Origin of the sequence: Bradyrhizobium sp. A5, from assembly GCF_042076515.1 — a bacterium.
Taxonomy (GTDB): domain Bacteria; phylum Pseudomonadota; class Alphaproteobacteria; order Rhizobiales; family Xanthobacteraceae; genus Bradyrhizobium; species Bradyrhizobium cosmicum.
In genome coordinates this window covers 4450274-4507807 of record NZ_CP148990.1, presented here as the reverse complement: position 1 = coordinate 4507807, position 57534 = coordinate 4450274, and the positions used below count along the sequence as shown (strand labels likewise).

52 protein-coding genes and 2 pseudogenes (1 of these 54 running past the window's edge) are annotated in these 57534 nt (G+C 63.6%); 9 read left to right on the top strand and 45 right to left on the bottom strand.

Going from position 1 to position 57534, the window contains the following annotated elements:
* Together WHZ77_RS21730 and WHZ77_RS21725 are read right to left on the bottom strand one after the other, a co-directional pair.
* Nucleotides 1–746 carry the 5' portion of a glycosyltransferase family 4 protein gene (locus WHZ77_RS21730; protein WP_375309808.1) on the bottom strand. The gene continues 430 nt to the left of window position 1, outside the view, so the window shows 746 of its 1176 coding nt (coding positions 1–746); the start codon lies at nucleotides 744–746; the stop codon falls past the left edge of the window.
* Nucleotides 747–975: 229 nt separating this feature from the next.
* The gene (locus WHZ77_RS21725) at nucleotides 976–2322 is read right to left on the bottom strand and encodes a lipopolysaccharide biosynthesis protein (RefSeq protein WP_375309807.1); all 1347 of its coding nucleotides are present in this window, start codon (nucleotides 2320–2322) and stop codon (nucleotides 976–978) included.
* Between the two features lie 438 nt (nucleotides 2323–2760).
* Between WHZ77_RS21725 and WHZ77_RS21720 the strand changes: the two genes are divergently transcribed.
* Nucleotides 2761–3984, top strand: coding sequence for an FAD-dependent oxidoreductase (locus tag WHZ77_RS21720; protein ID WP_375309806.1), 1224 nt, complete (start codon nucleotides 2761–2763; stop codon nucleotides 3982–3984).
* Nucleotides 3985–4011: 27 nt separating this feature from the next.
* Here WHZ77_RS21720 and WHZ77_RS21715 read toward each other — a convergent pair whose 3' ends face one another.
* From WHZ77_RS21715 to WHZ77_RS21680, 8 genes are all read right to left on the bottom strand, one after another.
* Nucleotides 4012–5148, bottom strand: a complete 1137-nt coding sequence (locus WHZ77_RS21715) for a GNAT family N-acetyltransferase (protein ID WP_375309805.1) — start codon at nucleotides 5146–5148, stop codon at nucleotides 4012–4014.
* 238 nt (nucleotides 5149–5386) lie between these two features.
* Nucleotides 5387–5896, bottom strand: coding sequence for an Lrp/AsnC family transcriptional regulator (locus tag WHZ77_RS21710; RefSeq protein ID WP_375309804.1), 510 nt, complete (start codon nucleotides 5894–5896; stop codon nucleotides 5387–5389).
* Between the two features lie 69 nt (nucleotides 5897–5965).
* Nucleotides 5966–6118, bottom strand: coding sequence for a hypothetical protein (locus WHZ77_RS21705; RefSeq protein WP_375309803.1), 153 nt, complete (start codon nucleotides 6116–6118; stop codon nucleotides 5966–5968).
* Nucleotides 6119–6324: 206 nt separating this feature from the next.
* Nucleotides 6325–6621, bottom strand: coding sequence for a hypothetical protein (locus WHZ77_RS21700; RefSeq protein ID WP_375309802.1), 297 nt, complete (start codon nucleotides 6619–6621; stop codon nucleotides 6325–6327).
* Nucleotides 6618–7433 (bottom strand): MetQ/NlpA family ABC transporter substrate-binding protein, encoded by an 816-nt coding sequence (locus WHZ77_RS21695; protein WP_375309801.1) that lies wholly within the window; start codon nucleotides 7431–7433, stop codon nucleotides 6618–6620. The genes WHZ77_RS21700 and WHZ77_RS21695 overlap by 4 nt, the downstream gene beginning before the upstream one ends.
* A gap of 107 nt (nucleotides 7434–7540) precedes the next feature.
* Complete coding sequence (locus tag WHZ77_RS21690; RefSeq protein WP_375309800.1) at nucleotides 7541–8509, bottom strand: aliphatic sulfonate ABC transporter substrate-binding protein; 969 nt, start codon at nucleotides 8507–8509, stop codon at nucleotides 7541–7543.
* 504 nt (nucleotides 8510–9013) lie between these two features.
* Nucleotides 9014–9745, bottom strand: a complete 732-nt coding sequence (locus tag WHZ77_RS21685; RefSeq protein ID WP_375309799.1) for a DUF3750 domain-containing protein — start codon at nucleotides 9743–9745, stop codon at nucleotides 9014–9016.
* Between the two features lie 104 nt (nucleotides 9746–9849).
* Nucleotides 9850–10143, bottom strand: a complete 294-nt coding sequence (locus tag WHZ77_RS21680) for a hypothetical protein (RefSeq protein WP_375309798.1) — start codon at nucleotides 10141–10143, stop codon at nucleotides 9850–9852.
* A gap of 250 nt (nucleotides 10144–10393) precedes the next feature.
* Between WHZ77_RS21680 and WHZ77_RS21675 the strand changes: the two genes are divergently transcribed.
* Together WHZ77_RS21675 and WHZ77_RS21670 are read left to right on the top strand one after the other, a co-directional pair.
* Complete coding sequence (locus tag WHZ77_RS21675) at nucleotides 10394–13498, top strand: DEAD/DEAH box helicase (protein ID WP_375314785.1); 3105 nt, start codon at nucleotides 10394–10396, stop codon at nucleotides 13496–13498.
* Between the two features lie 184 nt (nucleotides 13499–13682).
* Nucleotides 13683–13859, top strand: a pseudogene (locus WHZ77_RS21670) (ferredoxin family protein); the annotation flags it as partial.
* 39 nt (nucleotides 13860–13898) lie between these two features.
* On the opposite strand, the gene WHZ77_RS21665 reads toward WHZ77_RS21670, so the two are convergent.
* Nucleotides 13899–14795: a DUF2478 domain-containing protein gene (locus WHZ77_RS21665; protein WP_375309797.1), complete on the bottom strand. Its 897-nt coding sequence runs from the start codon at nucleotides 14793–14795 to the stop codon at nucleotides 13899–13901.
* A gap of 80 nt (nucleotides 14796–14875) precedes the next feature.
* Here WHZ77_RS21665 and WHZ77_RS21660 point away from each other — a divergent pair.
* Nucleotides 14876–14994, top strand: a pseudogene (locus WHZ77_RS21660) (ModD protein); the annotation flags it as partial.
* On the top strand, nucleotides 14977–15123 hold the full coding sequence (locus WHZ77_RS21655; protein ID WP_375309796.1) for a hypothetical protein: 147 nt from the start codon (nucleotides 14977–14979) through the stop codon (nucleotides 15121–15123). The pseudogene WHZ77_RS21660 and the gene WHZ77_RS21655, both read left to right, overlap by 18 nt.
* Before the next feature lie 51 nt (nucleotides 15124–15174).
* Here WHZ77_RS21655 and WHZ77_RS21650 read toward each other — a convergent pair whose 3' ends face one another.
* The 4 genes from WHZ77_RS21650 to WHZ77_RS21635 form a co-directional block, all read right to left on the bottom strand.
* On the bottom strand, nucleotides 15175–15873 hold the full coding sequence (locus tag WHZ77_RS21650) for an ABC transporter ATP-binding protein (protein ID WP_375309795.1): 699 nt from the start codon (nucleotides 15871–15873) through the stop codon (nucleotides 15175–15177).
* Nucleotides 15870–17714, bottom strand: coding sequence for an ATP-binding cassette domain-containing protein (locus WHZ77_RS21645; RefSeq protein WP_375309794.1), 1845 nt, complete (start codon nucleotides 17712–17714; stop codon nucleotides 15870–15872). The genes WHZ77_RS21650 and WHZ77_RS21645 overlap by 4 nt, the downstream gene beginning before the upstream one ends.
* Nucleotides 17715–17725: 11 nt before the next feature.
* The gene (locus WHZ77_RS21640) at nucleotides 17726–18601 is read right to left on the bottom strand and encodes a branched-chain amino acid ABC transporter permease (RefSeq protein WP_375309793.1); all 876 of its coding nucleotides are present in this window, start codon (nucleotides 18599–18601) and stop codon (nucleotides 17726–17728) included.
* A 101-nt stretch (nucleotides 18602–18702) separates the two neighbouring features.
* Entirely contained in the window at nucleotides 18703–20037 is a 1335-nt protein-coding gene (locus WHZ77_RS21635; RefSeq protein WP_375309792.1) for a substrate-binding protein, read from the bottom strand.
* A gap of 480 nt (nucleotides 20038–20517) precedes the next feature.
* Between WHZ77_RS21635 and WHZ77_RS21630 the strand changes: the two genes are divergently transcribed.
* On the top strand, nucleotides 20518–20901 hold the full coding sequence (locus WHZ77_RS21630; RefSeq protein WP_375309791.1) for a hypothetical protein: 384 nt from the start codon (nucleotides 20518–20520) through the stop codon (nucleotides 20899–20901).
* Nucleotides 20902–21010: 109 nt separating this feature from the next.
* Nucleotides 21011–21499: a MarR family winged helix-turn-helix transcriptional regulator gene (locus WHZ77_RS21625; RefSeq protein ID WP_375309790.1), complete on the top strand. Its 489-nt coding sequence runs from the start codon at nucleotides 21011–21013 to the stop codon at nucleotides 21497–21499.
* Between the two features lie 412 nt (nucleotides 21500–21911).
* Here WHZ77_RS21625 and WHZ77_RS21620 read toward each other — a convergent pair whose 3' ends face one another.
* The 4 genes from WHZ77_RS21620 to WHZ77_RS21605 all read right to left on the bottom strand — a co-directional run bounded on the left by WHZ77_RS21620 (nucleotide 21912) and on the right by WHZ77_RS21605 (nucleotide 26577).
* Nucleotides 21912–23714, bottom strand: a complete 1803-nt coding sequence (locus WHZ77_RS21620) for a chloride channel protein (RefSeq protein WP_375309789.1) — start codon at nucleotides 23712–23714, stop codon at nucleotides 21912–21914.
* Between the two features lie 456 nt (nucleotides 23715–24170).
* A complete protein-coding gene (locus tag WHZ77_RS21615) occupies nucleotides 24171–24536 on the bottom strand; it encodes a hypothetical protein (protein ID WP_375309788.1) in 366 nt (121 codons plus the stop codon).
* Between the two features lie 46 nt (nucleotides 24537–24582).
* Nucleotides 24583–26229 carry a molybdopterin-dependent oxidoreductase gene (locus tag WHZ77_RS21610; protein ID WP_375309787.1) on the bottom strand — a complete coding sequence of 549 codons (1647 nt, stop codon included), beginning with the start codon at nucleotides 26227–26229 and terminating at the stop codon, nucleotides 24583–24585.
* A 132-nt stretch (nucleotides 26230–26361) separates the two neighbouring features.
* Entirely contained in the window at nucleotides 26362–26577 is a 216-nt protein-coding gene (locus tag WHZ77_RS21605; RefSeq protein ID WP_375309786.1) for a DUF2945 domain-containing protein, read from the bottom strand.
* Between the two features lie 238 nt (nucleotides 26578–26815).
* Between WHZ77_RS21605 and WHZ77_RS21600 the strand changes: the two genes are divergently transcribed.
* Nucleotides 26816–27337: a DUF488 family protein gene (locus WHZ77_RS21600; protein ID WP_375314784.1), complete on the top strand. Its 522-nt coding sequence runs from the start codon at nucleotides 26816–26818 to the stop codon at nucleotides 27335–27337.
* A 331-nt stretch (nucleotides 27338–27668) separates the two neighbouring features.
* On the opposite strand, the gene WHZ77_RS21595 is transcribed toward WHZ77_RS21600, so the two are convergent.
* From WHZ77_RS21595 to WHZ77_RS21500, 20 genes are all read right to left on the bottom strand, one after another.
* Nucleotides 27669–28295 (bottom strand): FMN-dependent NADH-azoreductase, encoded by a 627-nt coding sequence (locus tag WHZ77_RS21595; protein WP_375309785.1) that lies wholly within the window; start codon nucleotides 28293–28295, stop codon nucleotides 27669–27671.
* A 3-nt stretch (nucleotides 28296–28298) separates the two neighbouring features.
* Nucleotides 28299–29876: an isochorismatase family protein gene (locus WHZ77_RS21590; protein WP_375309784.1), complete on the bottom strand. Its 1578-nt coding sequence runs from the start codon at nucleotides 29874–29876 to the stop codon at nucleotides 28299–28301.
* Nucleotides 29877–29896: 20 nt separating this feature from the next.
* A complete protein-coding gene (locus tag WHZ77_RS21585; RefSeq protein ID WP_375309783.1) occupies nucleotides 29897–30745 on the bottom strand; it encodes an N-acyl homoserine lactonase family protein in 849 nt (282 codons plus the stop codon).
* Nucleotides 30746–30775: 30 nt separating this feature from the next.
* On the bottom strand, nucleotides 30776–31660 hold the full coding sequence (locus tag WHZ77_RS21580; RefSeq protein ID WP_375309782.1) for an amidohydrolase family protein: 885 nt from the start codon (nucleotides 31658–31660) through the stop codon (nucleotides 30776–30778).
* Nucleotides 31657–32778, bottom strand: coding sequence for a VWA domain-containing protein (locus tag WHZ77_RS21575; protein WP_375309781.1), 1122 nt, complete (start codon nucleotides 32776–32778; stop codon nucleotides 31657–31659). Before WHZ77_RS21575 ends, WHZ77_RS21580 begins: the two co-directional genes overlap by 4 nt.
* Complete coding sequence (locus WHZ77_RS21570) at nucleotides 32775–33656, bottom strand: AAA family ATPase (RefSeq protein WP_375309780.1); 882 nt, start codon at nucleotides 33654–33656, stop codon at nucleotides 32775–32777. Before WHZ77_RS21570 ends, WHZ77_RS21575 begins: the two co-directional genes overlap by 4 nt.
* A 10-nt stretch (nucleotides 33657–33666) precedes the next feature.
* The gene (locus tag WHZ77_RS21565; protein WP_375309779.1) at nucleotides 33667–34689 is read right to left on the bottom strand and encodes a xanthine dehydrogenase family protein molybdopterin-binding subunit; all 1023 of its coding nucleotides are present in this window, start codon (nucleotides 34687–34689) and stop codon (nucleotides 33667–33669) included.
* Nucleotides 34690–36270 carry a xanthine dehydrogenase family protein molybdopterin-binding subunit gene (locus WHZ77_RS21560; protein ID WP_375309778.1) on the bottom strand — a complete coding sequence of 527 codons (1581 nt, stop codon included), beginning with the start codon at nucleotides 36268–36270 and terminating at the stop codon, nucleotides 34690–34692. It lies immediately after the preceding gene.
* 12 nt (nucleotides 36271–36282) lie between these two features.
* A complete protein-coding gene (locus WHZ77_RS21555) occupies nucleotides 36283–36759 on the bottom strand; it encodes a (2Fe-2S)-binding protein (protein WP_375309777.1) in 477 nt (158 codons plus the stop codon).
* A 16-nt stretch (nucleotides 36760–36775) separates the two neighbouring features.
* Nucleotides 36776–37594: an FAD binding domain-containing protein gene (locus WHZ77_RS21550; protein WP_375309776.1), complete on the bottom strand. Its 819-nt coding sequence runs from the start codon at nucleotides 37592–37594 to the stop codon at nucleotides 36776–36778.
* Nucleotides 37595–38038 (bottom strand): SRPBCC family protein, encoded by a 444-nt coding sequence (locus WHZ77_RS21545; protein ID WP_375309775.1) that lies wholly within the window; start codon nucleotides 38036–38038, stop codon nucleotides 37595–37597.
* 5 nt (nucleotides 38039–38043) lie between these two features.
* Nucleotides 38044–38481: an SRPBCC family protein gene (locus WHZ77_RS21540; protein ID WP_375309774.1), complete on the bottom strand. Its 438-nt coding sequence runs from the start codon at nucleotides 38479–38481 to the stop codon at nucleotides 38044–38046.
* A gap of 10 nt (nucleotides 38482–38491) precedes the next feature.
* Nucleotides 38492–41401: a flotillin domain-containing protein gene (locus WHZ77_RS21535; RefSeq protein WP_375309773.1), complete on the bottom strand. Its 2910-nt coding sequence runs from the start codon at nucleotides 41399–41401 to the stop codon at nucleotides 38492–38494.
* 26 nt (nucleotides 41402–41427) lie between these two features.
* On the bottom strand, nucleotides 41428–42261 hold the full coding sequence (locus WHZ77_RS21530) for a phosphoenolpyruvate hydrolase family protein (RefSeq protein ID WP_375309772.1): 834 nt from the start codon (nucleotides 42259–42261) through the stop codon (nucleotides 41428–41430).
* Between the two features lie 3 nt (nucleotides 42262–42264).
* Entirely contained in the window at nucleotides 42265–44481 is a 2217-nt protein-coding gene (locus WHZ77_RS21525) for an ABC transporter permease (protein ID WP_375309771.1), read from the bottom strand.
* Nucleotides 44474–45256 carry an ABC transporter ATP-binding protein gene (locus WHZ77_RS21520; RefSeq protein ID WP_375309770.1) on the bottom strand — a complete coding sequence of 261 codons (783 nt, stop codon included), beginning with the start codon at nucleotides 45254–45256 and terminating at the stop codon, nucleotides 44474–44476. Before WHZ77_RS21520 ends, WHZ77_RS21525 begins: the two co-directional genes overlap by 8 nt.
* A complete protein-coding gene (locus WHZ77_RS21515; RefSeq protein WP_375309769.1) occupies nucleotides 45249–46337 on the bottom strand; it encodes a branched-chain amino acid ABC transporter permease in 1089 nt (362 codons plus the stop codon). The genes WHZ77_RS21520 and WHZ77_RS21515 overlap by 8 nt, the downstream gene beginning before the upstream one ends.
* A 1-nt stretch (nucleotide 46338) precedes the next feature.
* Nucleotides 46339–47349 (bottom strand): branched-chain amino acid ABC transporter permease, encoded by a 1011-nt coding sequence (locus WHZ77_RS21510; protein WP_375309768.1) that lies wholly within the window; start codon nucleotides 47347–47349, stop codon nucleotides 46339–46341.
* A 177-nt stretch (nucleotides 47350–47526) separates the two neighbouring features.
* Nucleotides 47527–48354, bottom strand: a complete 828-nt coding sequence (locus WHZ77_RS21505; protein WP_375309767.1) for an AraC family transcriptional regulator — start codon at nucleotides 48352–48354, stop codon at nucleotides 47527–47529.
* A 129-nt stretch (nucleotides 48355–48483) separates the two neighbouring features.
* Nucleotides 48484–49734 carry an ABC transporter substrate-binding protein gene (locus WHZ77_RS21500; protein WP_375309766.1) on the bottom strand — a complete coding sequence of 417 codons (1251 nt, stop codon included), beginning with the start codon at nucleotides 49732–49734 and terminating at the stop codon, nucleotides 48484–48486.
* Between the two features lie 333 nt (nucleotides 49735–50067).
* Here WHZ77_RS21500 and WHZ77_RS21495 point away from each other — a divergent pair, with 333 nt between their 5' ends.
* Nucleotides 50068–50373 carry a hypothetical protein gene (locus WHZ77_RS21495; RefSeq protein WP_375309765.1) on the top strand — a complete coding sequence of 102 codons (306 nt, stop codon included), beginning with the start codon at nucleotides 50068–50070 and terminating at the stop codon, nucleotides 50371–50373.
* Between the two features lie 831 nt (nucleotides 50374–51204).
* Here WHZ77_RS21495 and WHZ77_RS21490 read toward each other — a convergent pair.
* From WHZ77_RS21490 to WHZ77_RS21465, 6 genes are all read right to left on the bottom strand, one after another.
* Nucleotides 51205–51522, bottom strand: coding sequence for a hypothetical protein (locus WHZ77_RS21490; protein ID WP_375309764.1), 318 nt, complete (start codon nucleotides 51520–51522; stop codon nucleotides 51205–51207).
* Between the two features lie 63 nt (nucleotides 51523–51585).
* Nucleotides 51586–53295, bottom strand: a complete 1710-nt coding sequence (locus WHZ77_RS21485) for an alpha/beta hydrolase (RefSeq protein WP_375314783.1) — start codon at nucleotides 53293–53295, stop codon at nucleotides 51586–51588.
* A gap of 150 nt (nucleotides 53296–53445) precedes the next feature.
* Nucleotides 53446–53688: a hypothetical protein gene (locus WHZ77_RS21480; RefSeq protein ID WP_375309763.1), complete on the bottom strand. Its 243-nt coding sequence runs from the start codon at nucleotides 53686–53688 to the stop codon at nucleotides 53446–53448.
* 577 nt (nucleotides 53689–54265) lie between these two features.
* Nucleotides 54266–55606: an amidohydrolase family protein gene (locus tag WHZ77_RS21475; RefSeq protein ID WP_375309762.1), complete on the bottom strand. Its 1341-nt coding sequence runs from the start codon at nucleotides 55604–55606 to the stop codon at nucleotides 54266–54268.
* Nucleotides 55607–55634: 28 nt separating this feature from the next.
* Complete coding sequence (locus WHZ77_RS21470) at nucleotides 55635–56114, bottom strand: DUF992 domain-containing protein (RefSeq protein WP_375309761.1); 480 nt, start codon at nucleotides 56112–56114, stop codon at nucleotides 55635–55637.
* Nucleotides 56115–57278: an AI-2E family transporter gene (locus tag WHZ77_RS21465; protein WP_375309760.1), complete on the bottom strand. Its 1164-nt coding sequence runs from the start codon at nucleotides 57276–57278 to the stop codon at nucleotides 56115–56117. It abuts the gene before it with no gap.
* Nucleotides 57279–57534: the final 256 nt, after the last annotated feature.

Genomic DNA, 57534 nt, shown 5'->3' with positions numbered 1-57534 from the left:
GCCAGCGCGAGATGCCAGGACGGTTCGTCCGGCAACAGCCGTATTGCCGCATCGAGCCGCTTGTGCGGGTGCAGCCTCGCCGCGCAGCCGAGCAGGACGCGGTCCGGCGGCAGATTGAAGTTTTGCCGCGCGTCGTCCTTCGACAAGACGAGCGCCTTGTCCTCGAAGCCGTGCGGCACATGCACCATGCGCGACCGGTAGGCTGCGGGGTAGCGCGAATACTCGCGCTCCATGTCCCGCGAGTTGAGCGTGATGCGGTCGAAGAAGCCGACGCTGCCCATGGCGATGTCGGCGGTGCGGACCGGCCAGCTCATCGCCAGCGCGGATGAAACCTGGTTGGCGACAACCGGCGCGCGGCTGACGAGGCGCGTCATGCCTGCGCCGATGACGTTGCCGAAATGCTGGAATGTCAGGACGGCGTCAGGCCTGATCATCCTGATGTGGCCGCCGAGCCTCCCCAGCATGCGCAGCAGCGACAGCGGATTGCCCGGCCGGCTCGTCGCGCAGTAGAACGTGTCCGGCGGCTCATCGAACGAGTCCGATTTGCGGAAGAAGAACAGGTTGGAGACGCGATGGCCGCGCGCCGAGAGGCCGGCGCCCAGCAGTCTCGAAATCTCCTGCGCACCCGCGTTCTCGGCCTGGGTCTGGACGAGAAGCACGTGCAGCTTTCGCTCGCCGCCGTTCGGCTGCGCAAGCGCTGTCGCGTTCGTCTCGTCCAATTCCTTGTTCGGCTGGTAGTGCAGCACGGATCCCGACCCGCAAAAGAAACGAATTCTTCACCTTCTTAACCCCGTACCTACCATGCGGGTGTCGGTCGGACACCGACAAGCAGCAAACGGAGTTAATGCGAGGCTTGCTGGAGGACATCGTTGGCGCAGGAATTGGTCGGTTCCCGAAGGGTGCGCAGCGAGCGTGTTAACCAACGGCTCTGCGCGCGAGAGGGCGCGTGACAGCGGATGACCCCCGCGCGGACGCCTAGTCGCTGGAGTCCGCCCCACGGACCGCGTAAGTGCCGCGTTTCCAGGCCGAGAGACGCAACAGGACGAGAACCGAAGGGTCGACCCCGGTTCGCTTGCGGCACAGGATGTTGAGGGCGACGGTCGTGAGCGCCAGTGACACGGTGGCCGCGATCGCCGCACCCAGCACGCCGAGCCAGGGAATGAGCACGACAAACCCGACCAATCGCAGCGCGACGTTCGCGGCAACGACCGGGACATAGATGCGTTCATGGCCGGTCAGCTGCAGGATTGCCGCGGATGGCCCGCCCGCCGCCTGGATGGCCGTTCCGATCGCGAGCACGATCAGGACCGAGTGCTGGGCGGTGAAATGCGGCCCGAACAGATTGAGAAGATAGGGGCCGCCAATCCAGATAAGGGCGAGCCCGGCGGCCACGCAGAGCGCGGTCACCTCCGCCATGAGCCTTAAAGTTCGCTCGAATTCCCGGTGGTTCTTGCTGAAGTACAGCGAAGGAAGCCGGCGCGCGCCGAACGTGTACAACGCGGCGGACAGCATGGCGAAGATGTTGGCGAGGCGCGACGCTGCAAAGTAGATACCGGCTGTGGCGGGATCCATCATCCAGTAGACCAGAATGACGTCGAAATACTGGTTTGCGACCTCAAGAATCGACGCGACCCAGAAATGAAACGAGCTCGATCGCCAGCGGGATCTCTCGGAACGCGCGGTCGTACTGCGCAGATCCGGCAGCGCCCGCGCGATCGCGACGATCTGCGCGACAAGGCCCAACGACATGGCGATCGTCATCACCGCGATCAGCTCGGTGGGATCGAGCTGCTTGTGGCCGAACAGCATTGCGAGCAGGAACAAGACCACGATCACCCGCCAGAAGAACTCGCGGTTGCCTTCGCCCATGAGAATGCTGACCAGCGAACGCGCGATCTGGCTGCCAAGCATCAGTCCGGCGCTCACGGCCGTGTAGGCCGAGACCGCGAGGATCAGCAGCCACCAATCGCCCCGGAGATTCGCGACCAGTGCGACTGCGGCGATCGCGATCAGCATCGCGACGCAGGCGATCTTCAAGCTCGAGAGGAGGACGCCTTTGGCGAGGTCAGGCCTGTCTCCGACCTGATACTCATTCAGGAATCGCACCAGCAGCGATTCTTGGCCGACCAGCCCGACGACCGCCGCGATCTGCGCTACTGAAAGCCAGGTCGCAAATATGCCGAATCCGTCCGGCGTCATCGTGCGTGCCGCGAGCGAGAACACCGCAAAGGCGAGTGCGCCGCTGCCAACCTTGAGCAGGATGGTCCCGACGACACCGCGCGTTACGTCGCGCCGCAGAAACTGAACAATGGTGGTGATCATCAGAGATACGCGGCGTCCCGCGAAGATACCGGTTTCAAGTGCGGCGCCAACCTAGCATGGCGGAAAATCGCGAGTGTTAATGCGCGCTCCGTTGAGCCAGTCGCCTGTGGTCGACGAAGGTCGTAAGTTGCTGCGTCACCGTGGAACAGCTGCGCCCCGCTTGTCCCGGATCGATGCTGCATTGACGCGCGATAAGAGGCGGAGCCGGTCGGTGCTGGGCTGTTCGAGCTTCGGAATGGTCCTGAGAGAGGGATTGGCGCTGCCGATCCGACGAGAGAGCGGGATTTCTAGACTGTTCCGAGCAAGGCGCGTGCCGGGACAGGTTTGTCCCGCACTCCATTAACCTCAATCTCTGGAAATGATCGCCTCCGACGCTGCGATACGACATCAGGCGAGAGAATTGCACATGGAACCACAGCTGACCGTGGAGCCCAGACCATGACGACGGATAGAGCCGTGACCAAGCCGGGCGGTATTGCCGGAACCGCGACGATTGTCGCTGATATCGCGATCGTCGGCGGCGGCCTCGCGGGATCTCTTGCCGCTGCGGTGCTTGCACGGGCAGGGCATCGCGTCGCTCTCGTCGACAAGCGCGCGGTGCATCCGGAAGAATTCCGGGTCGAGAAGATCGGCGGCCAGCAGCTGGATATGTTCCGCAAGCTGGGCTTCCTCGACGCGCTCGCGAACGTCGCCTGTCGGTACGATCAGGTGCTCAATATCCGGGAAGGCAAGGTGGTCGATGTCAGCATCGGCCAGGCCTACGGACTTCCCTACGCCAATCTCGTCGCCATGGCGCGTAGCCAGTTACCCGATCGGTCCAGTCTGATCGTCGACGAAGTCACCGCAATCAGCTGCAGCGACGATGTGCAGCATATCGAGCTCGCCTCCGGAAAGCGCCTGGACGCGCGCCTTGTCGTTCTCGCCACCGGCATGGCGAGCGCGCTCGGCTACAAGCTCGGCATCAGGCGGCGCGTGCTGGCCGAACATCACTCCGTTTCATTCGGCTTCACGATCGCCCGCAAGGACGGCGCGCCGTTCGATTTCGAGGCGCTGACCTGTTATGGCGAGCGCACGGGCGATGGGATCGACTATCTCAGCCTGTTTCCCGTGCCATCGGGCATGCGGGCCAATCTCTTCATGTTCCGCGACCCGACCGATCCGATCATGCGCGAGCTGCGCCGCGAACCGGAGGCGACCGTTTTACGCCTGCTGCCGGGACTAAGGCCTTACCTTGGCGACTTCCGCGTGACCGACAAGGTCCAGAACTGGGTGATGGACCTGACCGTGGTGGAAGGACATTTGCAACCCGGAATCGTCCTCATCGGCGATGCGTTCCAGACCAATTGTCCCGCCGCCGGCACGGGCGTCGCCCGCCTGTTGGTGGACGTCGATCGTCTCTGCACCGAATACGCGCCGCGTTGGCTCGCAAGCGCGGGCATGGGCAACGAGAAGATATCGCAGTTCTATTCCGATCCCGACAAGGTCGCGGCAGATGAGCGATCGCTGAAGATGGCGCGCTTTCGCCAGGCCCTGACATCCCGCAGCGATATCGGATGGGATGTCCGGCGCCGTTTCCACTTCCTGCGTCGCAGTCTCACGCACCGCGTCGATCAGATGCATCCGGGCTGGCTGGGACGTGTTCGCGGCGCGCTGCGCGCCTGAATTCGGCGCCCTCTTGCCCGCCGCCGGTCAGCGCGTGGGCGTTGGGGTGCGGGTCGGCAGGAGCCTGAAATCCGATAGCCGCTTGGCCGCCAGCTTGAGCCAGGGAGCCTGTTTCAGCGCGAACAGGCTGATGGCGCCCGCGGTGCTGCCGGCCTGCGTCACCATCCACATCGGCGAGGGCTGCCCACCAAACAATTTCTTGTAGGGCTCGTCGCCAATGGTGAAGTCGAGCATCTGATCGCCGCGCTCTATGCAATCCCTCGCGACCTGCTCGAACATCAGGGATCCCAGGGACTGGCTCTTGTACCCCTCAATATCGAAGGCGCTCATGATGATGAGGAAGCTGCCGCGCTGGCACAGGCCCAGCACGGCCGCGATCACGTTGCCGTCCATCTTCATGGCATAGAGCCGGGCCAACGAGCCGAGGCCGCTGAGCGCGATGCCGGAATAGAAGTCGTAATATTCGGGGCGCTGCAGCAGGTCTCCGTCGCCCTGCGCCTGAAACCGAGGGCCGCGAAACTGCTTCATCGCGTCCATCGCCTCGAGAATGGAGGCGCTGTCGTCACAGCATGAAAAGCTCAGCGCGCCCTTCTTCTGGAGCTGGCGATGCTTCTTTGCGAGCTCTTTCTGATAAGAGCGATCCAGCGTGCTGGCGCGCCATTGTTCGAACGGGGCGACGAGCACGGTCGCATAGGCATTCGTATCCATCGACACCCGGCGCGGTGCGCCCAGGAGACTTTCGATCGGGAGCCGTCCGTCCGGCAGCTTGGTCATGCGGAGCAGGTCGAACGGCCTGACGAGGCGCCGAATTTCTTCGCATGCAGCTTCGTCCTCCAGCAGACTGGAGAACACCTCTGGACTGCAGACCGGCGCCAGATAGTCGGAAACACGCAGATCGGCGAATTCAACGGTGCGAACGGGACCGCGGCGGATGCGGAGCAGGGGCAGCACCATCGCCAGCGCCCCCGTCGCGCGGTGACGAACGACGACGACGAGCTTCTTGGCCCCCGCATGGGAGGCGAGCCTCGCATAGAGGCCGTCCAGCCAGAGCGGATGCTGAAACGCGGTCGCGGCCGAGCTGTCGAACAGCTCCGCGTATTCCGGAGACAGAAAATCGAACGCCTGCTCGATGGCGATATCGAATGTGTTGCTGGGCTTATTCATGAATGACCAGGGAAACGAGATGGCCCGGAAAAGTCGATCGAGCCGGATCCGCGCGGTTATAGCAGGGACGTCGCGGTCGAGACACCGGCAGGCTGCGATTTGGATTAATGCAGCCGAGGCGGGGCGTATCGTTACCAAATTGTTAAATCCCGCGCGCTTCCTCCGGCGCGGGACATCAGGATCGGCACGCGCGGACGAACGATCGGCCGCCCTCGATGGAAGGCCCGATCGGTCCCGCTCAGTCCGGCAGGAGCGCAGGGACCGGGAGTGCAGTGACGGACTTGATCTTCTCCATCGCAAAGCGCGAGGTGACGTTGTTCAGCGGCACGGCGCTGATCAGCTTCTTGTAGAAGAGGTCATAGCTCTGCATGTCCGCGACCACGACGCGGAGCATGTAATCGACGTCGCCGGCCATGCGATAGAACTCCATCACCTCGGGCATGGCGCTGACGGCGCCCGCGAATCGCTTCAACCACGCGTCTGAATGGTCGGAACTTTCCACCGACACGACCACGGAGAGGCCGAGCCCGATCTTGGTCCGCTCGACCAGCGCGACGCGCTTGATGATCACGCCGTCGGCTTCGAGGCGTTGGATGCGCTTCCAGCAGGGCGTGGAGGACAAGCCGACGCGGTCGCCGATCTCGGCGACTGACAGGGAGGCATCGTCCTGAAGGACCATCAGAATCTTGCGGTCTATGGCGTCCAGGCGACGGCTGGTCTCGGGAAGCGGGACGGCGAGGTCGGTCATATCGCTGAGCTTTGTTCCAGTTCGCGGTAGCTAAGAAAGACGGCGCTGCAGTTGCGGCGTGAGATGTCGTTAGCCATGCGACCCAAACAGGAATATCTCGTAGAGATCATCGGCCTTGCCGCCGTGGTTGCGCACGACGGCCCGGCTCACGTGCTCATTCCACGCGCGCGCCCTCCGGAACAACGTGATGAAGCGCGAACGCAGTACAGAGATGTAGACCATGTTCCCTCTCATCCCTCGGGAGGATAGCGCCAGTAAGGCTATCACGCAGCACGCGGCTTTGAACACGGTCGCCCCGTGGCAGCCACAAGTTTGGTAGAAACGCGTCGCGTGCGCGAGGCGGCTTGGAATTGCATTATGAGGTTCCGGACGTGCGTAGACGATTTGACGCGTGGGAGCGGCGCAGAGCACGCGCATCTCGCCCGGCGTCAGTCCGCTGCAAGCAAAGCGAGCACGTCGTCATGCCGCAGGCGAGGCGCCGAAGCAGCGCCGAACAGTCTGCGGCACTCGGACGCCGAAGACAGCACCGGCATGCCCATGCCTCCGACCGCGGCGTATATCAGCGCATGGTTGTTCTGCGTCCTCGCATGCCAACCCGTCATGAGCCCTAGGGCGAACAGGAGTGCCGTGACCAGGATGAGCGGCAGCAGAACAACTTCACTGACGTCGCCCCTGTTGATCGCCCGGGGCATCCGTAGTCCATGGGCCATCTGCGCCAGCCTCATTTCAGATAGTCCGGCAGGGTGAAGCCGTCATAGAACCGATCCGACAGGATCGCCGTCTTGAAGGTCGCGGACTTGTAACCGGCGACGATGTCCTGCGCCCATGGTGCGTTGGCGTTGGCCTGCTTCACGGCAACGACGTTGATGTAGGGCGCCGTCATCTTTTCCAGCGCAAAGGCGTTGGTCAGCTTCAGCCCGCTATAGATCGCGAAATTGCCCTGGACCGCGGCGAAGTCGACGTCCTCCAGCGCCCGCGGGGCCTGCGCCGCCTCCAGCGGAATGATCTTGATGCCGCCGGGATTCCTGATCACGTCGAGCTCGGAGACATCCACCGGCTTGCTGTCGCGGATTTCAACCAGGCCGAGGTCGCGGAGCACCCACAGCGCGCGCTGAAGATTGACGGGATCGTTGGGCACCGCGACGCTCGAACCCGGCTTGATCGGCGTACCCAGCGGATGCTTCTTCGAGTAGAGACCCATCGGCGGAGTCGGGACATGGACGATGCCAACGAGATCGGTCTTCTGCCGCTCGTTGTAGGAGTTGAGGAAGATCGTGTGCTGCATCACATTGGCATCGATCTCCGACTTGAACACCGCGTTGTTGGCCTCGAGGCCTGTCGAAAATTCGACGTAGCGGATGCTGTAGCCCTTCTTCTTGAGCTCGGGTTCGACACCGACCTTGAACTCGTCGATATACGGGCCGGGCACGAACCCGACCTTGAGTTCGGCCTTGGCGGGCTGCTGCGCGAGAGCGCTGCCCGCGACGAGCTGGGAGAGGATCGTGAGGCTCGAGAGGAACGACCAGGCTTTGTTCATTTCAGCGGCTGCTTGCTTTTCTTGACTGTGGCGATCGGCGGGATGGTCGGCTCAGGCGACATCCAGTGCGGTCTGAGCGCGAAACTTGGCGGTTCAGCCGCGCGTAACTAGGACCCCTTCGGGGACCAGATCTTGATCGCGGTGGTGTCCAGCTTCACCGGGATCAGGCCTTCGGCAAGGAATGCGTCCGCGATGCGTTGCTGCTCCGTGAGGCCGGGCCCGGTGACGGAGCCGACCTGATAGGAACGGTGGCTGTTGGCCTCTTCCACCGTCGCCGCATCGATGCCCCAGAGGCTGGCGAGCACGGTGGCGGCGTCCTTGGGGTGCGTCTTGACCCATTTTCCGGTCTCGGAGAGCTTGGCGAAGATCAGGTTGAGGGCATCGCCACGCTTGTCGGCGAACGCGGCGGACGCAAGATAATAGCGCTTGTAGCTCGCAAGGCCGTTGCTGCCGTCTGTCAGGATCCGTCCGCCGGATTGGTGAAGCGCGCTGGTCAGGAACGGATCCCAGGCAACCCACGCATCCACGTTGTTGCTGACGAAGGCGGCCCGGCCGTCTGCCGGTGTCAGATAGGCGGGGGTGATGTCCTTGAAGCTCAGCCCGGACTTTGACAGCGCGGCGAGCAGCAGATAGTGGCTTCCGGCTCCCTTGGTCACCGCGATCTTCTTGCCCTTGAGATCAGCGACGCTCTTGGCCGTCGAGGCCTGCGGAATCACGATTGCTTGCGCGGCCGGCGATGCGGCCTCTTCGGCCACATAGGCCAGCTTGGCGCCGGCGGCCTGCGCAAAGATCGGCACGGTGTCGGCGACGTCGGCGCCGATATCGATACTGCCGATGTTGATGGCCTCCAGCAGCGGCAAGCCGCTGGTGAATTCGTGCCAGGAGATCGTGAGGCCGAGCGGCGCCAGTGCCTTTTCCAGCTCACCATTCGTTTTCAGGATCGCCGTCAGCGTCGAGGATTTCTGATAGCCAATGCGGATTTCCTCGGATGCGGCCGGGGCGGCGGAAGATGCCAAGGCGAGCAAGCTCGCGGCAGCCACGGCGACGGCGCGCAGGTTGGATAGGAGATGAGACATTGCGAGTTTCCTGTTCAACGGGTCCCGTGAGCCACGGCCCAATCGGCGTGTGTCCGGGCGAGGTTCGACATCGGCAATTTGCCGGCAATCGCGCTCTTGTTGCAATTTCGCAGAATGGCGCTGAGCGGAACTAACGTTCTCTCGTGCCGCGCCATTCGAGAATGACGTTCCAACGCAAGCGCAGCGGGAGATTACGGAGACCGAGCGGGAGGGCGTTGATGTCGCGTGCTGCGCGACTGCCCCTGATGGCCACGATGCAATTTTGCCGGTGTTTTGCCCGACGAGTCAAATCTCCGCGGCACCTGCAAGCAGGCTCGTTAGCAGCTTCTATCGCGTGACCGAAGGGATGCTTCAGCTCCTGCGCCGGCAAGCCAATTCAAGCATACCTCGTCGCAACTTAAGCCGCGCCACCGCCGGCAACGGCCGACGGCGGTTCTACTGTGCATGGGGTTGTTTCTTCAAAAAATTGCTTGGCGCGTTGGCCTGAGGGTGCCGGCGGCGGCGCTAGAAGCCCGCCGCTAGGCCGAGACGCCCGATGCCGGGAAGCTTGAGCGCCGGCCGCCGGATGTCCACGCCAAGCACCGCGCCGAAGAAGTTGACCTCGATGCCTTCGATCCAGCCGACCGTCATGCCGAGGTAACCCGAAAGCGAGGCGTAGAGGCCGGTGCCGGACGGCGTGATGCCGGCCCAGCGTCCGCTATAGGGATAATCCTTGCCGACCGCCGTCGGAGGAAGGACACCACGGAGCGCGGGAACGGCGTCCAGCATCGCCTGCACGAAGGTGTTGGAATTCGGCCCCGGCCAGGCGCTGTAATCGCCATAAGCGCGGAACCTGTAGGTCTCGACGACGTGACGGATCTTGGGAATCAGCTCTTCGGCGAGTGCGCCGTCGACCGCCACGACGGTTTCAGGGATGGCGCCGAACCAGCGGCCGTCGGGCGCAAATCCGTTGCTGCGGATCGGGTCACCCCACGCCGTATAATCATATCGGTTGTAGGTCGCGGCGCCCTTCTGCTTGACGACGATCCAGGTGTGGACGGCGAAAATGCCGCGCCAGCGCACCGTGCGTGCGGCAAAGACCCGGATCAGCGCCTCTGGATTGGCGGATGCGGGCGGCAGCAGGCCGGCGCTCGAGCGATCCGCCGTCTGCCAATTGCCGCGGCCATCGCCGAATACAAAATAGCGGCCGGCCGACAGTCCTATCGGCAGGAAGATCAGCAGCAGGAAGAGAATCAAGGCTTTCCTCAAGGGCGAACGGCTGTCAGGCAGGACGACACCGTCAAATATAGTTCGACCGGACCGCCGTACCAGCGCTTGCATTCGAGCGGCCCGGCTATATCTCATTGCACATGATGAAACTGTCCCTCGTCGAAGATCAGGCCATCCAGGCGCGAATCGCGTCCATCGCGGGCGCGGAGACGTTCGATCGCCTCTTCGCCGGAATCCGATTCGACGAAATCGACGGCAATCTGCTGTTTGCCATCGCCAGGGACGAAGACTGCGCCAGCGAGATCGAAGACGAATTCTCGCATCACCTCGCCGTGGTCGCGACGCAAATCCTCAAGCAGAGTGTCGATGTGGTTGTGGTCCTGCCAAAGGTCCTGCAATAGCCCCCGACAGGGGCCGTTTTCCAAGAAGCGCTTTTACGCTTGCGTCTCCGCTTTCCAATGCCATCGCGAAATTGTAATGACGTCCCTGGGCCTCGGGGCCCCGCGTGCGTTATGGACGGAGCTCGGCTGAGGGCTCGCCGTCGCACGCCTATTTTTACGAAAGAATGATGGATACAAATTGGCGGCCACCAAGAAAGCCCGCGCCGTAACGGGCGCGCCCAAGAAAAGCAAGACGACATCCCGTTCCGCGATCTCCTCCTCATCGCCTCTCGGCATGCTGGCTCTGCATCTGCTTGAGCAATGGAGCAAGTCCGGTCGCGACGGCCTCGTCTTCCTCTGCGACGACGAGAACATGGCGGAGCGGCTCGGGGGCGTGATCCACGCGCTCGATCCATCGGTCGAGGCGCTGGTGTTCCCGCGACTCAACAATTTGCCATTCGACGGCCTGGAGCCCTCACGCGAGATCGCGGGCCGGCGGAGTTCGGTGTTGCGGCGTCTTGCCAGGACAAAGAAGCCCGTTTTCCTGGTGTCGACCGCAGAGGCCATCATGGAACGGCTGCCGCTGCCGGCGAGCTGGTCGAAGACCAGCCTCAGCCTGAAGGTGGGCGCGGCCTTTTCCGAGCTGGAGCTGGAGCGCCGCCTGGAAGCGCTCGGCTACGATCTTGACGAAGAGGCCGACTATCCGGGAGGCGTCCTGTTCCACGGCAAGACGTTCGAAGTGTTTCCCGCCGGCGCGCTTGGTCCGTTCAGAATTGAACATGCCGACGGTGCACTCCGCCGAATAGTCGCCGTCGATCCGGTCGAGCATGAGGTCCTGTTCGAGACCCGGGAACTGCTGATCGATCCGATGTCCGAGCGGATTGCGTTTGGGAACAAGCGCGGACAGCGGGCGACGCTGCCGGATTATTGCGGCCGTGCGCGGTGGATCGCGGATGCCGGCGTGCTGGCCCACGCAGAGAGCTGGCTCGGGACGATCGAGGAGGCGGCCGGCCGCAGGGATGCGGAGCGCGAGTATCTGGGCGGTGCGGACTGGAAGCGGCTGAAGAAGCGCATGAGCGTGCTGCCGCAAAAGTCGGCTTTTACCCCGACGCCGGATTTCTCGAAGGCCGCCTCGCCTAGAAAGATCCTTCGCGCGTTTGTTGCCGATATGCAAAGCGCCGGATCGCAACTGCTCCTCGTCGCGGCGGTCGAGGACGACCTTCGCGCGATCGAGCGGATGAGCGGCATCAAGGCGGAGCGCTGTGCCGATTGGAACGAGGCGACCAAGGGACGGGATCGCGAGACGGCGCTGCTGGCTGACTTCGACGCCGGCTTCATCGGGGCCGGCCGCAAGCCCCTGGTCGTCGTGACGGCATCCGACGTGCTCGGCAGCAGGGCCCATCATCCGCAGCCGATGGCGAAGGCGTGGACCACCGCGTTCGATCATCCTGACGTGCCGTCGCGCGGCACGGCGGTGGTCCATTTGCAGCGCGGCCTGGCCGTGCTCGACGGCCTGCAGATATTCGATATGGGGAAGGGGGCGCGGCGCGAGATGGTCAGGCTGGCGTTCGCAGGCGACAACGCCGTTCTCGTGCCGCCGGCCGATCTTGCCCTGATCTGGCCGTATGCGGCGGAGCCCGGCAAGCTGGCGCGGGACAAGGCGGACGGAAGTACATGGTGGGCACGCCGGACCGAGGCCGAAGCGGAAATTCAGGTCGCCGCCAAGGCGCTCGCCAAGCACATCAGCCAGCGCCACCGCCGCCGCGCACCCAAGCTGGTCGCGCCAGGGCAGGCCTATGAAAGGTTCGTCGCACGGTTTCCGTATTTCACCACGGTCGACCAGGCCAAGGCCATTCAGGACGTCCTCGACGATCTGGCGGCAGGTCATCCCATGGACAGGGTGGTGTGCGGCGACGTGGGATTTGGAAAGACCGAGGTGGCGTTGCGCGCGGCGGCCGCGGTGGCGCTGTCAGGGAAACAGGTGGCGATCGCGGTGCCGACGACGGTCCTGGCGCGGCAGCATGTCGAAACCTTCCGCAAACGCTTTGGTCCTCTCGGCATCGAAGTCGGAAACCTGTCGCGGGCCACTTCAGGCCCGGAGACGAGAGAAACGAAAGAGGGCTTGCGAAGTGGCAGGCTGAAGGTGGTGGTCGGCACGCAAGCGCTCTCCGCGAAGGACGTGAAGTTCGCCGATCTTGGTCTCGTCATCATCGACGAAGAACAGCATTTCGGGGCGGCCGAGAAGGCCAAGCTTTCGGGGTTGGCGAAGAGTGCGCATACGCTCTGGATGAGCGCGACGCCGATCCCGCGCACGCTCGCTGCGGGACTTGCAGGCTTCAGGGATCTCAGCGTGATCGCAACGCCGCCCGTTCACCGGCTTCCGATCGTGACCAAGATCGCCCCGCTTTCGGATGCGGCGATCGCCGGAGCATTGCTTCGCGAGCGGAGGCGGAATGGACAGAGTTTTCTGATCTGCCCGCGCATCCAGGATCTGGAGCCGATGCTGGCGCGTGTACAATCGGTGGCTCCCGACCTGCGCATCGTCTGTCTCCATGGCAGATTGCCTGTCGACGAGATCGACGAACGGATGATGAGTTTCGTTAACGGCGAGGCTGATGTTCTCCTCGCGACAAATATCGTGGAGAGCGGTCTCGACATTCCGCGCGCCAACACCATCGTCGTGTGCTGGCCTGAGAAGTTCGGTCTCGCGCAGCTCCATCAGCTCAGAGGACGGGTCGGGCGTGGCGGAACGCGTGCCTTTGCATATCTGCTGACGGAGTCGGCTTCGGAACAATCCGAGAAGCGTCTGGCCGTCCTCGAGGAGTTCAGCAAGCCCGGCGCCGGATTCGCCATCAGCGAGCGCGATCTGGACCTTCGGGGCGCCGGCGATCTGTTCTCGGAGCAGCAGTCTGGGCATGTCCAGGTATTCGGACCGGTGCTCTACAGTCATCTCCTGAAGCTGGCCTCCGAGCGAGCCAACGATACCGGCGCCTTTCTGTGGGTGCCCGATCTCAACCTGCCGTGTGCCGACACATTGCCCGAAGGCTACGTGCAATCCGAGGCGATGCGGCTCGAGATCTATGGTCGCGCTGCGAGGTGCCGGAACGAAGACGATCTGGTGGATCTGGAGGAGGAGATCTCGCGCCGTTTCGGCAAGCTCCCCCCGGAGGCGCGCGATTTCTTTGCCGCGGCGAGACTCAGGCTCGATTGCAAGCGGCGTGGCATCGTCCGGCTCGATGTCGGACCTGAGGCCGTCGCCGCGACATTCCTCCCCGGGCGACTGCGCAAGAACAGGGCGCGGTCGCTCCAGCGCGATGGCGATCGCGTGGTCTACGCCGGCGGGGGGCACGAGGATACGTTCGACCGTGTGGAGGAACTGATGGATCTGCTGGACGAGTGAAGAGAAGCGGTCGCACGCTGGGACAGCTACGGCCGGGGTGCTATGCAGGAGCAGACGATCATGCCGGATTCCGTTGTGTGACGCTTCGGGCGGCGCGCGTTGAAGGGAAATATGGGCGAGGCGCTGCACGCGCTCCTGCTGACCCGGCACTTCGCGCCTCTGGCATCCGCGCGTCGAGGACAAGCTGTTCTACAACCATTATCTGGTCGATGCCGGCCGCGCCCACATCAAGGTGCGACCGCACACGACACCGTCGCCGCAGTTGCTCACCATGCTCAAGGCGTGCCCGGCGCGCTGCTACGAGCTCAACGACAAGGGACAGGTCGAGGTCACCGTCGATGGCTGCGTCGAACGGTCGACGATCTCGCCCTGAAAGTGGGCGACACCGTTTCGGCCGTGTTCAAGTCGTCGGATGTAATGATCGGCAAATAGTCGCGCGGTCGGCGGTTGACACCGCGTCATGATCCTCGCGCATGCGTTTCATGCGCAAAGAGATGCCCCGCCACCATGCTTCGATGACCTGACGCTCGCAGAGCAGCGTGGTGCCGATACCGCCGGTAAAGCTGAGCCAGGCCTCCAGACATTTTTCGGGCACGGCGGTCAGCACGGGAATACCGGCGGCGATGGCGTCGGCGAGCTCGTCGCGCAGCCCCTGTCCGGCGGCTTCCTGCTTGGAGAACTTGTTGATCACGATCAGGTCGACATCCTGCGCGATCGCGCTTGCGACCGCGACGGAGGCGTCGGCAAGACCGGCGGCATCCAGTTTACACGCCATGGCACCGCTGCCGAGCGGCTGGCAGATCGAGATCTCGCGGCCGGTCATGAGGTCGATCGCATGCATGCCGACCTGGCAGCCGCCTCCGTCCTTGATGTTGCGCTGGACGATACCGCCGATGCGCTCACCCGTCCGCACCAGGTCTTGCGCGAAGTCGGCGAGCAACGCGTCAAGGTCGTCTTGCGGCCGGTAGAGAATGGCCGCAACGCGGTTCGGGTCGATCTCGGCGAAATCAATAGGCATGGCTGTGGTCCTTGTCTCGCTTGGTACGCCTGTATCCTGAGTTGAGCAATGGCCGAGCCGCTCTGGCGCAGGCGGCGTAATATTACCGATCGCGCGATCAGATGCCCGGACCAGCGAGACGCCTTTGATCTGGGCATAGACGCCCATGCCGTCCGATAGTTTAAGCAAATCCTGCGACCGGCGGCTGATGCGCGAAAGGATCGACGCGCCCGATCCGTCGGGGCCAAGCCGGATCACCATCGTGACCTCGCCCGCGCCCAGCGGCGATTGCGCGACCACGCATGCCGGCAGGATGTTGAGGATCGAGCTCTCCGTAGGCCGCGTCCGGACGATGCTGACGTCGCTGGCCGCGATGCGGAGCCGGCGGCGTTAACGCCGGCAATGCCGCAGCCTATGCGCGGGCCGGCGCCGATCTCCCGGTGACGTCGGCTCCATATCTGGCTAAACCAAGGACGTGCAGGTGCGGATCGCCGCAGCGGGCGTGAATGCGCCTGGCCTGATTGAGGTGGCAAAGAATCCGAAGGGCGATGGCTTTGTGAAACGTCCGGGCATCGTCCGTCTGTCCGCGTCGCTTCTTCTCGGTTGGTCAAGCCGCGCGCAGTGGTGAGACTAACTCGAAACATCACCTACCTTGGGCCGTGTGCACCTGTCGTGGCAATCAGACGCCGAGATAGCGCTGCAACAGTTCCGGCTGAGTCTTGAGTTCTTGCGCTGGGCCCTCGTACACGATGTGACCATTGTTGATAATGTAGATTCGCGTCGCCAGCGCTAGCGTCGCCGCCATGTTCTGCTCGACCAGCACGATGGTCTGGCCGGCGGCCGCGAGCTCGCGGCAGGCCTTGACGAGGTCGTGAACGATGACAGGTGCGAGTCCCTCGAACGGCTCGTCCAGCAGCACGATCTTGGGATCGCGCACCAGGGCGCGTGCGATCGCCAGCATCTGCTGCTCGCCGCCGGAGAGCTCGTTGCCGCGGTTGCCGCGCCGCTCCTTCAGCCGCGGGAACATCTCGTAGATGCGGCCGAGCGGCCAGCGTTTTGGCGCGGTGATTCCGGCGAGAACGATGTTCTCCTCCACCGACAGGCTGCCGAAGATGCGTCGCTCCTCGTGCACGAGCTGCATGCCCGCCTGCGCAATCTTGTGGCTCCTTCGGCCGGCGATGTCGATACCGTCGAACTTCACGCTGCCGCTGCGCGGCGTCACCACGCCCATCAGGCTCTTCAGCGTGGTGCTCTTGCCGGCGCCGTTGCGGCCGAGCAGCGCCACCACCTCGTGACGTTCGACATGCATGGCGACGTCGAACAGGATGTGGGAATCGCCGTAATAGCTGTTCAGGCCGTTGACCTCGATCAGGCTCATGCGGCGATCTCTCCGTGCACGCCGCCGAGATAGGCTTCCTGCACCGCGGCGTTCGTCTTGATCTCCTCAGGCGTGCCGGAGACCAGCACACGGCCCTCCTGCAGCACCGTCACGCGCTCGACCAGCTCGAACAGCGAATCCATGTCGTGGTCGATGATGATCATGGTGCGGCCGCGCGCGATCGATTTGAGCAGCTTGACGGTCTCGACCCGCTCGCGCGGGCTCATGCCCGCAAGCGGCTCGTCGAGCAGCAGCAGGCGCGGCGACGTGGCGAGCGCAAGGCCGATCTCCAGCCTGCGCTTCTCGCCATAGGCGAGCTCGGACACGGGCGTGTCGGCGCGGCGGGTCAGGTTCACCAAAGCGAGCGTGTGCTCCACCTGCTCCGTCAGGCCCTTGACGCCGGCAAGCGTGCGGAACAGATCGAGCCGGAATTTTCCGCGTAGCTCCGCGAGGGCGGCGATCGTCAGGTTCTGCCGCACCGTCAGGCCCGTGAAGAGCTGGTTGACCTGATAGCTCTTGGTGAGACCGAGCTGGCAGACGTCAGTGACCTTCAAGCCGGTGATATCGCGGCCCTCGAACACGATCTGGCCGGAGGTCGGCGGGATTTCACAGGTCAGCATCTTGAAGAAGGTCGACTTGCCGGCGCCGTTGGGGCCGATGATGCCGCGCAGCTCACCCTGATTGACGCTGAAATCGATGTCGCTGTTGGCAACGAGGCCGCCATAGCGCTTGGTGAGACCGGTGGCTTTCAGGATCGGCCCGGAATAGGCGGGATGCTCGACCTCCTTGGCCTGCATCGGTGCAGGCGGAGCTTGCTGTGGCGTCTCAATCTCGGCTTCCTCTTCCGTCTCCGCAGCCTTCCGCACCCGCTTGCCGGACACGAGGCCGTAGAGATCGATGAGGCCGCCGACGATGCCGCCGCGCAGGAAGCAGACCAGCAGCACGAACACGACGCCGAGCACGAGCTTCCAGGCTGCGCCCAAGCCGAGCGCGGACTGGAGGAAATCCTGCAGGAACAGCCACACCGTTGCGCCGACCAGCGGGCCGAACAGCGTGGCCCTTCCGCCGATCGCTGTCTGCATCACGAGCTGGCCGGAGGTGTCGAAGGTGAAGGCGTCGGGCGGCATGAAGGCCTGGAGCACCCCGAGCAGGCCGCCGGCGAAGCCCGCGTAAGCGGCGGCGATCACGAAGGCGGTCAGCTTGTAGCCGTGGATATTGTGGCCGACGGCGGTGGCACGCAGCGGATTGTCCCGGATCGCGCTCAGAATTGCGCCGACCGGCGAGCGCACGATCCTGAGCGCGATGATGATGCCGACGAAATAGCACAGCGCGATGAATTGATAGAGCGACCAGCCATTGGTGAAGTGGATGGTGGTGAAGCCGAGATTGAAGCTCGGGGTCGGCACGCCCGGCAGTCCGTTCTCGCCGCCGGTGAAATCGGAGAGCGGATTGAACTCGACGAAGAAGAACACCTCCGCGATCGCCACCGTGATCATGGCGAAGTAGATGCCGGTGCGGCGCAGCGCAATCAGGCCGATCAGATAGCCGGTCGCCGCCGCCGCGATCATGCCGATGACCAGTGCGCCCAGCACGTTGCTGAAGCCGGCGCGGGTCAGCAGGTAAGCGGCGACGAAGCCGCCGGTGCCGTAGAAGGCGGACTGGCCGAACGACAGCAGGCCCGTGAAGCCGAACAGGATGTCGAAGCCGAGGCCGAACAGGCCCCAGACCAGGATCCGGTTCACCGTGTTGGGCGCGAAGCCGAGGTGAGGCAGCACGAAGGGAGCCACGATCAGGCCGATGGCCGTCAGTGTCTCGGTCAGGAACGGGCGTTGCTTGAGCATCAGCGGATCACTTATTCGCGGCCCTGCGCGCCGAGCAGGCCATGCGGTCGCACCACGAGCACGAGCGTCATCGCCGCAAACAGCATCACATAGGCATAGCCGGGGTTGAACATGGAGGTGACGCTGATGATCTCACCGGCGATCAGGCCACCGAGGATCGCGCCGGGGAACGAGCCGACGCCGCCGATCACCACCACCACGAAGGTCTGGACCAGGATGTCGTCACCTATGCCCGGTGTCAGCGACACCACGGGCGCGTTGACGATGCCGGCAAAGCCGGCGGCCATTGCGCCGATGCCGAATACGACCATGAAGACGCGATAGACGTTGATGCCGAGCGAATCGACCATCACCGAATCCTCGATGCCGGCGCGCACAATCATGCCGAGCCGGGTGCGGTACAGGACCAGGAACAGCGCACCGAGCGCGATCGCGACGATGCCGACTACGGCGAGACGGTAGGTGGGATAGAACATGAAGCCGAGATTGGTGATGCCCCGGAACAGCGCCGGCGGCGGCACGATCTGCGATTGACTCGAGAACACCAGACGCACCAGCTCGACGAAGCAGATGCCGAGCCCGAAGGTCACGAGCAGCTGGTCTTCGTGCGGGCGATGATAGAAGTGGCGGATGATGAGACGTTCCATCGCTACGCCGAGCAGCATCACGAACAGCGAGCCTGCGATCACGGCGAGGATGAACGATTCAGTGTACTGGTAGGCGACGAAGCCGGCATAGCCGCCGATCATGAACATCGCGCCATGCGCGAGGTTGAGCACGCCGAGCGTGCCGTAGATGATGGTCAGGCCGGAGCTGATCAGCGCGAGCAGCGCGCCGAGCGCGAGCCCGTTGAATAGCTGCGAAACGAGGTTGGGCCAACTAATCATGTAATGATCGCGGTTATGGCACGCCGATGCGGCGCACCGAAAGCAAGGCGACGCCGCAGGAGCCGGAAGCGGCCTACGGCGTCACGGGGCTTTGGCAGAGCTCAGCTGTAGTCGCCGAGATGGCAGCCGAACGCGTCCGGCTTCTGCATCAGGCCTTCGCCCGGCACGATCTCGACGACGTCGTACCAGTCTTCCTTGCTCTTCATGTCCTTCTGCTGCTTGCCCTTGACGATGATCACGGGGCGGACGCATTGATGGTCTTCGGGACGGTAGTGCACGTCGCCGACGAGCGAGGGGATCGTCTCGCCCTTCTCATAGGCCTTGATCACATCGGGCGGGTTGAAGCTGCCGGCCTGCTCGCACATGCGGGCCCAGTGCGCGAAGCTGACATAGGCGTTCTCGGCGCCCCATTCCGGCTTGTAGCCGTACTTCTTCTCGAAGGCCTCGTTGAACATCTTGGCCAGCGGGAACTTGTCCTCGAGCGTCCACCAATAGTCGGTAGCGGCGTAGACGCCCTGCATCAGGCCGCCGGTCTCGCGCGCGATGAACGGCACCTGATACGGGACGACCAGCTTCATCTTGTCGAGCACGCCGAACTGCTTGGCCTGCTGGGTCGACAGCACCGCGTCGTGGCCCCAGTTGACGTTGATCAGAACGTCGGCGCCTGAGTTCGCGACGTTCAGAAGATAAGAGGAGTAGTCGGGCGCCCCGAGCGGCGCGACCTGGTTGGTCACGGTGGTCCAGCCTGCGGTCGCGAGGAAGTCCTGCATCGACTTCGTGACGGTGTGACCGTAGGTGTAGTCCGGCGTGAGATATGCCGCCTTCTTCGCCTTGCCGAATTCCTTGACCATGATGGGGCCGATCGCCGCCGCGGCCGTCTGACCGAAGAAGTTCTGGCGAAAACCGTACCGGACGCAGTCCTTGCCGGTGGTGTCGTTCGAGCCTGAGATGCCACACACGAATATCACATGCTCGCGCTGGGCGAGCTTATTGAGCGCGACCGCCACCGCGCTCGACGTGCCGCCGGTGATCATGATCGCCTTGTTCTCGCTGATGAAGCGCTGCTGCGCCTGCACAGCCTCGTTCGGCTTGGCAGCGGAATCCGCGACGCCGAACTTCAGTTCCTTGCCGAGCACGCCCTTGCTGGTCTTGGGCGAGATCTTCTTGATCAGCTCATGGCCCTCGTTGATGTGCTCGATCGCGAGTTGATAGCCCTTGAGCTCGTCTTCGCCCTGCACGGCATAGGTGCCGGTGCGCGGAACGGAGATGCCGATGAAGGCAGTGGAACCCGACACCCCCGCAGGATAGGAACCGATCGCCGGCTTGTCCTCGGCAGACGCCGGCATCGCCGGCAGCATCGAGCCGCCGATGAGACCTGCGGTGGTCTGGAGCAGGCCACGGCGCGAAAGCCCGCGGCGGATGAGATCGTCAGTCATGGTCGTTCCTCCGAACATCGTTCTTTTTTGCAGGCAAACACGACTCGTCCGGCGCCGGCTGGCCTCACGAGGCTGCCTGCACTGGGCAAGTCACATCCGCGTGTAGCTCTTAGACCTAAGCATTGCTTGTGAATGCCTTCTGTCAAATGCGTCTTTGGTCGAACGACGAAAATTATGTCGTGAAAACATATCGTATCACGATATATATTAGCCTTTGTGACTACGAGGCTGGCGGGTTCGGCGATAAAAATGGCGAGGCAAACGACAGTGGCGGGGGCCCGGAAACGGCGATCCTGGCCGCAGGAGGAGGAGCGGCAGGAGGCTGCGTGGTCCGGGGAGGGCAATGACCAGCGCGCGACGCCCCAGTCCGGCGAGGCCTCCTGCATGCCTGAGCCACGCAATCGGCCCACCGGGGGGCGGGAACCGGCCATCGGCTCCGCTCGGGCCAAGCGCGCGCCTGCGCCAATGAAGCGATTGAGCGTGCGTGCCCAGAACGTCTTGAAGGAGCTCGCGGTCGAGCTCACCGGCGAGCAGCCGCCGAGGGGGAACTGGTCGCCTTCGCGCGACCTGCTGCGCGAGCTGACGGCCGAACGCCTCGCGACCGCGCGCAATTGCGGTCCGCATACCATGCGGGAGATCATCGACTGGGCGCAAGGCTGTGGGGTGACCATCAAGCTGGTGATCCCGCCCGGCAGCTCTCTGTCGCAGATGTGGGCTGAGTTGGTTGCCAACGCATCGGCCGGTGCTTTGACCAGTGAGGAGATTGCCGGCGCACTGCAGCGTTCTATCCGGCGAAAGAGCGTCCGGATCCCGATCGCGTTTCAGGTCATCCTGGTGAAAATCCTGCTGTCCAGCGTCGAATAAGCGATCGAATAGCTGTGCATCCGCCAGACCGGCCAGTTGGTCCGGTGGTGGCCGCTTGCTAATTTAGGCTAAGTCTCCCGCGAAGCCGGGTGGCATGTTCGAGGTAGGCATGGTTCAGGCGAAGAAGGCGCAGCGGTCCAGGGGGAGGGCGGTCGCAAGGCGCACCGGCAGCGCGATGCGTGATTCCGATTACGCAGCCCTGGCGCAGCTTCGCTTCCAGATCCGTAGCTTCCTGGCGTTCAGCGAGGCGGCGGCTGCCGAACAGGGGCTGACGCCGACGCAACACCAGGCGCTGCTCGGCATCAAGGGGTTTGTCCGTCCCGGTCCCGCGACCGTCGGTGATGTTGCGCGGTTCCTGCTGATCCGGCATCATTCCGCAGTCGAGCTGATCGATCGACTGGCCAGGCTCGGGCTGGTCAGCCGCGTAGCCGATCCGGAGGATGCCAGGCGCGTACATCTCAAGCTGACGAAGAAGGGTGAGCAGAAGCTCCAGGCGCTCTCGCGGAAGCACCTCGAGGAGCTTCTCGGCGCCGCGAGCCCGGCGCTGAGCCGTCTGTTAAAGGCGTTCCAGTACAATAGCAAAGCGCAAATAGTCTAAGCCCGTCTAAGCGCGAATAGTGGGTGGAGCCCATCCTTCCAACAGGTAGGCCCTGGCTCCAGGACAATTGGCGCTTACTCTGGTCCACTTTACGATACGGCAGTATCCTAAGCATCTGACTGCATTCGACGCTCTGAGATTCCGCGCCATTTCATTGTACGCGGCCGCCTACGTTGCGGCCGATGGCATTCATGTCGGCATTGGTGCAGCTGCGCGATGGTGTTGCGCGAGGAGGCGATGATATCAAACGTGCGCGCTTGCTCGATAGGATGGTCTCACGAGAAGTGAGGCAGATCTCAATTCGAAGTGTATGATGGAATCGATGGTTTTGCCTCCTGCGGTTGACTTGCGGACGCGTCAACAACGCCACAAAGCTGACGACTTGCGAATGTCCTGATGAACCGAAGTGTGCTCAGTCGGCCGCTTGCGCCATCTGGCGCCGAACAAAAAAGATCTCGCGATTGGCCTCCGCTGATTTGGCCGTGGCCCGAATGCGAAGAAGATCCTTGCGTGAAACCAGACCAACCAGGTGCAGCGTGCGCCGATCTATGATCGGCACGCGGCCGATGTCGTCGGCCACCATACGGTCAGCAAGATGGGACACTGGCTCGTCCGCATAACCAACGGTCAGCGAGCGGTCGGAAGCACGGTCATACAAAGTTTCGTCGCCATGTGGTCTTCCCGCCCGCCAACGCAGCACGTCGGCTCGGCTTACCATTCCGACAACAGCACCGTCGGCATCGAGGATCGGATAGGATTTGTGGGGGCGCTCCTCGTCGGCGAAGAAGGCAACGGCCTCGTCAATCTTCATGGCCGCCGGCAGGGTGTCGACCTTGGACACCATGACTTCAGCGACACGCAAGAGCTCGAAGGGGTCGATACTGTATTCGCGTACGACGTGCTGGCCTCGCCTGGCGATCTTTTCGGTGAGGATTGAGCGCTTGAGCAACAGTACGGTAACGGCATAGGACGCACCAGTTGCCAGCAGCAGTGGGCCGAGGAGCGCGAAATCGCCGGTCAATTCGGCTGCAAACAGGATGCCGGTGAGAGGTGATCGCATCGTGCCACCCATCATTGCCGCCATGCCGATCAGCGCCCATGCACCCGCGTCGCCCGGCAGAAACTGTCCCTCAAGCCAGCCCGCGCATCCGCCGAAGATCAGCAACGGCGCGAGCACGCCACCAGACGTACCCGAGGCGAGAGCGATGATCCAGATGACGGATTTCACGGCAAGGATGAGCGTGACTTCCGATGCGCCGATATGGCTGCTCAATAGATCGCTGATGATGTCGTAGCCGACCCCGAGGGCGCGCGGCTCGACGAGCCCGCCCAGCCCGACGGCCAAGCCGCCGATCGCCGGCCACCACATCCAGTGCATCGGTAACTCACCGAACAGGTCCTCCACCTTGTAGAGCAAACCGGTGAGGATGCCTGATTGAAGCCCGGCAACGATGCCGACCCCGACGCAAGGAAACAAGCCCCACCAGGGCAGATCAAGGTGACCGGCGAAGGGAAACAGAGCGCCGTTGCCGAGCAGCAACGGACGCCAGGCGATGGAGACCGTGCTGGCCGCGATGACCGGAAGCAGACTGCGCGGCTTCCATTCGAACAACAAAAGCTCGACGGCGAGCATCACCGCAGCAATCGGTGTTCCGAAGATGGCCGTCATGCCGGCAGAGGCGCCCGCAACAAGCAGGGTCTTGCGTTCTGCGGCACTCAGACTGAAGCACTGGGCGAACAGCGAACCGATGGCGCCGCCGGTCATGATGATCGGACCTTCAGCACCGAACGGACCGCCGGTCCCGATCGATATCGCTGACGACAGGGGTTTGAGCACGGCCACTTTTGGCCGCATGCGGCTGCCGCCGATCAAAATGACCTCGATAGCCTCGGGAATGCCATGGCCCCGGATCTTGTCCGAGCCAAAGCGAGCCATCAGTCCAATGACGAGCCCGCCAACGACGGGAGCAAGGATCATCCACGGACCGGGTTTAAGAGTGGCAAGTGACACGGTTTGCGTACTCACTGTCTGAAACCATACCAGGTTGGTGACGAGGGCTATGGCTTGTAAGAGCAGCCACGCCGCCGCCGCGCCGCCGGTGCCGACAAAGATCGCCATGGTGATGAGCATCAGCACACGGCGGTCGGCAGTAAAATCACCAAGCCGAGGCGGTGGATGCCCTGGCTTGGAGTCAGCAGGCGTCGTGCGATGCATGGCGATTCCCTCGGGATGGGCGCTTTGCAAGCCCAGAACGAGACCTGCGCTGCGCCAGTTATATCGTAGAGCGATATAAATCAACGTCAGAAACCGGGCCGCCCGATGCCATGTGTGAACAAGCGACGAACTTTGCCCCCCAATCGGCTTCCAACATTGACACCACAATTGATCAACGTTCTGACGGCTTTCCAAAGGATTGGTCAGTCCCGGCAGGGAGCAACCTTCGGTGCCGATAAGGGGGTAAATCGCGCGCCGAATGACAAGCAGTCTCAGTTGTTTGAAGTGGCAGCACCGAAGATCGTGGGTTTGACTCCCACTCTCTTCGCCAGCCCTTGCGAGGTCGCGTGTTCTCCGCGGTGGACACCGTGCGATGTCCGCTCTGATTCTGCCTTGAGAGCAAAGCGGAAGTCCGGCTCGCCGGGCGTCGGATTTGCTTCTGATCCGGCGTACGATTCAGGAGTCAGAGTCTCGAAAATGATTAGCCCGCTCGACCAGATCGACCATGTGGGCGGCCGCATGAATTGTTAGCGGATGCTGAGTGCAGCCGGGCCGCGGGGTGATATAGCCTGCCATTTCGCGAGCCAATTTGAGTTGGTCATCCGATGCTATCGCAAGCAGGGAAATCATGAGATTCTCTAATGCGATGACGCGGATACGCAGGGTCACGAGTTCAGCGTTGGTCAGATTCGGGATTGCAATGCGCTCATCGTCGGGCGCCGCATCCGAGGCGGGCCCCGCGCCGCCTTCGTTGTCCCATCTGGACAGAGCTCGTTGACGCTGGTTCCAGTCGCTGGAGGTATCGGGGTTTTCTCGGGCCATGCGCAGCTCCTGTATGTAGTCATGAACTCATCATCCCTAGGCGCGATCAGATCGGCATGCGATAACCGTAGAACTCGTGGTCCTCATTATAACCGCCCTGGCCTGCGCCCAGATCGGCGAAGTCATGCACGAATTCGATCGCCGCGATCCACTTGACCATCTTGAAGCCCAACTCGTTCTCGCATCGCAGCCGCAACGGAGCGCCATGCAGTACGCTGACGGGCGCGTCGTTCATCTCGTAGGCGAGGATCGTCAGCGCGTGGCGCATGTTCTCGATCCTGTGAACGTCATAATAGCGCCCGCCGTCGGCGCCGTCGGCCAATGAATAGAACACAGCGTAGCGAGCCTCGGGTGTCGGCCTCACCAGGGCGAGGATGTCGCGCATGGCAACGCCGCCCCATTCGGCCACACCCGACCAGCCCTGAATGCAGAAATGCGTCGTGATCTGCTCTCGTTTGGGCATAGCCTTGAGGTCGGCGAGAGACAATTCCTGAGGCGCCTCGACCAGGCCGCCGATCCGCAGCCTGTAGGCGGCGAACTTCTCTGCGACGAGATCATCAAATTCCTTCGAGTTCGGCATCGTGCCGTTGGGCCAGAAGTAGGGCGAGATATCCTGCTTCGTGAGCTGGGAGCGCGCATCCCAGCTTTCGGCTAATCCCATGAGCCAACCGATCATGAACGCGCCGACATGTTGGACCAGACGGGCATGCCGGATGGTGTAGGGCGAAGCCAGAAGCCAGGCGATCGTCAGAACGACCATCGCCATCACAAACAACGGAAAGCCCGTCCATGACGCGTTATCCACGCCGGCGAACATATGGTTGGTGTTCTGCCTGATGCCGGTGACGAAGACCATGACGCCATGGGCGAGGATAAAGCCCACGAACCAGGCAAAGGAGATGAAGTGAACCGACCGCATCGCCTGCCGGTTGAACAGCCTGCCGAACCATCCCAGCGCGTTGGAAATCGCGGCGCTCTGCATCAGACCAGTCACGATCGAAACCGGCGCTGCGACGAACACCGTGATGAAATAACTGAGCTGCTGGAGGCCGTTGTAGCGGGTCCAGCTATGATCAGCCGGAAAGTTCAGTGACGCATACTGGATCGCCGTGGACAGCGCGGCCGGGAAGACCTCCCAGGTCAGCGGCACCAGCCGGCGCCACTGATCGGTTGAAAATAGCAGCGCATAAAACGCAACGCCGTTGATCAGCCACAGCAAGTTGACCGAAAAATGCCACCAACGCGATAGCCCGAGAGTATGGCGCAGGCCGGGAATGCCGAGCCATGTCGGCAGGGTCACGGAATCGTCCTTGGCGGTCCAGACGCGCCCTTTTGGCACCGGGATCTGGAAGCGGAACCAGTCGCTCCCCGGCGTGCAATCACGGCCCCAATAGAGCCGGGGATGGTCGGCCAGAATTTGCAGGCCGGCGCGCATGATGAACAGCATGAAAAACATGTTCAGGAAGTGCTGAATCTGCAGCCACCATGGGAATCCCGAATCAACCGACGGCGCGGCCTGCGCAATGCCGGGATGCTGCCCGATGAACGCCTCAACGTCCGGAAGTTCACGCAGGCTTTGAGCCAGGGCAACCAGGCAGAGCAGCGCCGCGGCGGCAATCGGCAGGCCCCACAGCGTGTTGATCCAGCGCCGCCCAATGCGGATCCGGGGCGCGATCCCGTTCTGCGGAGGCATCCAGTGATTGAGGCGGATGCGATCGTCGGCATCGCTGAGCTTGGCACGAAGTGGTTCGGCCAGCGAAGATGGCGGACGCGCAGGAGCTGGTCGATCGTTTCCTATCATCGAGCGGGCCTGACAATGGGGCCGTCAATCGTCAAGGTTGGTGAGCGCGGCACCCTTGTGAAAGGCGATGTGGTTCGTCTTGCTGCTCTTGATCTCGTATTGCGGATCGTCTGCGCTCGCATGATGAGTATAGCCTTTGACCTTGAACTCGCGAGTATGCACGCGGGTAATCACGCCGCTGACGCGCCCCGCCTCGGAGTTCCAACTCACGCGATCGTGGATATTGAAGGTCTTCGGCATGGTTGTTCGATCCGACGCCTCGAAAGAGCTGCCAATAGGGAATTCTCATTGAATGCCATTTACTGGAGCGGCATAGGTACCAAGCGGTGCACTTCCTGTCGGTTCCCTAAAAGCGCAATATCTTTCGACTAATCCATGCGCGCTTCTGTTTCCCGCATCGGACGCTTAGGATCAACAGTGAGGCGGGCCGTCACGCGCCTTCGCCAATTGGAGCGACGCCACGAACAGCTTTTTCACCATAGGCCACTCGACCAGGACGATCACCGAGTTTGTCGATCTCTTGCGAGAGTCGGGCGTCGGCCTCGTTATCGACGTAAGGTCGATGCCCCGGTCGCGCACCAACCCGCAGTTCAATCAGGAGAGCTTCCCCATAGCGTTGGCGCCGTGGCAGATCGGCTATGAGCATATCAGCGAGCTCGGCGGCCTGCGGGGAAAGTCGCGCGACTCGGAATCCTCGCCCAATACGTACTGGCGAGTGCGCAGCTTTCGCAACTACGCAGACTATGCTCTGACGGCGCCATTCGCTGTCGGGCTGACGCGGCTTCGGGAACGCGGCGCGGAGCACCGGTGCGCCGTCATGTGCGCCGAAGCGGTTTGGTGGCGTTGCCACCGCCGGATCATCGCGGACTACCTTCTGGCCGCAGGCGAGCAAGTGATGCACATTCTCGGAAAATCGCATGTCGATTTGGCGGGCCTGACGCCCGGCGCCGTCGTGCGCAACGACGGTAAGCTGGTTTATCCTGAGGAGCCGCGGTTATGATTTGGGAAGCGCGTAGGCAATGATGGAATCACCGGCTTCGGTACCCGTCGAGCCGTGGCCGCCGGCGACCACCACCACGAACTGGCGCCCGCTTCTCTCCGACCAGTAGGTCATGGGCGTAGCTTGCCCGCCGATCCGAGGCCTGACTACCGATATGTAAAGTTGCTTATCGAATGGGCGAGATGAAATTAGCTTGTGCAACAACTTATGGTAACGGCTTGATCCAAGGGCTGTCCGGTCAGGCGATCATATCTTTGTCTGCTATCTTGCGATCTTTTTTCCTGGAGCGATCCGCCTCGCGGCGTATCGGCCAAGGTGCGGGGTCAATCAACTAAAACCGTGCTGCGATCTCCCCCAGTCGTCGATGCGCCATCTCGCGTGCGGTAAGGATCGAGTCCGCCGGGCCGGTGGTCGGCCCGATCGGCACGAAGCGCACGTCGCTGACGCCGATGAAGCGGAGTGCTTCGCGCAGGTAAGGCGTCGCCATGTCGATGCGGCCGCGGTTCATGCCAGTCGCAAAGTCGCCGCCCGAAGCGAGTATGATGATGGTCGGGCGGTCCCTCAATAGCGGAAGATAGCCCTGTGTCGGATCGAAGCGGAACGTCAGGCCTGGCTGGATAACGATGTCGAACCACTGCTTGAGCTTGTAGGGGATGCCGAAATTCCACATCGGTGTCGAGATCAGCACGCGATCGGCCAGCGAAAAGCGCGTCGCCATCCGTTCCGCCTCGGCAAAGCTGTCGCGCTGCGCGTCATTGAAGGCCTGTGCTTTCATGCGCGCATATTTGGCCTCGACGATGGGACCTGAAAATTCCGGTAGCCGCTCACGCCAGAGATCGAGCATATCGATCTCCCAGTCGGGGTGGGCCTGGCGAAATCCGTCAAGAAAGACACGGGCACCTGCACTCGACTCGGAGTCTGGGCGGGGCGAGCAGGAGAGGTGCAAAAGCTTGGCCACCGCTCATCCCAGTGCTTTGATGACGGCGTCCGCGCGAGTAACAACCGCGACGTTCTGCATTGCAAAGTTGATCGAGGCGGAGTGCCAGTCAGTATTCATGGTCGAGCAGCAGTCCTCTGGCACGATCATGAAATAGCCCTTGTCGGCGCCGGTCCGCGCGGTGTGCTCGACCGACATGTTGGTCCAGGCGCCGGTGTTGATGATCATGTCCCGCCCGGTAGCCTTCAGGATCGTCTCGAGCCGCGTACCTTCCCAGGCGCTCATTCGCATCTTCTCCACCACGAAGTCGCCGGGCCGCGGCTCCAGGCCCGAGACCGGCGCCGCGCCCCAGCTGCCGCGCACCATCGCCTTGCTGTCGACAAGGCCCTCGAACAGCGGTGCGTTCAGCGTGACGCCGGGCGCGCCGGGCTCGACCACGAACCAGACATGGATGATAGCGACGCCCCGCGCGCGAGCCGTCTCTGCCAGGCGCCGGACGTTCTCGACCACGTGCTGCTGCTTCGCATGACCTGGTGCGCCTGAGTCTGCGAATGCGCCGCCATCCATGATGACGTCGTTCTGAAGGTCCTGGATGATCATGGCGCAGCGCTGCGGATCGAGCTGCATCTGCCCATCGCCGAGGATCGGAGCTGCGGCCGCAGGGCCGGCACTTGTCGTGCCGCCACCAGCGTGCCTGCCGCTCATATAGGGCTCGTGGCGCGGGCCGGCCTTGGTCGGAATGGCATAGACAGAATGCGTCGAGGTCAGATAGAGCGTGCGGAAATCCGCTCCGCCCCAGGTGAGATTGGCGACCAACTCGGGCAGGCGGACCTTTCCGAGCAGCTCGCCGCGCGGCGAATAGACCCAGACCCCACCGGGCGCGGTGACCCAGACATTGCCGTGCTGATCGCATTTCATGCCGTCGGGCAGGCCCGGCTCCAGCTCGGAGCGGATGCCGTTCGCGAACACGCGCGTATTCGAGGGCGTGCCGTCGGCATCTACGTCGAACATGCGGATCAGCGCCTGCACGGTGTCGTTGACATAGAGGAGCTTTTCGTCCGGCGAGAAGCACAGCCCGTTCGGTTGGTCGAACAAATTGCGGTCCACCACGAGCTTGGGTTCGCCGCCTGGGACGACACGATAGACGCCCTGGAAGCCGAGCTGGCGCGGCCGCTCGACGCCATAGACCGGCATGCGGCCATACCAGGGGTCGGAGAAATAGATCGCTCCGGACGAGTGGACGCAGACGTCGTTGGGGCTGTTGAGCTCCTGTCCCCCAAAGTGCGAGGCCAGCACCTCGCGCCGCCCGTCCGGCCGTTCGCGGATCAGCGATGAGGTCGCGTGTTCGCAGACGATCAGGTTGAGCTCGCCATCATAGGTCATGCCGTTGCATTTGTTCGAGGGGCGCTTGACCTCGACGACGCCGCGCCGTGCATCCCAGCGCCGCCGCACGTCGCCCGGCATGTCCGAGAACAGCAGATAATGATCAACCGGATGCCAGATCGGCCCTTCAGTGAAGTCAAATCCCGTTCCCACCTGCGCGGTCGGAGCGTAGGGGTCGATCAGGGTCTCGAATTCGGAGCGCAAGGTGACGTGTGTCATCAGTCGGTCCTTAGATCACCCTAGGCCGGGAACCAGTTGCGCGCGGGCAGTGATTGCACGATCGGTCCGGGGACCTGGTCGTGCAGTCGGCCAACGACATTCCCGCCTTCGATCTTGGCGGGGCGATCATGTACCGGCAGCAAATAGCGCGAATTGTTGAGCAGCTTCTTGATCGAGGCCTTCTCCGCGCGCTTGCTGGTGCCATGGTTCCCGGTGGTGCGCGGCTCCCAGTCGTTGATCTCGTTGAAGGGCGTGACGATCTGGTCGTTGAAATCGTAGATCACGTCGCCGCAGATGGTCGCGATGCCGTCCGCGGTCTCGACGACGACGTTCATCGAACCCTCGGTGTGGGCGTTGGCTGCGTCGCAATAGACGCCGGGCATCAGTTCGATCGGGCCGGTGATCTCCAGATCGAGAAAACGCAGCGCGCTCTTGGTGTGCAGGCGGTCGATCAGGTGCTTGATGTCGGGCGCCGGATACTGTGGATGCATCAGGCCAGAAACGGAATATTCGAGCTCCTTGCGGTTGACGACGACCGTCGTGTTCATCGGGAATAGATCGTCTTTGCCGGCGTGGTCGATATGAAGATGAGTGTGGCAGACGAAGCGGACGTCGCCCATGCGCACGCCGTGGCGGGCGAGCTGGTTCTCGATCATGTGCTCGTGGTACTGCAGCCCCCTCATGCCCAGCGTCTCCATTATCTGGTTGGAGCGATAGCCGGTGTCGACCACGACCGGGTACTTTCCGCCCAGGATCAAGAAGCCGAGCGTGAGGACGCGGCGGGTGCGGCCGCAGTCCCGGCCGAGAACCAGAAAGCTCGATTCCAGCTCGATATCGCCATAGTCCAGGATCTTGATCTCCAGCGCCATTCCTTGCCCTCCCTGTCTTGTTCTTGTCCGTTAAAGCCGATAGACGCGCGTCGCGGTGCCGCTAAAGATCTCACTCTGTTGCTCGGTACCGAGCGGGCCGGCTGCGGCACGAAATGCGTCGACGAGCTCGCGATAGCTGGTCCACAATTTCTCGATCGGGAAATTGGAGCCGAACAGGCAACGATCGGCGCCAAAGATCGCGACGGTGTCGGCAACCACAGCGGCGATATGCGTGGGGTCGTTGCGATGGATGAACGTGCCGAGCCCCGAGAGCTTCGAAACCACGTTCGGACACGCCGCGAGCCGGGCCATCCCCGCGCGCCACGCCGCGCGGCCCGCGGGCGAGAGATCTTCGAGCATGCCGGCATGCTGAAGGATGAAAGTCACCTTGGGGCAGGACTCGGCGAGCTGCGCGGCATCCGGCATCTGCGGTGTGAAGACCTGGAGATCAAAACTCCAGCCGTAGTCGGCGAGCCGCGCGACGTTGCGGCGGACCATCGGGGCGATGCAGAGATCGGGCTTGACCGCGAAGCGATAGAGCGGGTTCTCGTGCCAATGCAGCTGCATCCGTACGCCGCGCACGAGCGGATAGTGCTGCAGGCGGTCGAGCTGCGGGCGCACGTCGTCAACGGCGAAATCGGCATAGGCGACGATGGCGTGCGGCCAGCCGTGCGCGTCGGCAGTCTCCTGCACCCAGGCGGCTTCGTCCTCGAAACGGTCATTGGCCCAGTTGGTCTGGACGTAGACGGAGCGAGTGACGCCGGTGCCCTCGAGGTCGTCGAGATATTCCTGGATAGGATAGTCGCGGCGGATTGGCTCGTAGGGTCCGAAGATGCGGGGCTGCATGGGGCCGGTCAGCCAGGGCAAGTCGGACTGCCTCCAGATGTGGTGATGCCCGTCGACAATCTCGGTCACGCAACTCTCCTTCGTCCCAGTGCCAGTATATGGGCGACGATCGACGCGCTCGATCCCCCGTCCATGAGATCGTTGACCAAGGGCTCGATGGCGACGAGCGCTTCGGTTTGTGGACGAAAGCCAGGGCCTGTCGCGAGCGGCGTCAGCCAGGTCACGCGCCAGGCGCGGCGCGACAGCTTTGCTACCGCGTCGCGCAGCGCATCGACTTCGCCACGCTCCAGCCCGTCCGAGACGATGACCACGGCCGCCCCGCGCGCATAACCCCCGAACCGTGGCACCGCAAGGAAAGCCTGCAGCGCGTCGCCGATGCGGGTGCCGCCGTCCCAGTCGCTGACGAGATGGGCCGCGGTGTTCAGTGCCTGCTCGCGGCGCTTCAGCCGCAGCGCGCGGGTTAGTCGGGTGAGGCGGGTGCCAAACGTGAAGACCTCGATATTGGGAGCCGCCTGCACCAGCGCATGGGCAAGCTTCATGTTCTCCTCGGTGCGGCTTTTCATCGAGCCGGAGACGTCGATGAGCAGCAGGAACTTTCGCGGCCGCTGGCGCCGCTTCATCCGTGCCAGCCGCAGGATCTCGCCATCGCCGCGGACGCTGTCGCGCAGGGTGCGGCGGAGGTCTGCAAAGGGACCGCTGCGAGCCCGCATGCGGCGGTGACCGCGTCGCCGCGGCAGGCGCCTTGGCGCTTCATGTGCCAGGCGACGCAGCGCAGCGGTTGTGGATAGCTGCGCGAAGCGGCGCTCGACCAGGGCTTCAGTGCGCGTTGCGGTCAGGCCGGATTCGTTGGCCTCGTCGGAGAGAAGGGGCTCCTCGTCGCCGTGGCCTTCGTCCTGAAGCCGGACGGTCTCGTCGTCCTCGCCGTCGACCACGCGCTCGAGGGCCTCGCTGCCGCGGAAATGCAAATCGAACAGCCGGTCGAAGGTCGCGCGGTGTTCGGGTGGCGGCGCGAGGGTAGCCAGCGCCGCCTGCCGGATATCATGGAGATCGCGCGGGCCGAGCAGCTCGATCGCGGTGAGAAATGCAGTCGTTTGCTCCGGTGCGACAGCAAAGCCGTTGGCGCGCATCAAGCCGGCGAACGACACGAAGATGCGCGTGGCTTGCGGAAGCTGCGGTTCGGTGCTCATGCGGTTGCCTCCGCGAGCATCGCGTCGAGCCGGGGAGAGATGAAGTGCAGGTCCTCTTCGTCCTTCAACGCCACGCCGATCGAGCGCTTGAATGCGTCCGGCCAGCGCGCGCCGCTCTTGTTGAGAAGGGTTGCGGCTTCGGCCCAGTCGACGGCTTCCGCAACGCCCGGCGCCTTGCTGAGTGGCTCACGCCGGAGCTTGCCGACGGCCGCGACGACGGCGCGCGCGGTCGCCTCCGCAACGCTGGAGGCCCGCAGCATCACGATGCGTGCCTCGCGCTCTTCGCTGGGGTAATCGATCCAGTGATAGACGCAGCGGCGGCGCAGCGCCTCGTGCAGGTCGCGGGTCCGGTTGGACGTCAGCACGACGACGGGGTGTTCCGCGGCGCGCAGGGTACCGCGCTCGGGGATCGATATCTGAAAGTCGGACAGGAATTCGAGCAGGAACGCCTCGAACTCCTGGTCGGCACGGTCGATTTCGTCGATCAGCAGTACGGTCGAGTCCGGCGCGCGCAGGGTCGCCAACATGGGCCGCTCGATCAGAAACGTCTCGCCATAGATGTCGATGCTCTGGTCGCCGGCCTGCCGGATCGCGAGCATCTGGCGCGGATAGTTCCACTCATAGAGCGCAGCAGAGGCGTCGATGCCCTCGTAGCATTGCAGGCGGATCAGGCGACGGCCGAGTACGGCTGCGATGGCCTTTGCGGCTTCGGTCTTGCCGACGCCCGGTGCACCCTCGAGCAGTAGCGGCTTGCCCAGGGCAAGGCCGAGATAGGCCGCGGTCGCAAGGCCGTCGTCGGCGAGGTAATAGGCCGCGCGCAGCGCCTTCTCCAGCGCCTCCGGACTATCGATGCCGACGATGTTGCTGCGGACTGCCATGGAGAGATCTCTAGCGCCGCGCCTGCGGCCGCGCGCCACCCTGGGCTTTCAATGCGCGCAGCACTTTTTCCGGCGTGATCGGCAGATCGTCGATACGGACGCCGACGGCGTTGAAAATTGCGTTGGCGACGGCGGGCAGCACCGGATTGGCGCACATCTCCCCGGGGCCTTTGGCGCCAAACGGACCGTCGGGGGCGGGGCGCTCGAGCACCGCGATGTCATGCGGACAGATGTCGCCCGGGCCGGGCATCAGATATTCGACAAAGTCGCGCGGGCCGTGCACGGACTCGGGATAGTGAGGTTCGGTCGTCTCGTAGAGCGCGTGGCTGACGCCCATCCAGGCGCCGCCGACGAGTTGCTGCTCGACGAGGCGCGGATTGAGCGCGCGGCCGAGTTCGTAGGCGGAATCCATCCGAACCATCGCGACCTCGCCGGTCTCGTCATCGACATCGACCTCGGCGACGAGGCAAGCATGGGCATAGCAAGTGGCCGGCGACATCTCACCGGTTTCCGGATTGACCTCGGAGAGGGGGACAAGAAAGATACCGCGGCCGGAGATGGTCTTGCCTTGCTTGAACTGGGCGGCGATCGCGACGTCCTTGGTTGAGATCGATCGATGCGGCGCGCCCTTGACGTGGATGTTGCCGCGCCCGTCGGTTTCCAGATCGGCGGCGTTGACTTCCAGCTCCTCTGCCGCAGCCTCCATCATCACGCCGCGTGCCTCGCGGGCCGCCGCCATCACGGCGTTGCCGACGCGGTGGGTGCCGCGCGAGGCGAACGAGCCCATGCAATGTGGTCCGGTGTCGGAATCCGCCGTGTCGACATAGACGTCCTCGACCGGCACGCCCAGCGTCTCCGCACAGATCTGCCGCGTCACCGACTTCATGCCCTGGCCCAGGTCGATGGATGACAGCGCCACCGTGAACTTGCCGCTCGGGTTGGAATGCACCAGCGCCTGGCTGGGATCGCCGCCGAGGTTCATGCCGATGGGATAGTTGACCGACGCGATGCCGCGTCCGCGATGCCGGGTCATCTAGCGCCTCCTGGTGCCGAATACGGAGGAGAAACGGGTTGCGCCATGCGAGGGCGCGGCGGGTCGCGGCGAGGGCGGCGGCGGAGGAGGCGGTGGCGGTTCGCGGGTGAAGGTGGGCGGGAGCCGATCATAGCTGGTTCGCTGCTGGGCCGGTGCGGACGGCCGACCGCGCGCTTCCGCCGGCGTCGGCGGGATGACGGCGCGGCTGCCGCCGCCGTCCTTGCGTGAGGAGGCGCGTTTGAACTCCTCGCGCATCGGCCACTTGGCCTTTTCGGCCGCGACCTGAACGCATTCGATCAGCGCGGTGTTCTTGGCCTCGCGTCGGTGCGCCTTCATGTCGCCGTCACGATAGGCGTTCAGGATTCGGAACTCCATCGGGTCCATGTTGACGAGGTGCGCCAGCTTGTCCATCTGGCACTCGATCGCGAAGTCCATCGCGGTGACGCCGAAGCCGCGCATGGCGGTGGCAGGCGTCCGGTTGGTGAAGACGCAATAGACGTCGCCATAGACGTTGGGGATGGTGTAGGGGCCCGGAAGGTGCGCTGCGCATTTCACGGCGGCGTAGCTCGACAGCCTCGTATAGGCGCCGCTGTCGAAATAGGCCCGGATCTTTCGCGCGACCACTCGGCCATCGCGCATCACGCCATCCTTGATATAGATGCGTTCGGCGCCGCGCGGCGGTCCGTACTGCATCTCCTCCTCGCGACCGAACACATAGCGGACGGGACGCCCGGTCAGCATCGCGCCGAGGATCGCGATCGGCTCGGTCAGCGTATCGACCTTGCCGCCAAAGCCGCCGCCGACAGTGCCGCCGATGAAGTGGAAGGTGTTGGAAGGCACGTCAAGAATCTTGGCGCAGGTGTCGACCGAGAAGAACAGGGCCTGCGTCGAGGTGTAGACGACATAGCGGCCGTTGGTGTCGGGGGCGGCGATCGCGCCGTTGGTCTCGGTCGGGGCGTGCTCGATCGGCGACATCTGGTAGCGTTGCTCGAGCACGTGGTCGGCGGTCGCCAGCGCCGCGTCGGCGTCGCCGAAGCGCAGTTTTTGGTGATCGTAGGTCTCGTGATAGGTGAAGGTGTTCTTTGGATAGATCTCGTTGACGACGGGGGCGCCTGGCTTCAGCGCATCCTCGACGTCGAACACCGCCGCCAGCGGTTCGTAGTCGACCTTGACCTTTGCGACCGCCTCAAAGGCCTCGCGCTCGCCGTCGGCAACGATCGCGACGATCGGCTCGCCCTTGTAGCGGACCTTGTCGACCGCCAGCGACGGCTCGTCGTCCTTGCCGAAATTGATCAGGCTCAGAAGCGTGTTCAGATTGACCGGCACGTCGGCGCCGCGGATGACCCGGCGTACGCCGGCCGAGCGCTCGGCCTCGGTGGTATCGATGCGGCGAATTCTGGCATGCGAATGCGCCGAACGGACGACCTTCAAATGCAACATCCCCTGCAGCTGGTGGTCGTTGAAATAGCTGGACGTGCCCGTGACATGGCCAAGCATGTCCTGGCGCTGGGTGCCCTTGCCGATCTCCTTCAGATTGTCGTCGCGCTCGTCGGCGAAGATGTCCTTGCGCAGTTCCAGCATGGTCACGTTCCCTTAGGCGCTGACCCGGCCGCCGGCGGCGGCGAGGATGGCATTGATGATCGGCTCGTAGCCGGTGCAGCGGCAGATGTTGCCGGAGATGGCCTCGATGACCTCGTCGCGGCTCGGGGCGGGATTGCGGTCGAGCAGGGCTTTTGCGGCCATCAGCATGCCCGGGGTGCAGTAGCCGCACTGTGCCGCAAAATGATCGGCGAAGGCGCGCTGCAGCGGATGCAGATTGGGACCCTGCTTCATGCCATCGAGTGTCTCGATGGAGCGGCCGGCCACCGCTTCCGCCAGCGTCAGGCAGGAGAGGTGTATCTCGCCGTCGATCAGCACACTGCAGGCGCCACAGCCGCCCTGGCCGCAGCCAAATTTGGGCGTCATGTCGCCGATCAGTTCGCGCAGCGCCACAAGGAGATTGGTGCCGCCGTCGACGAAGATCGCGACGTCGCGGCCGTTGTGACGAAATTGCAGGGGGATCTTGGACATGAGGTCTATTCCCAGTCTATTCCTGGCCGGACAGCAGACGACGCAGATGGACGCCGACAATCTCACGGCGATACCAGGCGCTGCCGAGCGCGTTGTCAGATGGCGATGTTCCTTCAGTCGCAGCGGACGCCGCAGCGGCGATGGTCGTGGTGTCCAGCGAGCGGCCCTCGAGTGCGCGCTCGGCGGCGCGGGCGCGGATCTGCGTCGGCGCCATCGAGCCCAGTGCGATCCGGGCGCCTGCGATCCGGCCGCCGCTGATCGGCAGCAGTGCGGCAAGCGTGATGACCGAGCCGCCCTTCGGTTTGATGCGCGCGATCTTGCGATAGCGGAACGCGTCCGCGCTTGCCGGGCGGGTGCAGGACACCGACAGCACCAGTGCCCCGGCCTGACGCTCGCGCGCCTGCAGGAATTCCTCTATCGGCACGTCGCGCGCTCCAAAGCTGCCTTGAACGGCGACGGTCGCGTCGAGTGCCAACAGCGCGACGGTGAAATCGCCATAGGGGTTCGTTGCAAACAGATTGCCGCCCACCGTGCCCATGTTGCGCACGGCGGGACCGCCGATCGAGCGGGCAGGGGCATGTAGGAAGCCGAGGTCCCGTTCGGCCAGGATGCGTGCGAAGGTGACGCTGGCCCCCAGGGTCACGCGTGGGCCGGATGGGTCGATCCGGGTCAACGCCTGGTCCTGCGCCCGAACGACGGTCGAGATCGCGACATCGCCCTCGTTGAGCGCACGCATCACCAGCGTGCCGCCGCCGAGATAGCGCGCACTACGGTCTGACGACAGCGCCCCAGCCGCTTCGCTCGCACTTGCAAAGGTCTTCACTGTCACGGCCATCTATGCGACCTCCTTCAGATGGCGGCGGATCATATCGAATCCGGCCTGATAGATGTCTTCGGCGACCATGTGGGTGATGCGGTCCCTGTCCTCGGGCTTCGTCGTGAAGCGTGATTCCCAGTGCCAGAACGTGCGATCGCCATCGGTCACCGGAAGCAGGCGGACATGGGCGACGTAGTTGAACATCGGGATCGGGGTATCGAGCAGGCAATAGCTGAAGCTCTGTTCGAGGTCGGACAGTGCGAGCAACTGCTCACGCAGTTCGGAGCCGTCCTTGAGCCTGAAGCGCCGGATACAGCCGACCTTGTCCGAGGAATGGGCGCGCTCGATCGAGGACGTCGCAACCGCCGGGTGCCAGCGGTCATGTCCGTTGAAGTCGCGCAGCATCGACCACGCCGTATCCGTCGGCGCATCGAGAATCGTGCTTTTGACGATATGCGGCACGACCGTCAGCCTCCGAACACGCGCTTCAGCGCGTCAAAACCGCCCTGGAACACGCCGCCGCCGATATTGCCGACGAGTTCTGCCTCGCGCTCCGGCGCGCAATCGAACTCGGCGGTCCACTCCATGAACGTCTGGTCGCCGTCGGTCACCGGTGTTAGTCGCAGCGTAGCGACGTAGTTCTCGACGCCCATCGGGGATTCCAGGATCGAGTAGGTGCAGAACATGTCGTAGTCGGACAGACCGAGCAGCTTCTCGCGAATGCGGTCGCCGTTGCGCAGGCGAAAATCCCTGACACAGCCGATCTTGTCCGATGGCTCGCCGCCCTCGATCCGGCTTTCCGCAATCGCGGGATGCCAGTTCGGCAGGCCGTTGAAGTCACGCACCCGCGCCCAGACGCGGTCGTTGCGCGCATTGACGACGGTGGAGACGTAGACCCGGGGCATGGGGCAGACCTCAGCTCTTCTTCCGCGGACCGCGTTCGGTCGGTGGTTCGCCGCCTTCGGCCGATGTTGCCGGCGGAGGAGCCGGCTTGTCGCCGCCGCCCTTGCGTGCAGACTCCTTGATGCCCTGCAGATCGCGGGCCTCGCGGATCAGGCCCGGCATCTTGGCGAGACTGCCGCCTTCCACGCCGATGTCGGCGAGAAGCGAGTCGATCAGCGGCGCCTGGACGCGATAGCGCAGCGCCGAGTCGATCACCTCGTCGGTGGCGCTCCGACCGCCATTGCCGCCGTCTCCGCCATGCCCGTTGCCGTGGAGGCCGGCGACCTGGAGGATGCGGATGCCCTCGATCTTTTCCATCGGCTTGACGCTCTCGCGCACGATGCCCTCGACACGGTCGAGCAGCTTTCTGCGGAAGAGCGAGTAGCGCGCCTGGTCGGTCAGCACATTTTCGGCTTCGTTGAGCATGCGCTGTGCCTCGGCTTCGACTGCGGCGCGCACCCGCTCGGCCTCCGCGGCGATCCGGGTTTCTTCGGCCTGCTTTTCGGCGAGCATGACCTCGACGGTCCTGCGACGCTTTGCGATCTCGCTCTCGCGCGCGGTGATGACCCGCTCGGTCGCCTCCGTGGCCCGCATCCGCGCTTCTTCGGCCATCGCCTTGGCGGCGGACTCCTCCAGCGATTTCTGGTGAATGGCGATCGCCTTTTCCATGAGGACGGTCTCGACCTCCTTCTCGCGATTGACCTCGAGCTTGCGCAGTTCCCGCTCGCGGCCGACACGCGCCTCGTCGAGACCGCGATCGGATGCGATGCGGGCACGCTCCACTTCCTCGCGGGAGGCGATCTCGGCCTCCTGCAGCGACTGGATGCGGGCGACCTCGAGCTGCTCGATCGCGCGGCGGCGTTCGAGGCGGGCGGCTTCCAGCGCTTGCTCCCGCGACACGTCCGTGGTCTCGACCTCCTTGCGGGCAACGATTTCGGCCTGCCGGACCTGGCGGTCCGCGTCGATCCGCTCGGATTTCTTGGCGGATAGCGCAATGACGCGGTCCTCGTCGGCGATCTCGATCGCCTTCTTCTGCTCGATATTGAGGACTTCGCGCGTCTTGGACGCGTTGATCCGTTCGGCCTCGAGCGCGAGATCGACGCCAATGCGCTGGCGCTCGATGGAGTCGCGTCGCTTCAGCTCTGCGGCCTCGAGCACGCCGGTCCGCTCGATCTCCAGCGAACGCGTATCGCGCTCGGCCTGGATGCGCTCGGCTGCGACCGTCTTCTCCTGGGCGATGCGGGCCGCTTCGATCGCCTCGCGAGAGGCGATGTCGGCTTCCTCGACAGCGCGGTTGCGGGCGATCTCCAGCGAGCGGACGCGCTCCTCCTGGGCGATGCGTGTAGCCTCGGTGGTCTCCCGCGCGGCGATGCCGGCGACCTCCAGCGTCTGATTTCGCTCGATCTCGAGCTGCCGCGTGCTCTGCTCGGCGGAAATGCGCTCGGCGGCAAGCATGCGCTCGCGGGCAATACGTGCGGCCTCAACGGCCCGTTGCGCCTCGATCTCGGCCTCCTGGATGGTGCGAACCTGCTGGATCTCCAGCGCACGGGTGCGTTCGTCCGAAGAGATGCGCTCGACATTGACGACCAGCGTTTGGGCGATGCGTGCCCTCTCGGTGGCTTCGCGGGCCGCGATCTCCGCCTCGTCGACGGCGCGGGTACGCTCGATTTCGCGGCGCCGTGTCTCTTCTTCGTTGGCGATGCGGGCGTCAGTTACGATGCGGTCCTGCTGGATCCGAGCTTTCTCGATCGCTTCGCGCGCAGCGATCTCAGCTTCCTCGACGGTGCGCATCCGCTCGATCTCGCGCTGGCGGACCTCGCCCTCCGATGCAATGCGTGTCGTGTCGATCGAGCGCTGGTTGGCGATTCGGGTCTTCTCGATGTCCTCGCGGGCCAGCAGTTCCTTCTCTTCGATGGTGCGGGTGCGCTCAATCTCCTTCTGGCGGGTCTCGCGCTCGGAGGCGATCCGTGCCTCCGCAATCGCCTGGTCATTGGCGATCCGCGCGCGTTCGATCGTCTCGCGCGCCGAGATCTGCGCCTGCTCCGCCTCGGTCTCGCGCAGCGCCCGTTCGCGGGCGACTTCGGTGCGCTGGAGTGCGCGGCGCATCTCGATGTCGCGTTCCTGCTCCAGCCGTGCGGTTTCGCTCTCGCGCTCGATTTCGAGCGCCTGCCGTTCGGCTTCCAGATTGCGGGTGCGGATCTTGATCATCGAGTCCTGCTCGATGTCGTTGCGCAGCTTGCGTCTGGCCTCGATGTCCTGCATCAGCTGGGTCAGGCCCTCGGCGTCGAAGCGGTTCGAGGGGTTGAAGAACTCGAGGTCGGTCTGGTCGAGGTCGGTGATGGCGACAGATTCGAGTTCGAGGCCGTTCAAGGCGAGGGCTTCGGCGGCATTGGTCTTGACGCGCGCGACATAGTCACCGCGGCGCTCGTGCATTTCCTCCAGGGTCATCTCGGAGGCGACCGAGCGGATCGCAGAAATGAACTTGCCGGCGAGCAGAGCGTGGAGCTGCTCCGGCTCCATGGTGCGGCGGCCCAGTGTCGCGGCCGCAATCGACACCGCTTCCCCGGTGGCCTGGACGCGGACATAGAAGTCCGCCTCGATGTCGACGCGCATGCGGTCGCGGGTGATCACCGCGTCCTGCCTCGAACGCACTATGCCCATCGGCAGCACGTTCATGTTGACCGGGGTGTAATCGTGGATGAAAGGCAGGACGAAGGCACCGCCGTTGATCACCACGCGTTCGCCGAGGAAGCCGGTGCGGACGAACGACACCTCCTTGGAGGAACGGTGGTAGAGCCAGTTGACGATGTAGACGCCGACCACGATCACGATGATCGCGACGATCAGCCAGAGGATGAGCTCGCCGACCAGGATCCCTGACATGTTTCCCTCCCTCAATCTTACAGGCGTTATCGCGCGCCGATCGCCTTGAATTTGCGTACCTGCTCCGTCAGAGCCCGTTCCACCGGCAGCCGCTCCATCGAGGAGGCTCCGTAGAAGCCGTGACAATAACGGGTGTTCTTCATGATGAAATCGGCATCCGCAGGATCCGCGATCGGCCCCCCATGGGCGAGCACCAGAATGTCGGGATTGACGCTGAGCGCAGCGGAGGCCCAGGTGTCGATCCGGGCCGGGCAGTCCTGGAGCTTCGGTGCGGTCTGCGCGCCGATCGTCCCGCCGGTGGTGAGCCCGAGATGGCAGACGATGATGTCGGCGCCGGCGATCGCCATTGCGGCCGCTTCCTTCTCGCTGAAGACATAGGGCGTCGTCAGCAAGTCCTTCTCGCGCGCCTTGGCGATCATGTCGATCTCCAGCGCATAGGACATGCCGGTCTCTTCGAGATTGGCGCGGAAGACTCCGTCGATCAGGCCAACGGTCGGAAAGTTCTGCACGCCAGCGAAGCCGAGCGCCTTGAGATGGTCGAGAAACACATCCATGTCGCGGAACGGATCGGTGCCGTTGACGCCCGCAAGCACCGGCGTCTTGTGGACCACGGGCAGCACCTCGCCGGCCATCTCCAGCACGATGGCGTTGGCGTCGCCGTAGGCCATCAGCCCCGCGAGCGACCCGCGGCCGGCCATGCGGTAGCGGCCGGAATTGTAGATCACGATGAGATCGACACCGCCGGCTTCCTCGCACTTGGCCGACAGCCCGGTACCGGCGCCGCCGCCGACGATCGGCTCGCCGCGCTTCGCCATCTCGCGAAAGCGCCTCAGGAGGGTAACGCGTTCAAACCGGGCCATCGGTCACCTCGCTAGTCTCCGGCGCGCCCCGCCGCGTCCGAACAGTGTTCGGAACGCGCTCACGATGGTCGAGGCGAACTCGGGATCGTTGATGTTCTGCTTGACGCGGATGAGTTGCCTGTTGCCGGTCGCGCGCACCGTGCGCTCCAGCGCGCGAAATAGCGCAGCGTCCGCCTCCGGGTCCCAGAACGGCTGGCCACGGGCATCGAGAGCGGAAACGCCACCCTCGGGGAGGAAAAAGCGCACAGGCCCGTCCATCTGGTTGAGCCGCTCGCCGATCCAGCGGCCCATGCGCTCGTTCTCTTCCACCGTCGTCCGCATCAACGTCACCTGCGGATTGTGGACGTGGAATTTGCGGCCGCGATAGCGCTCGGGGATAGTGTCGGGCGCTCCGAAATTGACCATGTCGAGCGCGCCGACCGAGCCGACATAGGGCAGGCGGGTGCGGATAACAGCGCCGAAGCGATCCTCCGTCGCCGGAAACACGCCGCCCATCAGCAGGTCACAGATCTCGGTGGTAGTGAGATCGATCACGCCGGCAAGCTGGCCGGAATCGACCAGCTTCTCCATCGATCGTCCGCCGACGCCGGTGGCGTGGAAGACCAGGCACTCGGAATCCTCGTGCAGATCGGCCGCGATCTTCTGCACCGCCGGCGTGGTGACGCCGAACATGGTGATGCCAATCGACGGCAGCCCGGTGCTCGCGGCGCGCTCCTTCGTCTCGCGCTGGTCGAGCCGCGCCTTGACCATTCCGGCGATGGCATTGGCGCCGTTCGACAGCACTGCGCGCGAGATCGAATTGAGGCCCTGCACGTCAGTGACCGAGTACATCATCGTGATGTCGGCGGGGCCGACGTAGGGTCCGACGTCACTCGAGGCGACCGATGAGATGATCAACTTCGGCACGCCGATAGGGAGGGTGCGCATGCCGGGCGCGACCAGCGACGCGGCGCCGGAGCCGCCGGCGGAGATCACACCGGCGATATTGCTCTGGCGCTTGATCCAATTGGCAAACGCATCCGCCATCGCGGTAACAGCAACACCGCGATCTGGACCGAACACGGCCGAGCCGCCGCGGCCGTGGTTCAGGGCGATCTCCTGCGCGGAGACGTCGCAGGTCGCGTGCTTGCCGCTGGTGGAGACGTCGACCAGTCGCGTACGCAGGCCACTTTCGGCGATGATGTCACGGATGAAGCGAAGCTCCGTCCCCTTGGTGTCGAGCGTACCGACGACGAGGATCACGGGTGCGCCAGCGGTTTGCGCTGTCACCGGCTCACGCTTGCGCCGTGCGCTTTCGTCGAGGCGCGCAACTTGTGTTGAGAGCGTTCGCGCCGCCGCTTCGATCCGTGCGATCGGGACCGGCTGCGACCAGCGCGTCGGCAGGGTGGGATTGGAGATGTAGATTCGTGTTGGGCCGCTCGCGCGCGCCGGCTGAGGGACCGGCTTTGCTTCGCCGCCGGCAGCCGGCACATCGATGTCGGGCTCCAGTTCGGCATGAAGTCCGACGCCGAGCAGGCGCTGCTGTAGCCCGCGGTCGGCAGCCAGGCGACGAGAGTCGATGATGCGGTTGATGCGGCCGTTGACCATGATCGCGACGTTGCGCGAGATCGCTGTGGCAACGCCGATGTTCTGCTCGATCACGAGCACGGCCATGTCGCCGTCCTCGCCGAGCCGCAGCAGCATTTCCTCGACCTGGGCGACGATGACGGGCGCAAGCCCCTCGGTCGGCTCGTCCATGATCAACAGATGCGGATTGATCAGCAGCGCGCGCGAGATCGCGAGCATCTGCTGCTCGCCGCCGGAAAGCTGGCCGCCGCCATGGTCCTTGCGTTCGGCCAGCCGCGGAAAGATGTCGTAGATGCGCTCGACGGTCCAGGGGCCAGGCCGCATTCCGCCGGCCAGCCGCAGATGTTCGTCGACGCTGAGCGAACGCCAGAGCCGGCGGCCCTGCGGCACATAGCCGACGCCGAGGCGCGCAATATGGGCCGGCGGCCGGCGCGTGATATCCTCGCCGCGGACGCGGATCGCGCCGCCGCTGACCGGCACCAGGCCCATGATGGCCTTGCACAGCGTGGTCTTGCCCATGCCGTTGCGGCCGACGACGGAGAACACACCGGCGTCGAGCGAGAGGTCGACGCCCTGGAGCGCATGCGAGTGGCCGTAAAAGACGTCGAGGCCCCGGACCTCGAGCGCGGCGGCGCTGCGGCGGACCTCATTCATGGCCGCCTCCGAGATAGAGCTCCTGCACCTCGGGATCGGACTGGATCTCCTCCGGCAGGCCCTCCTTGAAGATGCGGCCGTTGTGCATCATCGTCACGCTCTCGACGACGCGCAACGCCACATCCATGTCGTGCTCGATGATGATGTAGCCGATATGCGCCGGCAGCGAGGTCAGGATCTCGACCAGCTCGGCCCGCTCGGTCGGCGAAAGGCCGGCGGCGGGCTCGTCGAACAGCACGAAGCGCGGCGCGCCGGCAAGCGCCAGTGCGATCTCGAGCTGACGCTGTTGGCCATGCGCGAGCTCGGCGACGCGCTGGTCCTTCACCGCGGTCAGATGCACGGCCTGCACCAGACTGTCGGCGGCATGCATCAGCGCGTCGTTCTGCCCCGGGCGTAAAAACGAGAATCGCCCGCGCGAGACGCCGCGGCAGGCGAGATAGACATTGTCCTGCACAGTGAGGCCGGGAAACAGCGCTGAGATCTGATAGGTGCGCCTGAGACCACGGCGGATGCGCTCGTAGGGCGGGAAGTGCGTGACGTCCTCGCCGAAGAAGCGGATGGTGCCGGAGGAGGGTGGGAAGTCGCCGGTGATGCAGTTGAACAGCGTGGTCTTGCCGGCGCCGTTGGAGCCGAGCACGGCGCGGCGTTCGCCGGGGCGCACGGTGATGGTGACGTCGGTCAGCGCCGCCAGCGCGCCGAACAGCCGCGTCACGCCGCGGAGCTCCAGCGCGGCCCCGGCGCCGACGGTGGAGAGGCGATGCGCGACGCTATCCATGGCCGCGCCCTCCGCCCAGGCGATCGGCTTGGCGACGCTGGCTTTGCCGCCAGCGCTGCCACAAGCCGATGACGCCGTCCGACGACCAGAACACGATGGCGAGAAAGCCGAGCCCGATCAGCAGGCGGAAGCGGTTGCCGTCGAGCCCGATCTTGACCAGGAAGTCGAGCGCGAAGGTGCGCAGCAGGACGAAGACCAGCGCGCCGATATAGGGGCCGACCGGCCGCGTGATACCGCCGACGACGGCGATGATGAGGATGTCGATGCAGGCGCCGACGCTGACCGTGCCCGGCGATATCTGGCGGTAGTTCCAGACCTGGAGCACACCGGCGAGGCCCGCGATGAAAGAGGCCACCGCATAGGCCGCAACGCGGTGCGCATTGACGTTGAAGCCGAGTGCGGCCATGCGGCGCGGGTTGTCACGCACGCCCTGAAGCGCCAGACCGAACGGCGCCCGGGAGATGTAGTCGACGGCGAAGTAGCAGAGCGCTGCGACCGCGAGCACGATATAGTAGAAGGGGACATCCCAGCGCCAGTCGACGCCCCAGAAATGGGGCGTGGCGACGTTGTTGATGCCGGTGTGGCCGTTGAATATCGGCCAGTTCTGGTTGGTGAAGTAGTAGAAAGCCGCGCCGATCGCGAGCGTGATCATGATGGTGTAGATGCCCTCGGTGCGCACCGCGAGCGTGCCGCCGAGCGTGCCGAAGAGGGTCGCAAGCGTCAGCGCCATCGGTACTGCCAGCCACCACGGCCAGCCCAGGCTGATATTGGCATTGCCGCTGACGCCGAACACCGCGACCATGTAGGCGGACAAGCCCGCGATGGTGAGCTGCATCAGGCTGACCATGCCGCCATAGCCGGCCAGGAACATCAGGCTGAGCGCGATGGTGCCGAGTATCAGCGTCGTCGCGAAGATCTCGATCAAGAAGAAGCCGTTGGCGATCAGCGGCATGATCAGGAGGATGACTGCCACGATCCAGGCCGCGGGATTGTTGATGTCGGGCCACCCGCGCACGGCCGGCCGCTGAACCGTTGCGGCGGCCTTGTGAACCTGGACGCGGGCATCGTGGGTGACGGACATGTCAGCGTCTCGCCAGCAGGCCCTGCGGCCGCACCGCCAGCACCAGCACCATGATCAGGAACGTCACGACGATCGCATAGGTCGGGACGTAGACCGAACCGAGCTGCTCGGCGAGGCCGATGATCAGCGCGCCGAGCGCGGCACCGGGAATCGAACCCATGCCGCCGACGATCACGACCACGAGGGACGCGAGCAGAAAGCGGATGTCCTCGCCGGGGGAGAGCGACTGGAAGGTGCCGCCGACCACGCCGGCGATGCCCGCCAAGCCAGCGCCGAGCGCAAAGACGAGCACGAAGACGATCTGGATGCGCACACCGGTCGCGGCGAGCATGTCGCGATCATCGACACCCGCGCGGATGATCATGCCGATCCGGGTGCGGTTGAGCGCGAGCCACATCGCGATGCCGATGATCGCGGAGGCCAAGAAGATCACGAGCCGCACCAGCGGATAGCGCAAATAGACCGGCTCGCCCGAGGGCTTCACCGCGGTGATCAGCGGCAGCTCGATCGGCCCGATCAGCCAGTTCGGCGTCTGGATTTGGTAGAAGTCGCCGCCGCAGGCCCACAGCATCAGATCGGCAAACACGATCGAGAGCCCGATGGTTACCATGGTCTGACGCAGGTCCTGGCCCTCCATGCGACGGAAGACCAGGACCTGGAGCAGGACGCCGACCAGCGCCGTCAGGATGAAGGCGATGATGAAGGAAAGGATCCAGGAACCGGTCGAGGCGCTGATGGCGTAGCCGACATAGCCGCCGAACAGATACAGCGAGCCGTGCGCGAGGTTGACGTTGCGCATCAGACCGAAGATCAGGGTAAAGCCGCTCGCGACGAGGAAATAGAGGCCGCCGAGCGTGATGCCGTTGAAGAGCGCGTTGAGGAAGACCCGCTTGCGGCCGATCGCCTCTTCAAGCCCTGCTGGCCACACCGCGAAGATCAGCCACAGCGCCACGGCAATCGCGATGATGACGATCAGCGCCCAGGCGGGATGACGCTCTACAAAGCGGGTCATGCCTTCACCTCGCACCGCTTGCGAGGCAAGGTCGCACGCAGACCGTCACCGGCCGCAAGCCCTGCCATGAACGTACGCTCCCTGTCGAGCGCGATCCTCTTTTCGGGACCGCGTTCCGTACACCCTAATGCGGCTGTAAGGGAGACGTTTGATCGACAGTATCTTTTCGCGCACCGGTCAGGCGCGCAAAACCTTGGCGGCGCGGCGATAATCGGTCGGGGCCATCCCGACATTGGCGGCGAAGAAACGAGTGAAACCGCTTTGCGAGGAGAAGCCGAGATCGAAGCCGATATCGGCGATCGGTGCCTCGCTCGCCACCAGCGATTCCAGCGCCTGCTCCATCATCAGCGTGTTGAGATAGAGGTGTGGGGTGACGCCGGTCTGGGTGCGGAACAGCCGGTAGAAATGAGGCCGCGACAGGCCGGATTCGCGAGCGATGGTGTCGAGCTCGATCTCGGCGCCGGGACTCTCCGACATCATCTTGATGCATTTGCGAACGCGAAAATCAGTCACGGAACCGTTTGGGCGCGGATCGCGCGCGGTCGCGGCCTGCTGCCAGCTCTCGTCGTAGCAGACGTCGATCAGCCTTCGCAGCTCGGCATCGAGGCTGTTGAGCGAGGGTGCGCCGCACACGAGGGCGGCGGCATGCCTGATCTGCTTGTCCAGCGCAAGCGACCGCGAGAACTGGGTCCGGCCGAAGCGCAGGCGGTCGGCGCCCGGCGCATCGGGCGCGAACCACTCCGCATTGACATAGAGCACGAAGAAAACCGCGCCGCCGTCGAGATCGGAGGGCAGGAAATTATGCGGCTCCCATGGATTGATCGCGACGACGGAGCCTTCGGTGAGCTCGTAACGCCCGTCGCTGACATCGATGCATGCGGAACGCCCCCCGACATGGAAGATCAGATGACCTTCGCGATGTGCGTGGATGTTGAAAGGGCGGTTCAACTGATAGACCGTCGCCCGGCCGAAGCGGCCGTGGAAGACGGCGAGCGCCCGGCTCATGCCTTCTCTCCCAGTAGCTCTTGTCTTTTTCGGTAACGTTCAACAACCGGGGAGAGAATGCAAGGGCGCACGTGTCGCGCTCTTTGCAAATCTCTCCCCGGTCAGTCATGGCTCGCGAACGAGACTACGTCAGTACTTCTTACATTCTGGTACTGTACGGCTTGGCAAACCGATCTTGGCGAACACCGCGGGGTCATAGCCCAGCGTCTGATTCACGTTCGGGATCACCTTCACGACCTTGGAGAACAGCGCGCCCTTGCCGTCGTCGACGACCTCGGTGACGAAGTTGGTGCCGATCGCCTGGCGGTTGGAGTCGAGCTTGATCTTGCCGTTGGGCGCGTCGAGCTCGATCTTGGCGAGGGCGTCCTTATACTTGGCCTGGTTGTTGGAAAGATCGCCGTTGACCTGACGCAGCGCCAGGATCAGCGCCATGGTCGAGCCGTAATAGTTGGTCGCGAGCAGCGACGGGCTCGGGAAGCGCTTGTTTGGCGGGAAGGCGTCCTGATAGTCCTTCACGAACTTCTGCCAATTTGGATTCTCCCAGGTGTCGGCCTGGCCGCTCGCGGCGAGCGTCCCGACCAACGCGCTCTTGGCGTTGCCCTTCGACGACAGGATGGTCTGGTCGATCATGATCGAACCGCCCATCAGATGCGCCTTGCCGCCGGCCTGCTGGTATTGGTTGAGGAAATTGACGGCGTCGGCGCCGCCGAGGCCGAGGTAGATCGCATCGACATCGTCTGGCAACGCGGCGATCACCGAGGCAAAATCCTTGGTGCCGAGCGGCACCCATTGCCGGTTGGTGACCTGTCCGCCGGCACCGCAGAATTCGAGAACTAGGCCGAACACCTGGGTGTAGATGAACGAATAATCCTCGCCGACGGTCGCGATCTTGCGATACTTCTTTTCGTCATAGGCGTATTTGCCGAGGCCCACCTGCCACTGCGCACCGTCCATGTTGTAGCGGAAGAAGTTCGGAGCCGGATCGACATAGGTCGTTTCCTGGGCGCCGGAAGCGGCATTGATGAAGGTCAGCTCCGGATGGGTCTTTGCGAAATTCTTGACGGCGATGCCCTCGTCGCCGGACAGCGGCGACAGCAGGATCTGCACCTTGTCCTGCTCGATCAGTTTTCGCACGGCGCGGACGGCGGAGTCCGGCGTTGCGTCAGTCGATGCGATAACGAATTCGAGCTCTTTATCGCCGACCTTCTTACCCAGCACGTTGAGCGCCGTCTGGAAGCCGCGGATGCCGTCCTCGCCGAGCACGGTATAAGTGCCTTCGAGGGTGGCGGTGACGCCGACCTTGATCTTCTCCTGCGCGAAGGCGGTGCCCGACAATAACAGGCTGCTCAACGCGATCAGTCCTAGACTGCCTTTCAACATTGCTCTCCTCCCTGGGGTTTTCTTGTCGCTGTTTTTCGCCGCACCCTCGCGCGTCCGCCGCGCGGTGCGGCGTTTCGGCAAGGCGAGCGGTCGCTTCGACGGTTTATTGGGAGGGAGGCTAGCCGAACTCGGATGCAGCGCACGCGTCGGAGCCATGCGCGGCTTAACGGGCAGTCTCATTTTGAATATTGCGGCGCAAATTGTTTCGCAATGCAATAGACTCGATCGTGCCGCGCGGCCGTAGCATGGAAGTCGAGGCGATGATCTCCAACCGCGACAAGGGCTTCGTCGTGCACGGCTAAGATGCCCAGATCGAGGTCAGTACCTTAAACGTTGGCCCGCTACGGCTTGCTGCACGGCAAGGTCATTAGCGTCTCGCGCGATGCCGTCGTCAAGGACAAGCCGCCAGAGCAAAATGGTGCTGCGAAGCAGGGCGGCCGCATTGTTCGAAATCGAGTGTGCCCGCATGCTCTATGCGGCGTGCGAGGCACGCAGATGCAGGTCGAGAACAAGATAGTCTACTTCGCGCCTGACAGGGCGGTGACAGTCGAGATTAAGATAGATCAGCGTCGGATGATCGAGTTTGTGATGCCGCCGCGGTTGGATATCGGGCAGGAGATTGAAGCTGTCGTGCCGTGAGGGGCTGTCAGTGCTCCCAATCGGCGTGGTCCAAGGCATGTGAGGTGTCCAGCCAGGCATTCCCGGGTGAAGTTGTCGACCTTGGCCAGGAGATGGAAGCGACAGCCGACTTCCCGCCGTAAGGGTCTCGAAAATGTGGCGCGTGCAGCCTCGCTTCCGTGCGCCGGACGTGTGCACTGATAATCCGAAGAACAGATTTTCGCTTCCAGTTCATGCACATATGGTCCTGGACGAGCCAGGCAGCAGAGGCTTGATCAAACCCAATTTCCCAGTCAGTCCATCTCAGTTAAATGAACGGCTTAGATCGAAAAATTTCTACGGCCCCCATGATGGATTGGAGCGAAAGTTCAAGTGTTTCAATCGGTAGAAGGCGGCGTGTGCACGACGTGTGCACCGGCAGATCAAGAGGAATCCATCGCAGGCAAGTCGGGACTCCTTCGTTGGAGCTGCGCGACGTCCGCAATGCGTCGACGGATAGAGAGCGGGTGCGCTGCGCAGCGCTGGGCGCCCGCGCAGGGCCTAAGATGCTTAGCTATCTCGCGAGGGCCCAGCATAGGTGAATCTCGAGGTGTCGCGTGAGCTGCAGTGAGAAAGCAAAAGCCGGGGTCGGGGGTTCGAGTTGCTCCCCCGCTTCCAATTGTTCGATTTCGTATGCCAAGCTACGATCTCGTGCGATTTCCGGCTCCTGATGGTAGCAGTTGGCGCACCAGAGATGCGAGCGTTTGCCGAACGAGGCAGATCTGATGTTGACAGCTTCTGGCGCCAACCGGAGATTGGCAGACAGAGGCATGTCGGGAAACAGGCGGCGGCATCGACGAGCTTGCGATGCGCTCAGCTCTGCGCGCTTAAGCCACGAGTACCGCTGACTGTCCGAGCTCCTTCGTTGCGAAAATGGGGCTTGAACGCATGCTCCGGCACGTCGCGCGACATGCAGCTGCCGGCATCGATCATGTAGAGAACTGCGTTATTGACCAGGCGAAAGATCCGGATTGTGCGGCAATAGTCATTCACGGCTTCGGCGATCAGCTCGCCCTCCGCCCGGTATGGCATCGAGAGCGTCGCTGAGCTTGAGGATCGCCGATTCCAAGTGACTCGTGCTGGCTTCGATCTGTCAGCCGCTTGCGCCTGGAAGCCCGCGATGAGTTCCATCGAAGCTCCAATCCGTCAGCAGCACCGGTGCCGGTTCAACACCTTAGCTAGATCGACAAGCCATTATCCGCCCCTGTCGACGTAGGGATTGCCGCCGCCAGCGCCGATAGAGACCCTCGCAGTATTTCCGAGGTGACTCTTGAGCCTTGTAAGTGCTTCGGCAGACCAATTTCGGACATCGGCAACGGCAACCCATGCCTCAACATAGTGTTCCGGCGCGTAGACATGGCCGTACCCGAGCGGCGTACCGGTTGCTACCGCCATGTCGACGGCGATCTGCAGCATGGTCACGACAGGATACCATCGCAGCTCGGGCGAGACGTCCGGGCCGCGCGGCGCATTCATCCAGGTTGGGCGCTGGTAGGCATACCGATGGTCGAAGAATGTGATCGGATCGCTTGCATATTGCAAGAAGACGACGCGCATCGGGCCCCATGGCGTGTCCGGGGCGACGGTCGGCCCGTTCTGGTTCATAAACCGCACGAAGCGGCCATCACGAAATGTGGGCAGCCAGGCCGGGGAGCCGGCATTGCGGTTCGCTGTGATCGAGCGCCAGATCCTGCTCGTGAAAGGTGAACCGCTCCAGAGTGCCCCGGCGATCGGATCGCCAATGGTCTCGAACAGCTCGGCGGAGTTTTGCGAATTCATTGCTCCAAGACTCAGGCCGTGAAGGTACAACTTTGGGCGCCGATCCTTCGGCAGCGTCGTCCAATGCCTGTAGATCGCGGCAAACAGGGCTCGCGCGGATTCCGCGCCGTATTCCGGTTGAAACAGCAGCGAGAGCGGGCTGTTGAGATAGGAATACTGCACGGCGACGCTGGCAACGTCGCCATCGGCAAGATACTCGATCGCATCCATCGCTGCCGGGTCGATCCAGCCTGTGCCGGTCGGGGTAATGACGACAAGAACGGAGCGCTCGAACCCTCCTTGGCGCTTGAGCTCGTCCAGTGCTAACTCTGCGCGCGCACGCGCCGTTTCCGCGCCGCGCAAGCCCACATAGACGCGGAGCGGATCCCGGGCCGGGCGGCCCGTGAATGCTCCGATCTGCGCGGCGGTCGGTCCGGAAGCCACGAACTCCCGCCCGGCACGCCCGAGTTCATTCCACTTCACCAGCGACGCGTCGCTTCCCGTTCGTCCGACCTCAGCAGGCTGCGGCCGCTCCGGTTCAAGCAAGGCGTCAAGCTCCCGAAACGACGAATCCAGCGCGCTGAAGGCTGCGCGAATGAGTAGATTGTTGGCGATCGACCAGACCACGACGACGACTAGGAGGAGGCCGACCAGGTTCGCAATCCGCCTCGGGATGAACCGCCGGATCCGGGCAGAGAGGAAGCTGGTAGCCAGCTTGAACGATTGCGCCAGCACGAGCAGCGCGAAGAACGTGATGAGCGCTATGGCGGAGACCTTGAGAGGATGGGCGGTTTCAACCAGCTCCATGTCCATGGCGGCACGGATCGAATTTTGCCATTCCGCCGCCCGCCAGAGAAACAGAATGATGATCACAAAGCAGCCCGCCGCGACCATCAGGTTGACGGCCGATCGGATGTGGGTCGATGGTTCGGGTAGTTCGAGGTAGTGCCAGAGCCAACGCCAGAGCACGCCGATCTCGTAGCCAATTGTAAAGCAGGCGCCGGCAAGGACCCCTTGCGTCAGATAGCTTCGCGGGACAAGCGTCGGCGTGAGCGCGGCCGCAAAAAACAACGCTCCCAAGACCAATCCGACGCCCGACAGAGAAGACAAGGACCGCCGGACAACATGCGCCGGAATTTTGACGATGCTCACGCCGCGCCACCTCCAACGCAGTTTGGGAATTCCGCCGCTTATATCGAACTTGCGTGAACGGCAAAGGACCGGCAGCGCAAGTGCGAAAACTCACCTCGTGGCTATCGAGCAGTACAGCAGGATCGGCATCAATCTTCCACTGCCTTACTCTCGCGGCAGCTTGTTGGCACGCGCGGGTTCGTCGTAACCTCTCCGGCGGCTGTAGTACATCAATGCCGTGAGGCCACAGCCCGCCACGAGCGCAAGTATGGCGGCGGCGCCGACGATGATGTTGCCATACAGCGGCATTGAGGGGGTCGCCCGCCAGACCGACACCAGGTACCAGACGGTGGCAACGAGAAGTGCCGCCAGTACGACGCCGATGAACCAATGAATCCTGCTGGGCACGGTTTCCTCCATCATATGGCTGGCTTGCACGGGTTTTCCGGCAAGTCTACCGGGCCAATGTCGCGTTTGCGCCGTTAACCCCATCGCCAGCCGCAATGACGATGGCCGCGATGCCAGTAGCATTTCCAGCGACGACGAAGCGGCGACGGACGCCCCCGACGCGGCGGGGGCGGGGCTCCCCACCATTGCGCATTTGTCACGAAATCTGACGGCTCCTCAGCGCCTCCAGGATGGGATGCCGCCGGCATTGCCTCGGCAATCTCGATCAGACACACGCCCATTGCGCCGACAGCGCCCGCGGCAAGCGTATTCCGAGCCATGGCGAGCAAAGCGCGGCGTGTCGACGTGCTCATTTTCTCACTCCTCCGCCTCACGACGTGAGAGGCCCCGGACTACCAATCGATCCTCGCGACAGGTTGCCGAAGGCATCGTTCGCAACAGGCTGCGCTCGAACCTAGTGGTGACCACCCAAGTCCTGCATCAGATGAAACCCTGAGGCGCCGCACGGGCATTTCCGATCGCCTCTCCGGATTCTGGCGGACCGGCGAGGAGCGTCGATCTGCGCAGCCGTGGGAGGTCATTTGGGATTGGTGTCCTTGTAGATGATGCCGTCCTTCATGATGATGACGAACTTGTTGGCGGGGTCCGCGATGAGGTGAATGTCTTCCAGTGGATTGCCGTCGACGAGCAGGAGATCGGCCAATGCGCCTTCTTCGACCACTCCGATCTTGCCTGGATAAGGATTGCGCGCACCGCAAAGTGCGAGCAGCTCTCCATTGGCCGACGTCGCCATTGCCAGCGCTTCCGCCGGCGTGAACCAGCGCGTGAGGTCCACGATTCCCTGACCCTGATGCTCGGCCAGTGCCTTCGAGAAGAGGATATCGGTTCCGAAGGCAGTCTTGATCCCGAATTTCTTGACGAAACCGTACACAGTGTCGGTTCCCGCCACGACCTGACGCATCTGCGCTTGTTGGGCTGGGGGGAGCATGGCGGCACCGCCGAGGTCCACGAATGGCTGCGTGCTCAGCCAGATATTCTTCTCAGCAATGAGACGTGCAGTCGGCTCATCCATGAGGTGACCATGTTCGATCACTTTGACGCCTGCGGCGATGGACCGCCGAATGGCGTTCGGCGTGTATGCGTGGGTCGCCACATACGTCCCCCAATCGGTAGCCGCTTCGACCGCCGCCCGTAGTTCCGCTTCGCTGAAGGTGGTCACATCAAGTGGACTAAAAGGCGAGGCCACGCCTCCGCCCGCCGTCAGCTTGATCTGGGACGCTCCCTGCATGAGCTGTTCGCGCACGCGCTTGCGAACCTCGTCGGGACTATCGGCGATCATGCTTCCGCCGAGCTGTTCGACGCGGCTCGTTCCGCCCTGGCTTTGCGGCAGCTCCCAGAGCTCGCGGAAATCTCCATGGCCGCCGGAGACGGTGATGACGGCGCCCGATGGGTAGATGCGAGGGCCCGGGACGATACCTTCATCGATCGCGCGCTTCAGCGAGAAGGCGGGACCGCCCATGTCTCTGACGGTTGTGAACCCCCGCATCAGCGTCGCCGTCGCTTCCGCGCCCGCCAGCAGCGTCGTATAGCCAAGGTCGCTCGACAGCATTTGGGCTGGTGTCGGGCGAACCATCGTCGCGTGCCAATGCATGTCGCTGAGCCCAGGCATCAGCACGCGCCCGCCGCCTGCTATGATGCGGGTGTCCGCCCGACGATCGATCGGGATGGGCGCGGTCGCGATCCGCTCGATAATGTTGCCGCGGATGAGGACATTCGATGGAGCTGAAAGCGCCAGGCTCCTCCCGTCGAAGATGCGTACGTTCTCGAAAATGGTGACGGCGGTGCGCTCCTGCGCCGCCGCCGAGTTGAGCAAGGTGCACGTCGCAAGAATAATCGCAGCACATTCAGCTTTTCGCATCAGCATAGCTCCTTCCGCCGGCATGTCGTCATCTCCTCCCGCGCGCGCCTAGCGTAAGATTAGTCACGCCGGCTGCGAGGTTCAGCCCAATTGATCGCTCGATCGATAACGGCTGGAGGATAACCGTTCGGCGAGAGCCGCCGATCAGGACGTTGGCGCCGAGACCCGGCCCCAATGCGATATTCCCGCTCGCGCCCACATAGTTTCCACGCAACGTACCGGGACCGATGCGTGAATTCCTCGCGAGGACAGCCCAAGAGAGCGTGCCCGCGCTGGTGACACCCAGATCGAGGCCGACGCGCCTGATCCGTCCCTCATAGATGTATTGCCGGGAGGGATTAACCGCGTGAAATACGCAACGCAGTTCCTGGGTCGATCCGAGGACCAACCCAACGCGCGGCGTGCTGGCGCACAAGAGTCTGCCGACCCTGAATGGTTCGGCACGCGATGATGGCGCGGCGGCGCAAAGCAACGCGGATACTCCGATTGTTGCAAGAAGCAGGTTCATTCAGAGCTCCATTTGAGTGCGAGAGTCGACGGGCCGGACCTCGGCTGCCGATGGCGACGCGGCGGGATCGTGGCGGGCATCGCCGAGATAGTCCTCGGCGTAAAACCTGATGATCGCGATGCGGCCGATGGCGACCAGCGGCATCGCGAGCGCGATGCCCATGACACCGAACAACGTCCCCAGGAGGACGATCGCAACGAGCGTCCAGCCGGGAGGAATCTCGATCGCCTGGCGCTGGATTAGTGGGCCGATCACGTAGCCCTCGACCGACTGAATGAACGTGTAGACGGCGACGGCCCAAATCAGCACCGAGCTGCCGAGCGGCATCGCGACGAGCGCGATCGGGATTGCGGCAGCGATCGGCCCGAGATATGGAACGAAGTTTGACAGGCCCGCCTGGAGACCAAGCACGAAAGGCCCGGGCAGTCCGATGACGTAAAGCGCGCCCCACACACACAATGTCATCAGGACGATACGGATCAATTGCCCGACGAACCACAGCCGCAACACGTTTCCCATCTCGTTCATTACCGCCCGCATCCGGGGGCGATATGACGGCTTCACGAGCAACACGAGGCTTTCACGATGGCTGATCGGATCAAAGCCAAAGAGGATGCCGAGAAACGTGATCACGAGCGCGGTGGTCAGGACGCTGGAGGCGCCGCCGAGGACGAGCCGGGCATGACTGAGAAGGCGGCTTTGATCGGACAGCAGCCATTGCGTGAAGTCGCGGCCCCAGTCCGGTCCAAGCAACTCCAAGCCGTAAGTCAGAAGATGCTTCTGCAGCAGGTCTAGCTGGGCATCCATGACCATGAGCAGAAGCCGCGTTTGCTCTGGCAGTTTGCCCGCGCCCCAGACCAGCCCGAACACCGCCAACGCCGTGAGCAGGACAAGGACTAATGCCATCCGCCAGGGACGGTCAAGCGGAAGAACGAGTGCGAGTGCTCTCGCTGCGGCATCCAGGAATGCGGCAAAGAGCACGCCCGCAAAGACAACGAGGAGACTTGGCGTGGTTTGCCATACCAGAAAGAGCGCGACGCAGGTCGCCAGCAAAATGATGCTCGTCGCGAGATAGCCGGGGCGCCCGTCGGTTGCCGGCCCATCGGGAGGGGCGCGTGGCGCGACCTCGTGTGGGCGATCCTGTCCTGTCAGCGCACTGCTCATCGTCGGGGCATCTCGCAGGTGCAGTGCAGCCTCCTCGCATGTGGACCTAAGTGCGAACGCGGCGGCTGCCATAATGTGGATGCACGCCTCCCCGATGACGCCAGTGGCGATGTTTGGTCGGATTCGTGTTGGTGTTCGGTGTGTTCGACCTGTTCGTAACCGGGGGGTGGGTAGGTTGCCGTGTCGCGGATGTGCCCGTCACGGACGACTGTGCCAGAGAGGAAATCGGATGTATCGCCGCCATCGATCCCCCGAG

Coding starts and splice junctions, on each gene's coding strand:
- WHZ77_RS21710 (WP_375309804.1), bottom strand. CDS start 5,896: ATGACCGACCTCGCCGTCCCGCTTCCCGAGACCAGCCGTCGCCTGGAC.
- WHZ77_RS21515 (WP_375309769.1), bottom strand. CDS start 46,337: ATGTCCGTCACCCACGATGCCCGCGTCCAGGTTCACAAGGCCGCCGCA.
- WHZ77_RS21520 (WP_375309770.1), bottom strand. CDS start 45,256: ATGGATAGCGTCGCGCATCGCCTCTCCACCGTCGGCGCCGGGGCCGCG.
- WHZ77_RS21640 (WP_375309793.1), bottom strand. CDS start 18,601: ATGATTAGTTGGCCCAACCTCGTTTCGCAGCTATTCAACGGGCTCGCG.
- WHZ77_RS21540 (WP_375309774.1), bottom strand. CDS start 38,481: ATGCCCCGGGTCTACGTCTCCACCGTCGTCAATGCGCGCAACGACCGC.
- WHZ77_RS21560 (WP_375309778.1), bottom strand. CDS start 36,270: ATGCTGGAACTGCGCAAGGACATCTTCGCCGACGAGCGCGACGACAAT.
- WHZ77_RS21575 (WP_375309781.1), bottom strand. CDS start 32,778: ATGAGCACCGAACCGCAGCTTCCGCAAGCCACGCGCATCTTCGTGTCG.
- WHZ77_RS21505 (WP_375309767.1), bottom strand. CDS start 48,354: ATGAGCCGGGCGCTCGCCGTCTTCCACGGCCGCTTCGGCCGGGCGACG.
- WHZ77_RS21470 (WP_375309761.1), bottom strand. CDS start 56,114: ATGAACCTGCTTCTTGCAACAATCGGAGTATCCGCGTTGCTTTGCGCC.
- WHZ77_RS21500 (WP_375309766.1), bottom strand. CDS start 49,734: ATGTTGAAAGGCAGTCTAGGACTGATCGCGTTGAGCAGCCTGTTATTG.
- WHZ77_RS21725 (WP_375309807.1), bottom strand. CDS start 2,322: ATGATCACCACCATTGTTCAGTTTCTGCGGCGCGACGTAACGCGCGGT.
- WHZ77_RS21530 (WP_375309772.1), bottom strand. CDS start 42,261: ATGGCCCGGTTTGAACGCGTTACCCTCCTGAGGCGCTTTCGCGAGATG.
- WHZ77_RS21465 (WP_375309760.1), bottom strand. CDS start 57,278: ATGAGCAGTGCGCTGACAGGACAGGATCGCCCACACGAGGTCGCGCCA.
- WHZ77_RS21615 (WP_375309788.1), bottom strand. CDS start 24,536: ATGGCCCGAGAAAACCCCGATACCTCCAGCGACTGGAACCAGCGTCAA.
- WHZ77_RS21625 (WP_375309790.1), top strand. CDS start 21,011: ATGGTTCAGGCGAAGAAGGCGCAGCGGTCCAGGGGGAGGGCGGTCGCA.
- WHZ77_RS21610 (WP_375309787.1), bottom strand. CDS start 26,229: ATGCCTCCGCAGAACGGGATCGCGCCCCGGATCCGCATTGGGCGGCGC.
- WHZ77_RS21535 (WP_375309773.1), bottom strand. CDS start 41,401: ATGTCAGGGATCCTGGTCGGCGAGCTCATCCTCTGGCTGATCGTCGCG.
- WHZ77_RS21695 (WP_375309801.1), bottom strand. CDS start 7,433: ATGAACAAAGCCTGGTCGTTCCTCTCGAGCCTCACGATCCTCTCCCAG.
- WHZ77_RS21585 (WP_375309783.1), bottom strand. CDS start 30,745: ATGGCGCTGGAGATCAAGATCCTGGACTATGGCGATATCGAGCTGGAA.
- WHZ77_RS21700 (WP_375309802.1), bottom strand. CDS start 6,621: ATGAGGCTGGCGCAGATGGCCCATGGACTACGGATGCCCCGGGCGATC.
- WHZ77_RS21715 (WP_375309805.1), bottom strand. CDS start 5,148: ATGAATAAGCCCAGCAACACATTCGATATCGCCATCGAGCAGGCGTTC.
- WHZ77_RS21555 (WP_375309777.1), bottom strand. CDS start 36,759: ATGTCCAAGATCCCCCTGCAATTTCGTCACAACGGCCGCGACGTCGCG.
- WHZ77_RS21620 (WP_375309789.1), bottom strand. CDS start 23,714: ATGCATCGCACGACGCCTGCTGACTCCAAGCCAGGGCATCCACCGCCT.
- WHZ77_RS21565 (WP_375309779.1), bottom strand. CDS start 34,689: ATGACCCGGCATCGCGGACGCGGCATCGCGTCGGTCAACTATCCCATC.
- WHZ77_RS21690 (WP_375309800.1), bottom strand. CDS start 8,509: ATGTCTCATCTCCTATCCAACCTGCGCGCCGTCGCCGTGGCTGCCGCG.
- WHZ77_RS21475 (WP_375309762.1), bottom strand. CDS start 55,606: ATGCGAAAAGCTGAATGTGCTGCGATTATTCTTGCGACGTGCACCTTG.
- WHZ77_RS21635 (WP_375309792.1), bottom strand. CDS start 20,037: ATGACTGACGATCTCATCCGCCGCGGGCTTTCGCGCCGTGGCCTGCTC.
- WHZ77_RS21705 (WP_375309803.1), bottom strand. CDS start 6,118: ATGGTCTACATCTCTGTACTGCGTTCGCGCTTCATCACGTTGTTCCGG.
- WHZ77_RS21720 (WP_375309806.1), top strand. CDS start 2,761: ATGACGACGGATAGAGCCGTGACCAAGCCGGGCGGTATTGCCGGAACC.
- WHZ77_RS21675 (WP_375314785.1), top strand. CDS start 10,394: ATGCTGGCTCTGCATCTGCTTGAGCAATGGAGCAAGTCCGGTCGCGAC.
- WHZ77_RS21645 (WP_375309794.1), bottom strand. CDS start 17,714: ATGCTCAAGCAACGCCCGTTCCTGACCGAGACACTGACGGCCATCGGC.
- WHZ77_RS21605 (WP_375309786.1), bottom strand. CDS start 26,577: ATGCCGAAGACCTTCAATATCCACGATCGCGTGAGTTGGAACTCCGAG.
- WHZ77_RS21510 (WP_375309768.1), bottom strand. CDS start 47,349: ATGACCCGCTTTGTAGAGCGTCATCCCGCCTGGGCGCTGATCGTCATC.
- WHZ77_RS21525 (WP_375309771.1), bottom strand. CDS start 44,481: ATGAATGAGGTCCGCCGCAGCGCCGCCGCGCTCGAGGTCCGGGGCCTC.
- WHZ77_RS21570 (WP_375309780.1), bottom strand. CDS start 33,656: ATGGCAGTCCGCAGCAACATCGTCGGCATCGATAGTCCGGAGGCGCTG.
- WHZ77_RS21490 (WP_375309764.1), bottom strand. CDS start 51,522: ATGGAACTCATCGCGGGCTTCCAGGCGCAAGCGGCTGACAGATCGAAG.
- WHZ77_RS21650 (WP_375309795.1), bottom strand. CDS start 15,873: ATGAGCCTGATCGAGGTCAACGGCCTGAACAGCTATTACGGCGATTCC.
- WHZ77_RS21590 (WP_375309784.1), bottom strand. CDS start 29,876: ATGACACACGTCACCTTGCGCTCCGAATTCGAGACCCTGATCGACCCC.
- WHZ77_RS21550 (WP_375309776.1), bottom strand. CDS start 37,594: ATGGCCGTGACAGTGAAGACCTTTGCAAGTGCGAGCGAAGCGGCTGGG.